This window comes from Clostridium sp. AM43-3BH (genome assembly GCF_003479985.1).
Lineage (GTDB): Bacteria > Bacillota > Clostridia > Lachnospirales > Lachnospiraceae > Otoolea > Otoolea fessa.
On sequence record NZ_QUIH01000006.1, the window covers coordinates 1 to 57,671 of the forward strand.

The 57,671-nt window shown below is 49.3% G+C and carries 51 protein-coding genes (1 of these 51 running past the window's edge); 14 read left to right on the top strand and 37 right to left on the bottom strand.

All coding sequences use genetic code 11. The features are described from left to right. The 5 genes from DW931_RS10305 to DW931_RS10325 form a co-directional block, all read left to right on the top strand. Positions 1-144, top strand: a 144-nt coding sequence (locus tag DW931_RS10305; protein ID WP_147353627.1) for a zinc ribbon domain-containing protein, incomplete at its 5' end; no start/stop codon positions are given. 201 nt (positions 145-345) lie between these two features. Then, positions 346-1,095, top strand: a complete 750-nt coding sequence (locus DW931_RS10310) for a LytTR family DNA-binding domain-containing protein (protein ID WP_118626966.1) — start codon at positions 346-348, stop codon at positions 1,093-1,095. Further along, positions 1,092-2,438: a sensor histidine kinase gene (locus tag DW931_RS10315; RefSeq protein WP_118482567.1), complete on the top strand. Its 1,347-nt coding sequence runs from the start codon at positions 1,092-1,094 to the stop codon at positions 2,436-2,438. Before DW931_RS10310 ends, DW931_RS10315 begins: the two co-directional genes overlap by 4 nt. Before the next feature lie 86 nt (positions 2,439-2,524). After that, positions 2,525-2,920 carry a transcriptional repressor gene (locus tag DW931_RS10320; protein ID WP_118482568.1) on the top strand — a complete coding sequence of 132 codons (396 nt, stop codon included), beginning with the start codon at positions 2,525-2,527 and terminating at the stop codon, positions 2,918-2,920. Between the two features lie 209 nt (positions 2,921-3,129). Next, positions 3,130-3,672, top strand: a complete 543-nt coding sequence (locus DW931_RS10325; RefSeq protein WP_118482569.1) for an NADH peroxidase — start codon at positions 3,130-3,132, stop codon at positions 3,670-3,672. A gap of 131 nt (positions 3,673-3,803) precedes the next feature. On the opposite strand, the gene DW931_RS10330 is transcribed toward DW931_RS10325, so the two are convergent. The 6 genes from DW931_RS10330 to DW931_RS10355 all read right to left on the bottom strand — a co-directional run bounded on the left by DW931_RS10330 (position 3,804) and on the right by DW931_RS10355 (position 12,959). Further along, entirely contained in the window at positions 3,804-4,388 is a 585-nt protein-coding gene (locus DW931_RS10330; protein WP_118482570.1) for a GNAT family N-acetyltransferase, read from the bottom strand. Between the two features lie 114 nt (positions 4,389-4,502). Further along, entirely contained in the window at positions 4,503-5,492 is a 990-nt protein-coding gene (locus DW931_RS10335; protein WP_118482571.1) for a guanosine polyphosphate pyrophosphohydrolase, read from the bottom strand. Between the two features lie 94 nt (positions 5,493-5,586). After that, on the bottom strand, positions 5,587-6,771 hold the full coding sequence (locus DW931_RS10340; RefSeq protein WP_107000653.1) for an LL-diaminopimelate aminotransferase: 1,185 nt from the start codon (positions 6,769-6,771) through the stop codon (positions 5,587-5,589). Between the two features lie 19 nt (positions 6,772-6,790). Beyond that, on the bottom strand, positions 6,791-8,410 hold the full coding sequence (locus tag DW931_RS10345) for a CTP synthase (RefSeq protein WP_107000654.1): 1,620 nt from the start codon (positions 8,408-8,410) through the stop codon (positions 6,791-6,793). 149 nt (positions 8,411-8,559) lie between these two features. Then, on the bottom strand, positions 8,560-11,856 hold the full coding sequence (gene carB / locus DW931_RS10350) for a carbamoyl-phosphate synthase large subunit (protein WP_118626967.1): 3,297 nt from the start codon (positions 11,854-11,856) through the stop codon (positions 8,560-8,562). Then, positions 11,847-12,959 (bottom strand): carbamoyl phosphate synthase small subunit, encoded by a 1,113-nt coding sequence (locus DW931_RS10355; RefSeq protein ID WP_118482572.1) that lies wholly within the window; start codon positions 12,957-12,959, stop codon positions 11,847-11,849. The genes carB and DW931_RS10355 overlap by 10 nt, the downstream gene beginning before the upstream one ends. A 442-nt stretch (positions 12,960-13,401) precedes the next feature. Between DW931_RS10355 and DW931_RS10360 the strand changes: the two genes are divergently transcribed. Together DW931_RS10360 and DW931_RS10365 are read left to right on the top strand one after the other, a co-directional pair. Further along, positions 13,402-13,683 (top strand): hypothetical protein, encoded by a 282-nt coding sequence (locus tag DW931_RS10360; RefSeq protein WP_107000657.1) that lies wholly within the window; start codon positions 13,402-13,404, stop codon positions 13,681-13,683. Positions 13,684-13,752: 69 nt separating this feature from the next. Next, the gene (locus DW931_RS10365; RefSeq protein WP_022359008.1) at positions 13,753-14,232 is read left to right on the top strand and encodes an S-ribosylhomocysteine lyase; all 480 of its coding nucleotides are present in this window, start codon (positions 13,753-13,755) and stop codon (positions 14,230-14,232) included. Positions 14,233-14,324: 92 nt separating this feature from the next. On the opposite strand, the gene hisD is transcribed toward DW931_RS10365, so the two are convergent. The 6 genes from hisD to DW931_RS10395 form a co-directional block, all read right to left on the bottom strand. Then, the gene (gene hisD / locus DW931_RS10370) at positions 14,325-15,587 is read right to left on the bottom strand and encodes a histidinol dehydrogenase (RefSeq protein ID WP_347559441.1); all 1,263 of its coding nucleotides are present in this window, start codon (positions 15,585-15,587) and stop codon (positions 14,325-14,327) included. Positions 15,588-15,852: 265 nt separating this feature from the next. Beyond that, on the bottom strand, positions 15,853-16,272 hold the full coding sequence (locus tag DW931_RS10375; protein ID WP_107000658.1) for a heavy metal-associated domain-containing protein: 420 nt from the start codon (positions 16,270-16,272) through the stop codon (positions 15,853-15,855). A gap of 353 nt (positions 16,273-16,625) precedes the next feature. Continuing rightward, positions 16,626-18,809, bottom strand: coding sequence for a ferrous iron transport protein B (gene feoB / locus DW931_RS10380; protein WP_118482573.1), 2,184 nt, complete (start codon positions 18,807-18,809; stop codon positions 16,626-16,628). Positions 18,810-18,841: 32 nt separating this feature from the next. Further along, complete coding sequence (locus DW931_RS10385; RefSeq protein ID WP_022359013.1) at positions 18,842-19,066, bottom strand: ferrous iron transport protein A; 225 nt, start codon at positions 19,064-19,066, stop codon at positions 18,842-18,844. A 94-nt stretch (positions 19,067-19,160) separates the two neighbouring features. Continuing rightward, complete coding sequence (locus DW931_RS16255) at positions 19,161-19,496, bottom strand: FeoA family protein (RefSeq protein ID WP_233430210.1); 336 nt, start codon at positions 19,494-19,496, stop codon at positions 19,161-19,163. 191 nt (positions 19,497-19,687) lie between these two features. Further along, a complete protein-coding gene (locus DW931_RS10395; protein WP_107000660.1) occupies positions 19,688-20,410 on the bottom strand; it encodes a TraX family protein in 723 nt (240 codons plus the stop codon). Between the two features lie 498 nt (positions 20,411-20,908). Here DW931_RS10395 and DW931_RS10400 point away from each other — a divergent pair, with 498 nt between their 5' ends. The 3 genes from DW931_RS10400 (at position 20,909) to DW931_RS15770 (ending at position 24,436) form a co-directional block, all read left to right on the top strand. Beyond that, positions 20,909-22,036, top strand: a complete 1,128-nt coding sequence (locus DW931_RS10400; protein WP_107000661.1) for a carbohydrate kinase family protein — start codon at positions 20,909-20,911, stop codon at positions 22,034-22,036. Positions 22,037-22,390: 354 nt separating this feature from the next. After that, positions 22,391-23,485 carry a glycosyltransferase family 2 protein gene (locus DW931_RS10405; protein ID WP_347559442.1) on the top strand — a complete coding sequence of 365 codons (1,095 nt, stop codon included), beginning with the start codon at positions 22,391-22,393 and terminating at the stop codon, positions 23,483-23,485. A gap of 222 nt (positions 23,486-23,707) precedes the next feature. Beyond that, positions 23,708-24,436 (top strand): hypothetical protein, encoded by a 729-nt coding sequence (locus DW931_RS15770; RefSeq protein WP_147353111.1) that lies wholly within the window; start codon positions 23,708-23,710, stop codon positions 24,434-24,436. A gap of 289 nt (positions 24,437-24,725) precedes the next feature. Here DW931_RS15770 and tuf read toward each other — a convergent pair whose 3' ends face one another. The 14 genes from tuf to DW931_RS10485 all read right to left on the bottom strand — a co-directional run bounded on the left by tuf (position 24,726) and on the right by DW931_RS10485 (position 44,649). Further along, a complete protein-coding gene (tuf, locus tag DW931_RS10420; protein WP_107000672.1) occupies positions 24,726-25,919 on the bottom strand; it encodes an elongation factor Tu in 1,194 nt (397 codons plus the stop codon). A 155-nt stretch (positions 25,920-26,074) separates the two neighbouring features. After that, on the bottom strand, positions 26,075-28,195 hold the full coding sequence (fusA, locus tag DW931_RS10425) for an elongation factor G (protein ID WP_107000673.1): 2,121 nt from the start codon (positions 28,193-28,195) through the stop codon (positions 26,075-26,077). A 15-nt stretch (positions 28,196-28,210) separates the two neighbouring features. Beyond that, the gene (rpsG, locus tag DW931_RS10430; protein ID WP_022358473.1) at positions 28,211-28,681 is read right to left on the bottom strand and encodes a 30S ribosomal protein S7; all 471 of its coding nucleotides are present in this window, start codon (positions 28,679-28,681) and stop codon (positions 28,211-28,213) included. A gap of 305 nt (positions 28,682-28,986) precedes the next feature. Continuing rightward, positions 28,987-29,406, bottom strand: a complete 420-nt coding sequence (gene rpsL, locus DW931_RS10435) for a 30S ribosomal protein S12 (RefSeq protein ID WP_022358472.1) — start codon at positions 29,404-29,406, stop codon at positions 28,987-28,989. A gap of 392 nt (positions 29,407-29,798) precedes the next feature. Beyond that, positions 29,799-30,215: a DUF5684 domain-containing protein gene (locus DW931_RS10440; RefSeq protein WP_022358471.1), complete on the bottom strand. Its 417-nt coding sequence runs from the start codon at positions 30,213-30,215 to the stop codon at positions 29,799-29,801. Between the two features lie 21 nt (positions 30,216-30,236). Further along, a complete protein-coding gene (locus DW931_RS10445; RefSeq protein ID WP_118469146.1) occupies positions 30,237-31,334 on the bottom strand; it encodes an N-acetylmuramoyl-L-alanine amidase in 1,098 nt (365 codons plus the stop codon). A gap of 360 nt (positions 31,335-31,694) precedes the next feature. Then, complete coding sequence (rpoC, locus tag DW931_RS10450; RefSeq protein WP_107000676.1) at positions 31,695-35,345, bottom strand: DNA-directed RNA polymerase subunit beta'; 3,651 nt, start codon at positions 35,343-35,345, stop codon at positions 31,695-31,697. A 22-nt stretch (positions 35,346-35,367) separates the two neighbouring features. After that, positions 35,368-39,246: a DNA-directed RNA polymerase subunit beta gene (locus DW931_RS10455; protein WP_107000677.1), complete on the bottom strand. Its 3,879-nt coding sequence runs from the start codon at positions 39,244-39,246 to the stop codon at positions 35,368-35,370. Between the two features lie 309 nt (positions 39,247-39,555). Continuing rightward, on the bottom strand, positions 39,556-40,824 hold the full coding sequence (locus DW931_RS10460; protein WP_118482416.1) for a TRAP transporter large permease: 1,269 nt from the start codon (positions 40,822-40,824) through the stop codon (positions 39,556-39,558). Between the two features lie 11 nt (positions 40,825-40,835). Further along, positions 40,836-41,294, bottom strand: coding sequence for a TRAP transporter small permease (locus DW931_RS10465; RefSeq protein ID WP_118469151.1), 459 nt, complete (start codon positions 41,292-41,294; stop codon positions 40,836-40,838). A gap of 11 nt (positions 41,295-41,305) precedes the next feature. Beyond that, entirely contained in the window at positions 41,306-42,337 is a 1,032-nt protein-coding gene (gene dctP, locus DW931_RS10470; protein WP_118482415.1) for a TRAP transporter substrate-binding protein DctP, read from the bottom strand. Next, on the bottom strand, positions 42,337-43,029 hold the full coding sequence (locus DW931_RS10475) for a DUF2848 family protein (RefSeq protein WP_118482414.1): 693 nt from the start codon (positions 43,027-43,029) through the stop codon (positions 42,337-42,339). Before DW931_RS10475 ends, dctP begins: the two co-directional genes overlap by 1 nt. A gap of 29 nt (positions 43,030-43,058) precedes the next feature. Continuing rightward, a complete protein-coding gene (locus DW931_RS10480) occupies positions 43,059-43,844 on the bottom strand; it encodes a carbon-nitrogen family hydrolase (protein ID WP_118482413.1) in 786 nt (261 codons plus the stop codon). A gap of 139 nt (positions 43,845-43,983) precedes the next feature. Next, the gene (locus DW931_RS10485) at positions 43,984-44,649 is read right to left on the bottom strand and encodes a GntR family transcriptional regulator (protein ID WP_118482412.1); all 666 of its coding nucleotides are present in this window, start codon (positions 44,647-44,649) and stop codon (positions 43,984-43,986) included. Between the two features lie 265 nt (positions 44,650-44,914). Between DW931_RS10485 and DW931_RS10490 the strand changes: the two genes are divergently transcribed. Then, on the top strand, positions 44,915-45,400 hold the full coding sequence (locus DW931_RS10490) for a hypothetical protein (RefSeq protein WP_022360091.1): 486 nt from the start codon (positions 44,915-44,917) through the stop codon (positions 45,398-45,400). Between the two features lie 93 nt (positions 45,401-45,493). Here the strand turns inward: DW931_RS10490 and DW931_RS10495 are convergent, their stop codons facing one another. The 3 genes from DW931_RS10495 to DW931_RS10505 form a co-directional block, all read right to left on the bottom strand. Further along, positions 45,494-45,943 (bottom strand): DUF1934 domain-containing protein, encoded by a 450-nt coding sequence (locus tag DW931_RS10495; RefSeq protein WP_022360090.1) that lies wholly within the window; start codon positions 45,941-45,943, stop codon positions 45,494-45,496. A gap of 3 nt (positions 45,944-45,946) precedes the next feature. Then, a complete protein-coding gene (murI, locus tag DW931_RS10500) occupies positions 45,947-46,810 on the bottom strand; it encodes a glutamate racemase (RefSeq protein WP_118469160.1) in 864 nt (287 codons plus the stop codon). A 137-nt stretch (positions 46,811-46,947) separates the two neighbouring features. Then, positions 46,948-48,009, bottom strand: a complete 1,062-nt coding sequence (locus DW931_RS10505; RefSeq protein WP_022360088.1) for a D-alanine--D-alanine ligase family protein — start codon at positions 48,007-48,009, stop codon at positions 46,948-46,950. 285 nt (positions 48,010-48,294) lie between these two features. Here DW931_RS10505 and DW931_RS10510 point away from each other — a divergent pair, with 285 nt between their 5' ends. Further along, a complete protein-coding gene (locus DW931_RS10510) occupies positions 48,295-48,990 on the top strand; it encodes a hypothetical protein (protein WP_146143913.1) in 696 nt (231 codons plus the stop codon). On the opposite strand, the gene DW931_RS10515 is transcribed toward DW931_RS10510, so the two are convergent. The 6 genes from DW931_RS10515 to DW931_RS10540 all read right to left on the bottom strand — a co-directional run bounded on the left by DW931_RS10515 (position 48,935) and on the right by DW931_RS10540 (position 53,739). Then, positions 48,935-49,561: an HD domain-containing protein gene (locus DW931_RS10515; protein ID WP_107000681.1), complete on the bottom strand. Its 627-nt coding sequence runs from the start codon at positions 49,559-49,561 to the stop codon at positions 48,935-48,937. The two genes, DW931_RS10510 and DW931_RS10515, sit on opposite strands and share 56 nt — an antisense overlap. A gap of 97 nt (positions 49,562-49,658) precedes the next feature. After that, positions 49,659-50,879: an aldo/keto reductase gene (locus DW931_RS10520; RefSeq protein WP_118293622.1), complete on the bottom strand. Its 1,221-nt coding sequence runs from the start codon at positions 50,877-50,879 to the stop codon at positions 49,659-49,661. Next, a complete protein-coding gene (locus DW931_RS10525) occupies positions 50,876-51,556 on the bottom strand; it encodes a GntR family transcriptional regulator (protein ID WP_107000683.1) in 681 nt (226 codons plus the stop codon). The genes DW931_RS10520 and DW931_RS10525 overlap by 4 nt, the downstream gene beginning before the upstream one ends. Then, positions 51,540-52,451: a 4-(cytidine 5'-diphospho)-2-C-methyl-D-erythritol kinase gene (ispE, locus tag DW931_RS10530; protein ID WP_107000684.1), complete on the bottom strand. Its 912-nt coding sequence runs from the start codon at positions 52,449-52,451 to the stop codon at positions 51,540-51,542. Before ispE ends, DW931_RS10525 begins: the two co-directional genes overlap by 17 nt. Before the next feature lie 55 nt (positions 52,452-52,506). Further along, positions 52,507-53,208 carry a GNAT family N-acetyltransferase gene (locus DW931_RS10535; RefSeq protein WP_107000685.1) on the bottom strand — a complete coding sequence of 234 codons (702 nt, stop codon included), beginning with the start codon at positions 53,206-53,208 and terminating at the stop codon, positions 52,507-52,509. Between the two features lie 3 nt (positions 53,209-53,211). Beyond that, positions 53,212-53,739 carry a peptidylprolyl isomerase gene (locus DW931_RS10540; RefSeq protein ID WP_107000686.1) on the bottom strand — a complete coding sequence of 176 codons (528 nt, stop codon included), beginning with the start codon at positions 53,737-53,739 and terminating at the stop codon, positions 53,212-53,214. Positions 53,740-54,022: 283 nt separating this feature from the next. On the opposite strand from DW931_RS10540, the gene DW931_RS10545 reads away from it, so the two are divergent. Next, positions 54,023-54,463 (top strand): hypothetical protein, encoded by a 441-nt coding sequence (locus DW931_RS10545; protein ID WP_107000687.1) that lies wholly within the window; start codon positions 54,023-54,025, stop codon positions 54,461-54,463. A 367-nt stretch (positions 54,464-54,830) separates the two neighbouring features. On the opposite strand, the gene DW931_RS10550 is transcribed toward DW931_RS10545, so the two are convergent. Further along, positions 54,831-56,189 carry an alanine:cation symporter family protein gene (locus tag DW931_RS10550; RefSeq protein WP_107000688.1) on the bottom strand — a complete coding sequence of 453 codons (1,359 nt, stop codon included), beginning with the start codon at positions 56,187-56,189 and terminating at the stop codon, positions 54,831-54,833. A gap of 241 nt (positions 56,190-56,430) precedes the next feature. Here DW931_RS10550 and DW931_RS10555 point away from each other — a divergent pair, with 241 nt between their 5' ends. Continuing rightward, complete coding sequence (locus tag DW931_RS10555) at positions 56,431-57,408, top strand: zinc dependent phospholipase C family protein (RefSeq protein WP_107000689.1); 978 nt, start codon at positions 56,431-56,433, stop codon at positions 57,406-57,408. Positions 57,409-57,544: 136 nt separating this feature from the next. Here the strand turns inward: DW931_RS10555 and DW931_RS10560 are convergent, their stop codons facing one another. Continuing rightward, positions 57,545-57,671: the end of a hypothetical protein gene (locus DW931_RS10560; protein WP_181357194.1), read on the bottom strand. The gene runs 467 nt beyond the window's last position; 127 of the gene's 594 nt are visible here — the last part of the coding sequence; its start codon lies beyond the right edge, outside the window; its stop codon occupies positions 57,545-57,547.

The window sequence follows — 57,671 nt, forward strand, 5'->3', positions numbered from 1 at the left end:
AAACTATGTCATTGTTGCGGTTCTATAAAGAAAGATTTAAAACTTTCAGATAGAATCTACAGATGTGATTGTAGCTATGTTGCAGATAGGGATCTCAATGCGGCACTTAATTTAAAAGATGCTAAAACTTACAAGATTGCATAATGAAAAGCAAATGTAAGTATGTACCGAAGGCTATTTCGGGAATTAACGACTGTGGAGTATACAAGAACTTGTGAGTAGCATATCTGTTTACAGATTGTAAAAGCATATACGATGAAGCAGTAAGTAATGTTCGTGAGAACTTACAACATCTCGATGTGAGTCTATTTACACACATTTTGAGTGGCAGGCGGTTGAGCTTTGATGCATTTTGCGATTGTTGAGGACTTGAAGATAGATCAGAATCATCTGATTCATTTGATACAGGAGAACTTGGAGAAGCACGGGGAAACGGTGTACTTTGACTGCTACGAGAGCGGCGAGGCATTTCTGGAAGCATTCCGTCCAAGGCTTTTTAATGCGGTTTTTATGGATATTATGCTGGACCGGGACGGGCGCAATGGTATTGACACGGCGCTGGAGCTTCGCAAGCGCGAAAAACGTCTCCCCATCGTTTTCACTACAACGGAACGTGATTATTCACTGCAGGGTTACCGTGCCCATCCCCTTGATTATCTCTTAAAACCGGTGGAGGAAAAGGCACTTGCCTGGTGTCTCGATGAGATCCGGACATTTCTCGCCGCGCCTGCCTACATCGAAATTCAGGTGGCGCTCGGACGGGGACAGGCATCCACGCAGCGGATTCTGCTCGACGATTTTCTGTACGCGGAGACGCAGAACCACCGGCTGATCATCCATACCAGCTCCGGCGATGCCGCCACACGGCTCTCTTTTTCGGATCTGATGGCACTGCTCCCGAAGGGCAGTCGTTTTTACATGAGCGGACGCGGGCTGCTTATCAATTTTTCACATGTTACCTCGGTGGACGAGGACGGTTCTGTCCATCTGAAAAACGGTAGCTGCTTTTTCTGCAGCCGCCGGAAGAAAAAAGAGACAAAGGAAGCATTTGCAACCTACTTATTTGACACATTGCGGAAGGGAGGTACTCTATGAACTGGTCTGTGTTTGGCAAGGCATTTCTCGTTGAAACCGTCTATTCCATTCCTTTTTTTATTTTATCGATTCTGCCATTTAAAAAGCAGCTTCGATTTCCGATTAAAATCCTGATTCTGTTCATTTTTATCGGTCAGCTGCTCCAGTCCTCCCTGTATACCTACCTGATCAGCCACGGTAAACCGACCCGGGTCACCGACACGGTGTTTGCCCTCGTTTCTCTGGCGATCTATTTTTTATGTGTGAAGGCTAATTTCTGGAAACTTCTGTTTCTGGGAAACTTCATCCTGAATTATTTTGTCACAGTCCGGGGCATCTGTTTCTTTCTGGAAAGCCGTCTGTTCTACGATCCCAGCATTACCTATTATTCACTCCGCGATCAAAGCCTGCTGCTCATCTCGATTCTTCTGTTTCTGACGCTCCCTCTCGGGCTCAAATTTATGAAAAATGCCACGGAACGCGTTTTTCAGGTAGACAGCTCCGCATTCTGGCAGAAAGTCTGGTTTATTCCATTTTCATGTACCCTGATTATCTGCGCTTATAACTTTGATTTAAACATTGATACCGTCCGCAAGTTCCGTTTTATCCTCACGCGGCTCTGGCTCTTTGCCATGACAATTCTTATCTACTATGTCCTTTTGGAAGCGCTCAATGCAGTCCGCCAGCAGGCGCAGCTGGAAGAACGCGCGGCGCAGCAGGACACGCTCCTGGCGATGCAGTACACACAGTATCAGCAGCTTTCCCGCCACATCGAAGAGGTGCGGGAGGCGCGCCACGACCTGCGCCAGCACTTAAATCTCATCGAGCATTACCTGCAAAGCGGGAAAACGGAGGATCTGAATACCTACATCGAACAATACCGTATGACGCTTCCGCCGGACACTGCGCGGACCTGGTGTGAAAATTATGCGGTCAACACGATTATCAGCTATTACGGCGAGGAGGCGCGCAAGGCGTCAGTCGATTTTTCGGTCCGCATCCAGCTTCCGCCCTCTCTCCCGCTGGGTGAGCCACAGCTCTGCTCGATCTTCGGCAATCTTCTGGAAAATGCCCTCGACGCCTGTCGGGAATGTACAGACAGCGCGCCGTTTATCCGCATCTGCGCCCAGGAGGATGCCGGTCACATCGTGATCGCCGTTGACAACACCTGCTGCCATCCGCCGATCGAGGAAAATGGGCGGTTCCGCTCGACCAAACATGACGGGTTCGGCACGGGAACCGCCTCCATCCGTTCGATCGCTGAGCGGTACCAGGGCCTGGTGGATTTCCGGTATGAGGACGGGATCTTTTATGCATCGGTGATGTTGAAATTTGACTCTAAAATTTCTCACGGAAATCTTTGAAAAAAGATTGACTTTCATCGCGTCAGGACGCATAATATAAATAATAATCATTATCAATATTATTTAGAAGGATTGGAGTGTCGCTTATGAAAACCTTAAAATACAGCCGTCAGCGCGAATCGATCAAAGCCTGCCTGATGAGCCGGAAGGATCATCCGACCGCCGACGCCCTTTACACCAGCATCCGGGAACAGTTTCCGAATATCAGCCTTGGAACCGTTTACCGCAATTTAAACCTGTTAGTTGAGCTGGGCGAGATCCGGAAACTGTCCTGCGGCGACGGCACGGATCATTTCGATTATGATACATCCCCACATTACCACTACGTCTGCCGCCAGTGCGGACGGGTCATGGATATTCCGATGGAAGCAACCAAGGAGCTGGAGACAGCCGCCAAAGAATTTGCGCCGGGAACGATCGATGACCATACCGTGTTTTTCTATGGGATGTGCGATGAGTGTTTGAAAAGGGAAAAACACTAATAAGAATTATTTCTATTTTTTCATTGACAAACACAGGGATCTATGGTATCTTAATATCAGTAATCATTACTGATTTCATTCAAGCCAAATAAACGATTTCGTTTTAAAAGCTCCTATGAAACAGAATGGTTGCAAACAACTTTACTATCTATTTATTGTTTCTATAAAACACGAAATTAAAAATTTATTTTAGAAAAGGAGAATTGACTATGAAGAAATTTGTCTGTACAGTATGTGGTTACGTATACGAGGGTGAGGCTGCTCCGGAAAAATGTCCAGTATGCGGCGCTCCGGCTTCCAAGTTCAAAGAGCAGTCCAGCGAGATGAGCTGGGCAGCTGAGCACGTAGTTGGTGTGGCACAGGGTGTCAGCGAGGATATTCTCGAAGATTTAAGAGCTAACTATGAAGGCGAGTGCAGAGAAGTTGGTATGTACCTGGCGATGGCACGTGTAGCTCACAGAGAGGGCTATCCGGAGATCGGTCTGTACTGGGAGAAGGCAGCTCACGAAGAGGCTGAGCACGCTGCTAAGTTTGCAGAGCTTCTCGGCGAGGTTGTAACTGATTCCACCAAGAAGAACCTGGAGATGCGTGTAGAGGCTGAGCACGGCGCAACCGAAGGCAAATTTGACCTTGCAAAACGTGCGAAAGCTGCTAACCTGGATGCAATCCATGACACCGTTCATGAGATGGCTCGTGACGAGGCTAGACATGGCAAGGCATTTGAGGGTCTGTTAAAGAGATACTTCAACTAATCTGAGTGAATGAATGGACAGCGCATTACGGCGCTGGTGAATAAAAGAGAACTGATAAGGGCGTGTGAAAATAGGAAATTCCATTTTCACACGCCCTGTTTATTTTATGCAGATTTGTTTTATGTCTCTGTTCAAAAAGACGCCAAAATCTTATCTACCGTCTCCTTCTCCATCTTCCCAATCGGAATCATCTCCGCCGGTACGTCCTCATATGGCAGCAGCGCTTTCTCATACCAGGTAACATCGTGCCATTTTCCGCTCTTATAACCGGTATTTTTGCACACGCCCATCGTCCGGAATCCGCATCCGTTATGCATCGCATCGCTCTTCACATTCGGACTTGTCACCAGACTGTAGACTGTATGGACGCCCTGTGCCTTTAAAAGCTCTAAAAGCACCAGAAGCATCCGTTTGCCGATGCCCTTCGACGTCACCCGACTGTCCAGATATTCAGAAAGTTCCGCATTCCAACGGTACGCCGCGCGCTCAAGCTGCTTATGCCCATATGCATAGCCAATGATTCTGCCCGTTTCATCCTCGCAGACAATCCACGGATATTCTGCCGTGATCGCCCGGATGCGCCCCTCAAATTCCTCCAGGGACGGCAGCTCCGTCTCAAACGTGATCGGCGTGTCCATATATTGTGCATAAATTTCCAATATCGCAGGTGCATCGGCGATAGCGGCCAGACGCAGGCGGCAGGATGTATGGTCCATAAACTGGTTCCTCCCTATCATTTTCGGTCATTTTTCCTTTACAGGCAACTATATATGATTCTTCCCGTTTCGTCAACTATTCGCAACTAGATTCATGCCTGCCCGTGAACCCCCTCAATCCACCAGCTCATTCTGATGCCTCGATAAATGCTCATATGGCAGAATCAGCCGCCCCCGGTACAGCCCGCAGCCGTCATTGACAAGGTCGTTGTTGATTGCCGTAAACATATTGACATCCACTTCAGCTAAATTGAGCGATACCAGGCGCTGGCAGCGTTCATATGCCTCATCAAAATAAATACATGCACCTTCCGGTATCTCATCCCGCCTGGCCCGCTCGCCCTCCTGGCGCTTTTCGTAGCTTAAATGATTGGCCACGCCGATCTCCGCGATATCGTCCATGTGCTTTGTGCGAAGCTGTACCTCCACATAGCTTCTGGAACAATTATCGTAAAACGTAATATGCAGAGACTGGTAATCATCCGAACTATTTCCGCAGACATAATCACGGTAGTACGGCCTTACCTCCTCATCCATCAACGGGGAGGTACTCTCCTTCACCCCGTAAGCCGGTTCCGCCGTAAACCCACGTTCCTCCAGAAATCCCGGAAGCTCATTCGCAATCTGGTAGAGGTACCGGATATCTGCCTCCTGCTGCGATTCCCCCGGTTTCAGGTAACACTTCGGCAGTGAAATCACGATCCGGTACGCAATCAGGTCGCGGAAACAGCTCAATCTCTGCTTCAAATCGGAGATCGACGGAAATGCCTTATGTTCTGTATAACAGTCATAAATATATTCGACGATATATCCATTAAATTTCGCCTCCGAGCGGATCAGCGACTTGATTCTTCCCTTAAAGTTAAATGCCAGAAGCGGATATTCCTTTGCCATATGAATATAAAATTCCCGGATCTTCTGTGACTGGGTCGTCAGGAAATCATTGTGTTCCAAAAGTTCCCGGATCTGAATCAGGAAATTTGCATGTATCAGGTCTATCTCATTGTTTGTCTGTTTTGCCTCCGCTTTCAAATCCCGGCTGTAATTCTTTAAAATCTTAAACATCGTATCGCCGGAATACAGATAATCGTTTAAGGTCACCATGGTCCTCACCTCCCTGCTGCAGCAAAAAGGGGACGGTGCATAGGATAACAATGCCCCAGATGCACCAGCCCCCTCATTTATAAAATAGAGCTATTTATTTTCCGTAAACCTTCTTGATCCGCTCCATTGCCTCTTTTGTATTCGCAGTCGTACCAAATGCAGTCAGACGGAAGAATCCTTCTCCATTCTTACCAAATCCGCTGCCCGGTGTGCCGACCACATTTGCCTTGGCAAGCAGATCGTCGAAAAACTCCCAGGATTTCATGCCGTTCGGGCACTGCATCCAGATGTACGGTGAATTTTCGCCGCCGATGTGCCAGATTCCAAGCTCTTTTAAGGTCTCTGTCATGATCTTCGCATTGGTGCGGTATACGTCCAGGTGCTCGCGGCACTGTGCCATGCCCTCCGGTGAAAGAGCTGCCTCTGCGGCGCGCTGTACCGGGTAGGAAACGCCGTTAAACTTGGTTGTCTGGCGGCGCAGCCACATCTTGCGGATGGAAGAACCACCGCGCTCTAATTCAGACGGAACCACAGTATAGCCACAGCGGGTTCCGGTAAAGCTTGCCAGCTTCGAAAGGGAGCAGAACTCGATCGCGCAGGTCTTTGCGCCCTCAATCTCAAAAATACTTCTCGGAAGCGCCGGATCTGCTACGAAGGACTCATACGCCGCATCAAATAAAAGAATCGCATCCTGCTCGTTCGCATAGTCAACCCACTCTTTTAACTGCTCACGGTTGTACACACCGCCAGTCGGGTTGTTCGGGGAGCAGAGATAAATAATATCCGCTTTCTGTCCCTTCGGAGGCATCGGAAGAAAGCCATTTTCCACATTGGCATCCATAAATACGATCTTTCTGCCTGCCATCACGTTCGTATCCATGTAAACCGGGTATACCGGATCCGGGATCAGGACCGTGTTGTCCGCATCAAAGAGATCGAGGATATTTCCGACATCACTCTTCGCGCCGTCGCTGATGAATATATCCTCCGCCGCCACCTCAACCTGGAAGGACGCATAATACTTCTGAACTGCTACGCGCAGAAAATCATATCCCTGCTCCGGACCATATCCATGGAACGTAGCCGCCTTGCCCTGCTCCATAGCTGCTTTTGCAAATGCGTCAGCTGCTTTCTGGCAGATCGGAAGGGTTACGTCACCGATACCCATTTTGATTACTTTTGCCTCTGGATGGGCTTTGGTGTATTCATCTACTTTTTTAGCGATGGTGGAAAACAGATAGCTTTCTTCCAGATTTTTATAGTTTTCGTTGATCTTCATACTTTATTTTCTCCATATTTTAAGAATTTTTTTCCTTTACCTCCAGAGCCGCTTTCACAAACTCCCGGAAGATCGGATGTGCGCGGTTCGGGCGGCTCTTGAACTCCGGATGGTACTGAACTCCCAGATAGAACGGATGTCCCGGAATCTCCATCGCCTCTACCAGCGTACCGTCCGGAGACTGTCCGGAAAAGATAGCGCCATGCTCCATATAAACTTCCCGGAACTTGTTGTTAAATTCATAACGATGGCGATGTCTCTCTTCGATCAGACCTTTTCCATACGCTTTCATCATCAGCGTATCCGGACTGATGCGGCACGGATATGCACCCAGACGCATCGTTCCGCCCATGTCAGCCAGATCCATCTGCTCTTCCATCAGGGCAATGACCGGATGCTTGCTGTCCGGCGCAAACTCGGTTGAGTTCGCATCCTCATAGCCTAACACGCCTCTGGCAAATGCGATCGCCGCGATCTGCATACCAAGGCAGATGCCAAAGTACGGGATATTGTTTCTTCTCGCATAATCAGCTGCCGCAATCATGCCCTCGATGCCTCGGATGCCGAAGCCGCCCGGCACGATGATACCGGTTGAACCGCCCAGGATTTCCGGTGCCGTCTCCGGGGTGATCGTCTCACTATCCACCCAGTTGATCTCCACCTGCGCGCCATTTTCCCATCCGGCATGGTGCAGGGATTCTACGATCGACAGATAGGAGTCGTGCAGTTTGACGTACTTGCCGACCAGGGAAATCTTGACCGTCTTGCGGCTGTTCTTGATTCGGTCCAGCATATGTTTCCACTCCGTCAGATCGCACTCCTGCGGCGCTTTCTCGATGCCCAGCTCGCGAAGCACGATCTTGGCAAGTCCTGCTTCCTCCAGCATGATCGGTGCCTCGTAGAGAACCGGAAGGGTCAGGTTCTCGATGACGCAGTCCTCTTTGACGTTACAGAACAGTGCGATCTTGCGGAAAATGGATGGATCGTCCACCGGACGGTCACAGCGCGCTACGATGATATCCGGCATGATACCAAAGGACTGCAGCTGTTTAACCGAATGCTGCGTCGGTTTTGATTTATGCTCGCCTGAAGATTCCAGATATGGAATCAGGGTTACATGGATGAAGAGGCAGTTGCTGCGTCCCGCCTCGCAGGACACCTGGCGGATGGCTTCCAGGAACGGCTGTGACTCAATATCGCCGGTTGTTCCGCCGATCTCTGTGATAACGATGTCCGCATCGGTCTTTTCCTGCACGGAATAGATAAATGATTTTATCTCATTTGTGATATGTGGAATTACCTGTACCGTCTCGCCCAGATATTCGCCGCGGCGCTCTTTATTTAACACATTCCAGTAGACCTTACCGGTCGTCAGGTTGGAATACCGGTTTAAATCTTCATCTATAAAACGCTCATAATGTCCCAGATCCAGATCCGTCTCCGCACCGTCGTTTGTTACGAATACTTCGCCGTGCTGATACGGGCTCATGGTTCCTGGATCGACGTTGATATACGGATCCAGCTTCTGCGCTGCTACCTTAAATCCCCGTGCCTTCAAAAGACGGCCCAGAGACGCTGCTGTAATACCTTTCCCCAATCCCGATACAACACCGCCTGTCACAAAAATAAATTTTGCCATCTGCTTTTCCTCCTCTTCCTTTCTTTAAATATTAATCCACTTTTTTCCGTCATATATGATTCTGTCAGATTTTGCCTTCGCAAAAGATTTCAGCCTGCACGGATTCCGCAACCCTCAAAACGCAGAATCCATGCAGACCATCGTTCTTTTTAGTCGTTTTCATGCTCCTGAAGCACATAACCCGGAATCTGGATTTCTTCCGGTTTTTCCATCTGGCCCAGCTCTTTTCTAGCCGCTGCACCATGTGCAATGTGCGCGATATCTACCAGTTCAACGTTGTCCTCGTTGTACTTGCTTTCCAGTGTCAGCGCCAGGACAGCCGCGGTATCAAGCGATGTCAGGCACGGAATACCAAGCTCGACTGCCTTTCTTCTCAGGCGGACACTGTCGCGTCCCGGCTGGCGTCCCGTCTTGGAAGTGGAAATCACATAGCTGATCTTTCCTTCTTCCAGCAGGGAAATGGTCGTCTCCTCGCCCTCTTTGGCTTCCTTCGGCTTCTTGACTAACGTTGAAGAAATGCCGACGCTGTTTAACCGGCTTGCAGTACCGGAGGTCGCGTAGATGTGGAATCCCATCGCCACGTACTCTTTGACCAGCTCGCGCAGGTCGCTCTTATCGGTATCGCGGACACTGATTAAGACGCCGCCCTCGCGCTTCATCGTATATCCGGCTGCTACCAGGCCTTTGAACAGCGCTTCCTCCATCGTCCGGGCGATACCCAGTACCTCGCCGGTCGATTTCATTTCCGGTCCGAGCTGTGTGTCTACGTTGGACAGCTTCTCAAAGGAGAAGACCGGAACCTTGACTGCGTAGTACGGAGAGCACGGATACAGACCTGTCTCGTAGCCCATGTCAGCCAGCTTCTCGCCCATCATGATGCGGGTTGCCAGATCGACCATCGGCACGCCGGTTACCTTGCTGATGTACGGCACGGTACGGGACGAACGCGGGTTGACCTCGATGATATAGATCGTATCCTCATGCAGGACATACTGGATATTGATCAGGCCTTTCGTATTCATGGACAGCGCCAGACGGATGGAATAGTCCACCAGACGGTCTTTCTGGCTCTCGGTCAGCATAAATGCCGGATATACCGCGATGGAGTCGCCGGAATGGACGCCCGCACGCTCGATGTGCTCCATGATACCCGGAATCAGAACCGTTTCGCCGTCGCAGATCGCGTCGACCTCCAGCTCGGTACCCATCAGGTATTTATCAATCAGGATCGCATTCTCAATCTTGTGTGAGAGAATAATCTTCATATACTCATGAATATCGGCGTCGTTGTACGCGATAATCATGTTTTGTCCGCCTAATACATAGCTCGGACGCATCAGAACCGGATAGCCCAGATGATTTGCCGCCTGGATTGCCTCATCCTCAGTGTAAACGGTCTGACCCGCTGCCTGTTTCATATTTAATTTTTTCAGCAGGGCTGCGAAACGTCCGCGATCCTCCGCCATATCGATGCTGTCTGCCGGAGTGCCGAGAACCGGAATATTGTTCTCTACAAGACATTTTGTCAGACGGATCGCTGTCTGTCCGCCAAAGGCTACAACTGCGCCGATCGGCTTCTCGATCCGGATGATATCCAGCACATCCTCCGGTGTCAGCGGCTCAAAATACAGACGGTCTGCTACGTTGAAGTCGGTGGAAACGGTCTCCGGGTTGTTATTTACGATGACAACCTCATAACCGGCTCTCTTTAACGACCATACGCAGTGAACGGATGCGAAATCAAACTCGATACCCTGACCGATACGGATCGGACCGGAGCCAAATACCATAACAACTGGTTTTCCGCTTGCATTCTCTTTAATAAATTCTTCTGCCTCATCTTCCTCGCCGAAGGTGCTGTAGAAGTAAGGGGTACTTGCCGTAAACTCAGCGCTGCAGGTATCAACCATGCGGTAGCATGCCGGAACATGCTTGATTTCCGAAAGCCCGGTCATCTCCTTGATGACTGCATCCGGGAATCCGTTCTGTTTGGCTTCCATATAAAGCGCATCGCTCAGAGTCTCAGACTGCATCCGGCGTTCCAGGGACAGGATATGCATCAGTTTATTTAAGAACCACTCGTCGATCTTGGTCAGCTCATGAATCTCGGCAACGGTCACGCCGCGCTTGAAGCTCTCATAGATTGCAAACAGACGCTCGTCATCCTGCGCCAGAATTTTTTCTCTCAGCTCTTCCACACTCATCGGCGCCAGTTTCTTCATGTTTAGGCTGTTCTGGGAGATCTCCGCGCCGCGGACTGCCTTCATGAGCGCCTGCTCAAAGTTGCGGCCGATCGCCATAACCTCGCCGGTTGCCTTCATCTGGGTACCCAGCTTCCGGCGTCCGTAAACGAATTTATCAAATGGCCATTTCGGGAATTTAACCGTTACATAGTCAAGGGCCGGCTCGAAGCATGCCATCGTCTCGCCGGTTACCTCGTTCGGGATCTCGTCCAGATGATAACCGATCGCAATCTTGGTTGCCACGCGGGCAATCGGATATCCGGTTGCTTTCGAAGCAAGGGCGGACGAACGGGATACACGCGGGTTTACCTCGATAACGGCATATTCAAAGCTCTCCGGATTCAGCGCAAACTGGCAGTTGCAGCCGCCCTCGATACCCATCGCCTGGATAATATTCAGCGCTGCGGAACGAAGCATCTGGTATTCCTTATCCGCCAGCGTCACAGCCGGTGCGATAACAATGGAGTCGCCGGTGTGGACGCCGACCGGGTCAAAGTTTTCCATCGAGCAGACCGTAATCTCGTTGCCGATGGCATCGCGCATTACCTCAAACTCGATCTCCTTCCATCCGGAAATACATTTCTCAACCAGAATCTGATTGATCGGTGACAGGCGGATACCCGCCTCCGCGATGTTGTAAAGCTCTTCTTTATTTGCCGCAATACCGCCGCCGGTACCGCCCAGGGTAAAGGCCGGACGCACGATAACTGGGTAAGAAATAACCTCGGCAAAATCAAGTGCATCCTCGATGGTGGTGACAACCTTGGACGGAATGACCGGCTCACCGATAGCTTCCATCGTGTCTTTAAAGCACTGGCGGTCCTCCGCCTTATCGATGGTCTCCGGGGACGCGCCGAGAAGCGTTACATTGTGGCTCTTTAAGAAACCTTCTTTGGCAAGCTCCATGGACAGTGTCAGTCCGGTCTGTCCGCCCAGGGTGGACAGGATGCTGTCAGGCTTCTCTTTTTCAATGATTCTCTTGACAAATTCCAGGGTCAGCGGCTCGATGTATACGTGATCCGCGATGGCGCTGTCCGTCATGATGGTTGCCGGGTTGGAGTTTACTAAAACGACCTCCAGACCTTCCTCTTTTAAAGCCCGGCACGCCTGCGTTCCTGCATAGTCAAACTCTGCCGCCTGACCGATGACGATAGGGCCGGAACCGATTACCATAACTTTTTTCAGGGATTTATTTAACGGCATGACGCGCCCTCCTTTTCCTTATAATCTCTCATCATCTGAATGAAACGCCCAAACAGTTCTTCCGTATCCTTCGGACCTGCACACGCCTCCGGATGAAACTGGACGGTAAATGCCGGCATATCGTGGTAGGTGATGCCTTCGCAGGTGCCGTCGTTGACATTGATAAATGTCTCCTCCGCGCCCTCCGGCAGCGTATCGCGCAGTACCTCATAGCCGTGGTTCTGGCTGCTGATGTACACGCGTCCGGTGGTCAGATCCTTGACCGGCTGGTTCGCACCTCTGTGACCGAATTTCATTTTTCCAGTCTTCGCGCCCTTGGCAATCGCCAGAAGCTGATGACCCAGGCAGATACCGAACATCGGTTTTCCAGCCTTCGTAATCTTTCGGATCTCCTCGATGACCTCTGGGTTGTCCTCTGGGTTTCCCGGACCGTTGGAAAGCATGATTCCGTCCGGATTCATCTTAAGAATCTCCTCCGCCGTCGTACCAGCCGGAAGGTCAGCCACGCGGCATCCGCGCCTGGTCAGCTCGCGGATGATATTTTCCTTTGCGCCGAAATCCCAGAGCACAATCTGGAACTCTTCTTTCTCATCCGCCGGTTTGATCTCACATTTCTTTGGTGTAACGGTTTCAACCGCCTTTGTAATGTGGAAGTTTTTCACTTCCTCCAGCTTTTTTGCGTCATACGGCGGCTTCACCTCGGTCAGCCAGCCGTTCATCGAACCGGATTCACGAATGGTTTTTGCCAGCTTTCTCGTATCGATTCCATAGACGCCCGGGATGTTTCTTTCTTTAAAAAAGGTGTCAAGATCCCCACTGCATCTGAAGTTGGAAGGTTCCTGACACCACTCTTTTACGATATAGGCTGATAAATATACCTCTTCATTCTCGAAGTCCTGCGGAATCACTCCGTAGTTTCCGATTAACGGAAATGTCTGAACGACAATCTGTCCAAAATAGCTGGGATCTGTGATCGTCTCAAGGTATCCTGTCATACCGGTTGTAAATACGACTTCTCCGGTCACTTCACGTAAAGGAGCGCCAAAGCTTTTTCCCTCAAAATAGTCGCCGTTTTCCAACAGAAGATATACCGGTTTCTCCATCTGGTCACCATTCCTTTCTCTCTCGTACCCCGCCTGTGAATAGCTTCATGCAGGCAGTTTACTTTTTCATTCTCAATAGCCTCACATTTGAGCAAATCTGTTTTTCCTCAGATGCGTTTTTTACATCATTAGAGACATATTTTATAAATTGTCTGATTCTGCAACAAAGGCGTCCATGAGCCTAAGCCCATGAACGCCCTTGTTCATATTCTGAAAGATTATAGCATAGGAAAGTTCTATGCGTCAAGAGATTTTTTATACATTTTTTTATGTTTTATACGTCATTTATGCATTTTTATGCATTTCTGCCTATTGTTTTTCATTTTTATTTATTATGCAAACATCAAGTATACATATGTAAGGATTTATTAAGGAATAAGTAACACGGTTGTCTATTCCATCCTGTATACTGTCTCTATTACTTAACAGGAGGTATTGATTTATGAGTCTCTTTCTTTTAGTTTTATTCCCACTAAGCTTTTTACTTGCCATTCTTGCTTTTTTTACAGGTAAAACTATGGCATCCATCCTTACGCTTGGCAGTTATGCCTGCTTTGCACTCTTTCTGCTGCTTTCCCTTCATGACATCAATCTTCGCATGATGACTCAGGATATCAGCGGTATCCAGGATATCTATCCCTCTATTGAGTCTATCTGTATTCCTGCGTTTCTTGCTTTAAATGTAGTAGCTGGCTTCCGCGTTTTTAAGACTGCAAAAAAATAAGTGCTTGTTCTTATGCCTGTTTCTTTATATAATAAGGACAGGCATTTTTGATTTAGGAGGTATTTTTTTATGGATAAAATTACCAGTTTTACTATCGACCATCTGAAACTGCTCCCTGGCGTCTATGTATCCCGCAAGGATCGCGTGGGCGATCAGGTCATCACCACCTTTGATATCCGCATGACACGCCCCAACTATGAGCCAGTCATGAATACGGCGGAGGTTCACACCATCGAGCACCTGGCTGCCACCTGGCTGCGAAATAACGAGGAGTGGAAAGACCGCGTCCTCTACTTCGGACCGATGGGCTGCCGCACCGGCTTCTACCTGCTTCTCGCAGGCGACCTGACATCCGAGGAGATCGTGCCGCTGATGAAAGGGCTCTTTACTTTCATGCGCGACTACAAAGACGAGGTTCCGGGTGCTTGTGCAAAAGATTGCGGCAACTACCTCGATATGAACCTGCCGATGGCAAACTGGCTGGCTGACCGCTTTCTGCGCGAAGTCTTAGACGGAATTGGTCCAGAGAGACTGGTTTATCCGGAATAAAAGACAAGAATAGCAGGCGGTATGCTTTGAAACACAAAACCCCCAGATGCTGCAGCATCTTAGGGGTTTTATTCTATTATTTTCTATTTTTCCTATTTTCTTGCATCCGCAGCCGCTGCATGTCCAGATAATCCTTCTCCATGCGCCATACGCGATACAAGCGGTGCGATCCGCGCGGATGCCTCCGGGGTCATGCTCTGGTGGGTACAGGTCTTTAAGAATGTACCAACCCAGACGCCACCGGTATAACGTGCCGCCCGAAGAGTCGGAAGTGTGTGGTTGGTTCCGGAAGCATAATCACCAAATACCTCCGCCGTATTCTGACCGATAAACAGGGAGCCGTAATTAACCAGCTTCGGAATCAGTGCATCCGGATCTTCCACGTTGATCTCCAGATGCTCCGGTGCATACTCATTCGCATACTGAACTGCCTCGTCCAGGCTGTCTACCACGCCGATCTCTCCAAACGTATCCCAGGACTGTCTCGCAATCTTTGCCGTATCCAGAATCTTCAGCTCTTCCTCTACCGCCTCAATCACGCTCTTTCCAAATGCCTCATCCGTTGTCAGAAGAATGCCTTTCGCATTGACATCATGCTCAGACTGTGCCAGCAGATCGGCCGCCACCACCTTCGCACTCGCTTTTCCGTCGGCGATTACCAGGACCTCGCTCGGCCCGGCTACGAAGTCGATGCCGACCTGCCCGTAGCACTGACGTTTCGCCTCTGTTACGAAGCGGTTACCCGGTCCTACAATAATATCCACCGGCTTGATACTCCCCGTTCCATAGGAAAATGCCGCGATCGCCTGTGCACCGCCCAGTGCATAGATCTCATCCACGCCAGCCAGATCCATCGCTACCAGCGTCCTGGCATTGATATGACCCGTTCCACGCACTACCGGAGCGCAGGCGGTGATACGTTTTACTCCCGCTGCCTTCGCCGGAGTCGCTAACATCAGTGCCGTCGAATACAGTGGATAATTGCCGCCCGGCACATAACAGCAGCAGGACTCCACCGGAATGATGCGGTGTCCTAAAAAGACTCCCGGCTCCGGGCTGAAATTGTCAAGGGGTTTCACTGTCTGCCTCTGCGCGTTCGCAAATGCCTCAATATTGTGATGCGCCGCTTTCAGATCCGCCAGCTCCTGCTCGCCCAGCTCCTTATAAGCCGCATCAATCTCCTCCCGGCTGACCCGCAGCGATTCACGGGTACATCCGTCAAACTTCTCATTGTACTCCCTCAGAGCCGCGTCTCCGCGCCCCCGGACCTCACCAATAATCCCCGCCACGGTCTCTCGCAGATTCCGATTATCTTCCTCGCTTCGAACCTGTGCTTCTTTTATAATCTTGATCATACGTTCTGCCTCTCTGTATAAGTTTTATCATTTTTTCCAAGTATACCACAAGTCTTTTTATTTTGCGATACAAAATAAACCTATCCAGCACATCTGAAACCAGAACGTTACTGTACACGGGTAGGCACTTTTGGAACCGAAAGTGCCGTAAGAAAACGTGGTGGCAGCAGGAATTTGCCGTATTTAAATGCGAAGCCACGGCAAATTCCGTTACTGGGCACGTTTGCGTGAACAGTAACACCAGAACAGGATCACACTTTTTCTCTTAGACAACCGTCTCAATATTCTTAACCACAAATCCCTCTTTTTCAACCGCTTCCTGCAGCTTCGCATCGTCCACGCCATTCTCATAGAACACGCGGGCAATGCCTCTGTCTACGTCCGCATCTGCACGGATGACGCCGTTCTGGGCGGTCAGGGCTTTTTCAACGGATTTCTTGCAGTTTGCACAGTGCATACCCTCGATCCGCATGATCTTGGACGGGGTACCCGCTGTAACCGCTTTCTTGGAAAGATCTTCGCCGCGCGCACCAGCATTCCCATCGCTGCCGCAGGAACCGCAGCTTCCACCGGAGCATCCGCAGCATCCGCCGCCCTTTCCCGTGTAATGACGGATCGCCGAACGTAATGCCAGCAAAAGCAAAATCGCTACTACAATTAAAATTCCAATATCAATCGGTCTCATACGTTATCGTCCTCTCTTCTCTGACTTTTCGATGAATGGCTTCGGAGTATCTTTTTTATTTTATCATACACACGACAGATAAAATATCCTACAAAATAAACTACCAGAAAACCAATCACACCATAAAACATGGATCCAGATGAATCCCCCATCTATGCTTTCTCCTTTTCTTTTTTGAAATCGAATAAAACTGCCTCCAAACAGCAGACTTTCATCCTGCTATCCGAGGCAGCCTTATAAAGGATTAATTTTATCACTTATGATTACAGGCACCTGCCGATGCCCGGTCAGCGGAAACGCAAAACCACCGGCCGGACGGCAGAACCTGTTTTATTTTTCATTTAGAAACTAACTTATGAAGCTGCCTCTACAGAGCTTCTTGTGTAGCTCTTCTGATCCTTGTATGGATCCGGACGAAACAGCATGAACAGCATGAGTACAAGAAGGACTGCTGCCACGATAGTCCATACGTTGAATGCAACTGCGCCAAGTACCAGACCACCTAACTGATATACAATCAGGGATACAGCGTAAGCGAAGAGATTCTGATACAGGATAGCGAACCAGAACCATTTTCTGGACTGGAGCTGCTGTGCCATCGTTGCGATAGCTGCCAGACACGGAGAGTCAAGCAGATTGAACAGCAGGAATGTAAAGGCTGCGATGGTTGTCGGGAACCATGTCTGGATTGCTGCTGCTACGACATCGGTCTCCTCAGACAGATCCTCGGATACATTTGCCAGAACGCCCATGGTGGAAACGATAGCCTCTTTTGCTGTGAAACCAGTGATGGAAGCTGCAACCGGCTGCCACTCGCCGAAACCAAGCGGACGGAACAGGATTGCGATAGCGCCGCCCAGCATAGCCAGGATAGAATCAGCAGATTCTTCTACCAGACCAAATCCACCGTCTACAAATCCGAAGGAGGACAGGAACCACATAACAACGCAAGCCAGGAACAGGATTGTACCAGCCTTGATGATGAATCCCTTCAGACGCTCCCAAACATGAAGGAGAACGGTCTTAGCGGACGGAATGTGGTACGCCGGAAGCTCCATAACGAACGGAGCTGGTTTGCCGGAGAACGGTTTGGTCTTCTTTAACATGATCGCGGATACAAGAACCGCAGCGATACCTACAAAGTACATGATCGGAGCCATCATAGTAGCCAGATCCATGTCGCCGCTCATATAACCAGCCATAACGCCGCCCATCAGAGCGATAACCGGCAGCTTCGCACCACACGGAACGAAGGTTGCTGTCATGATGGTAAGACGTCTGTCGTTGTCCTGCTCGATGGTCTTGGACGCCATGATACCAGGAACGCCGCAGCCAGAAGAAATCAGCAGCGGGATGAAGCTCTTACCGGACAATCCGAAGTGACGGAATACACGGTCCATAACGAATGCGATACGTACCATGTAACCACAATCTTCCAGAATGGAAAGGAAGAGGAACAGGATAGCCATCTGCGGAACGAAACCAAGAACGGCACCAACACCGCCGATGATACCATCCACTACAAGGCTTACAATCAGGTCAGAAGCGCCTGCTGCTGCCAGTGCATCGCCAGCCCAGCCCTGAATTGCGCCAACAAATGTATCATTGGTCCAGTCTGTTACGAATGTACCAACGGTAGTAACGGATACATAGTAAACCGCCCACATAACAAGAACAAAGATCGGAATACCAAGTAAACGGTTGGTTACGATGCTATCGATCTTATCCGAAAGACTCATCTTCTGAGCCGGTTTCTTTACGGTCTCCTCGATAACCTTCTGGATGTATACATATCTCTGGTCAGTGATAACGGACTCAGCGTCATCATCAAACTCTTTCTCCAGCTCCTTGGTGTAACGGGAGAAACGGTTGTCTGCACTAAGACCAAGCTGCTCTACAACCTTGCTGTCATTCTCGAGAACTTTGATTGCGTACCATCTCTTCTCTGCTTCCGGAATGCTGGACGGAAGCTCTGCCTCGATTGCGCTTACTTTATCCTCTACGCTGCCCTCGAAAATAGCGCTTACAGTGCCTGCAGCATGGCTCTTTGCAACTTTGATTGCCTCTGCAATAACTTCCTTTAGACCGGTTTTCTTCAGCGCGGAAGTCTCAATGATCGGGCAGCCAAGTTTCTTGGACAGTGCCTTTACATCAATGTTGATGCCGTTCTTCTTCAGAAGATCGCACATATTTAAAGCGATAACAACCGGAATACCTGTCTCGATCAGCTGTGTGGTCAGATACAGGTTACGCTCAATGTTGGTTGCATCGACTAAGTCTACGATGACATCCGGATTCTCTTTTAAGATAAAATCACGGGTTACAACTTCCTCCAGTGTATACGGAGAAAGGGAATAAACTCCTGGAAGGTCCGTTACATTTACCTCTTCTCCCGAAGCATCTTTTAATTTACCGGTTTTCTTCTCAACTGTAACACCCGGCCAGTTACCTACATACTGGTTTGCACCCGTCAGTGCGTTAAACATGGTTGTTTTACCGCAGTTCGGGTTACCCGCCAAAGCAATATGAATTGCCATTTTTCATCCTCCTGCTTTTTTAATCAAACTTATTAAACTGTCTGAACATCTACGCACTCAGCATCGGCTTTACGAAGTGAAAGCTCATATCCACGAATCGTAACCTCTACCGGGTCGCCCAGCGGAGCTACTTTTCGAATAAAAATCTCGCTTCCCTTCGTGATGCCCATATCCATGATGCGGCGTTTGTATGCGCCTTCGCCATGAATCTTGACAACTTTGACGGTAGATCCAACCTGTGCATCTTTAAGCGTCATTCTCTGTTCCTCCTAACCATTCCAATTTTTTACTCGGGATTCCGTCTGCTTTTCTACCATACAACCTGCTCCGGAATATCCCCATTCCCTTGTCTTAGACCAGAATGTGTCTTGCCTGATCCTTATTTATAGCCACTCTGGACTCCTTTACGTGAATAATCACGTCTCCGTCCAGCTGGGTTATCACTTTTACTTCGGTTCCCTCGTTAAACCCCATGGATTTTAAATGAGAACGAACCTCTGTGTTTCCGCTGATCTTTTTGATCGTATAGGCGGTTCCTACGGTTGCCATCGAAATCGGCATTGCTCCCTGCATACGATTCTCCTTCCTCTGTTTTTCCACCTTCTGCCCGTCATGATGTCTCACTTGGCGGAAACGGCTGTTTTCATCTGCCGGTAATCTAATTGATTCGCGTACATTAATTTTCATTAGTGCCTGCTAACAGTTGTTAGAGAAAGCTAATTTTCATTAGATGAGACTAATTTTCATTAGTTCCTCCTAACCCATACATAAGGTTAGCACATACTAACTTTATTGTCAAGTTTTTTTGCCTGACCTGGAAATAAAAAAAGGGCGTGTTTTACGCCCGAAAATTGTCAAAAATTCCCATAGGATAAAAGTCATCCCAGCCATTTTCCCACAAAATACAGCGTCAAAAGATGCGCCGGATAATAGACATAAAAGAAGGAACGAAATCTGCTCCGACCTCTGGAGCCGTCATATAACATGAAACAGACAGCCGTGAGCGCCAGTACCCAGAGGGGTTCCTGCCACGCGAACGCGCCGATGAGGACGGCGGCAATCATCTTCATAAACACCCCCGCCGTTTTCTCATGAAAAAGAATGTGCTTTGGCACGTTAGTGCCTGAATTTCCTATTACACAAAAATAAAATGCCAGCACCAGTCCCATCCCCCATGCGCCGCCGTCTGCTCCCGCCGCTTCTGTCAGCGTACAGAACACTGCCGTCAGCACCAGCTTCTCCCAGATATCGTTTCCATACCGCTCTAACAGCTCCATCGCAACCAGCGCCAGAAAAAAGGTCAGGCAGACATTCTGGTGCTGTGCATCCATCCACCGTCCGGAAAATGCCAGATCATACGGAATTTCCGACACAGCCGCCGCCAAAAGTAGCCGCCGTTCATAGCGCCTGCGATCTCGCGTGTGAAAAAATCCTTCTACTAATAAAAAAGCGAACAATGGAAACGCCAGATTCCCAAATGCCCGGAATCCCGGAACCGGTCTGCAGATTACCGCGATGTGGTCTGCTGTCATCGCCAGAAGCGCTAAATATTTAAGGGAGAACGTGCTGAGATGGAGGCGGGTTAAAACCGCTCTTTGCATTTTCTCTGATTTCTCATTCTGCTTTTCATTGATTCGGTCTTTTATCGCACTTTCCTCCCTTCATCCCCTGTCCGTTCTATCTCTATTCCATCAAATTATACTGAATATTACACTCTCTGTCCATCCGCACTTTTCCACTCTCTTTTTCTCCTTCTCCCCTATTTTCCCATTCTCATTTTCCACTCTTTCTACCCATTTTTTTCTTTAATTTTCTGTAACTGTTCAGTACCTTCACAGTCACGCGCAGTAAATGCGCAGACCTACTGAACAGTTACTATTTTCTCTAATAAAAAAATGCCATTTTTTCTTATAAATAAAGGGTTTTCGGCACTTTTCCGCGTCCTTTTTACATTAATTTTACATTTTATTTGACAAACGAAAAACCGTGTTATATTCTGTAAATGGTGCTGGTGCGAGATCCTGCTGAAAAAGCAAAAATCCCGCACCGCTCTTCATTTTAAATACTAAAAAATACACGGACAAAAGAGGTAGAATCTCATGGCAGGTTTAGATATTATTTGCATTGGCGCTATCAATTATGACTATATGTTTCACTGCACCGGGCTTGATCTGGTGGAGACATCCGCCGGTGGAGGCGACGAGAACTTAAGCAACCCGATTTCCGATGTGGAAAACGATATTCAGGAGCTGGCGATAAAAGGCAAGGAATACACAACCCAGATCGGCGGTTCTGCTTTCATCACCCTGAAAGTGGCAAAGCATATTCTCCCTAACCTGCAGGTCGCTTACGTCGGCGTGTGCGGCACGCCCAGTCCATTCGATCTGCGCTTCGGCAAGACAAATGACATTGACGCCGAGCTGGCGCACCTGGATAACCGTGACTGGCTGTTTACCACGCGCGAGCGCTTCGACGATCCATATTCCAAAGCGATTGCCAAATCGATTGTCCGCCTTTATAATCACACGCGCAATTGCATCAAGATCGCGCCGTGTGCCAACAACACTCTCTTAGACCGCATCCATGAACAGGAAGCCCGGACGGGAACCACACTGGCGGAGTACCTCGCGCAGGCCCGCTGGATCCACCTGTCATCCCTGTCTGATTTCGACCAATTCGAGGCAATCATGCAATCGGTCATCCAGGCAAAACATTTAAATCCTGCCATGAAAGTCAGCATGGATCCTGGTTTTGAGTATACATCGCTGCGCCGTGAGCGCTTACAGCCACTGATCGCATATGCCGATTATGTTTTCTTAAATAAATCCGAAAAGAAAAACCTCGGCTTCAATGCCCGCAGCGCCCGTCCGCTCTACGCGAACCTCTGTGAGTATTTTTCTGCGATCAACCCGGATCCCACCCGCACCCTCATTGTCAAGCACGATGACCGCCATGAGCTGATCCATTTTAAGGACGGCGTATGTCAGATCCGCACAGTCCGCCACAAAAAGCTCTACCAGTACCAGTTAAACAACGATACCGGCGCCGGTGATTCCTTTGCCGGCGGTTTCATCAGCGGTATGCTCGATGATCGGCTCAATTCGGATATCGCTGAGCCGATCCAGCTCGGTGTTCTGGCTGCCAAGGGACGGATGCGTAGTTTTGATTATGAGAACCCGTATCTGAATATACAGAAATTGACCGATGCTTTTTTCGAAGCTCTATAATATTTTTTTCAAGTGCTGTTAAATAGCGCAGCGTGAATTGCAGCCATCATTTCAGGAGAAAAGTACGTTACTGTTCACACACGTGTGCCCAGCAACGGGATTTTGCCGATGCTACGCATTCCAAATCGGCAAAATCTGCTGCCGAAACTGTATCGTACGGAATTTTCAGTTCAGAAAATTCCTACCTGTGAACAGTTACAAAAGTACCCGCAAAATAATAGAACGTTACTTTTCTCCTGTTTATCCTTATATAATTATATATATAATGTCTGTACACATCAAAAAACTTCTTTCATATTTTAATATCAATTTGATATTGATTTTGGAGATCCCATGATCCGCCTCAGCCTATGTATGATCGTCAAAAATGAAGAAGCCGTTTTGACGCGTGTTTTAGCATCTGCCATACAATTTGCGGATGAAATCCTCGTCGCCGACACCGGTTCCACCGATCGAACTGTAGAAATCGCCCGGCAATACACCAAACATATTTATCACTACCCGTGGAACGATGATTTCGCCGCCGCGCGCAATTTCATCTGTGAAAAGGTCACAACCGAATACTGGATGTGGCTCGACGCCGACGATGTCGTTCCCGCAGAATCGATTACAGCGATTTTAAAGTTGAAAGAAACTTTAAGCAAATCCCCGCAGCCCGACGTTGTCATGATGAAATACATCGCTGGATTCCAGCCGGACAGCACACCTGCATTTACCTACGATCGCGAACGGATTCTGCGAACGGACCGGCATTTTCGCTGGAAAGGACGCGTCCACGAAGCCATCGCGCCACGCGGCAGAATTCTCTATTCTCCTATTCAGATCGAACACCGGAAGCCTGCTTCCGCTTTCACCCATTCTGACCGGAACCTGAAAATCTATGAAACAATGCTTGCAGACGGCGAACTGCTCGATCCGCGCCATCAATACTACTACGCCCGCGAACTCATCGACCACAAACAATACGAAAAAGCCCGCCCGGTTCTGGAACATTTCCTAAACGAACCGGACGGGTGGTATGAAAATAAGGCGGACGCCTGTCTGCTTCTGGCGCGCTGCCATGAAATACTCAGAAATATAGCTGCCAGTCAGCTTTCCCTGTTCCAGAGTTTTCTCTACGACCGCCCACGTGCTAAAACTTGCTGTGAGATCGGACGGTTGAAACTTTCCCTCGGAGAAATTTCCCAGGCTGTTTTCTGGTACCAGCTTGCCCTCAAAGACCGACCAGAATATCATCCAAATGCCTTTATCGAAGCCGATTACTATGATTTCATTCCTTTAATCCAGCTCTGCGTCTGCTATGATCGAATGGGAAACTATGATAAGGCACTATATTATCATAAGGAAACAAAAAAAATCCGCCCGGATTCTCCGGCGGTTTTGACAAATGAAGAATACTTTCAAACCATATCCTCAAACCATAAAACAAACGGATTACCTATCTTGTGACATTCTCTCCGACCTCTGCAGTGGTCTGAGCAGCGGACTGGGAGTCGTTCCATCCAGCGGCATCCACACTTCCTACATTCATTCTTACCGTCTTCCACACTTATAATATTCCACAGTTCCCAGCCCTCAATTTCCCAGCCCTTTTCTGCTAATGCACATCTCTTTCATCGCACACATATACTACATCAGGATGGATGTCCTAAATCTGGAAAGGAGTTTTTTATGTTTCGTCATTCATGTAATTTTCCCTACTATTTTGATGATAGTGACTATGAAAATAACGGCTATGGGCGCTGCGGACGCGATCGCGGCTGTCCCGGTTCTTTTGAACCCTACAACTGCTGTCGTCCCGGTCCCATAGGACCACGCGGCTGCCCCGGACCGATCGGACCTGTCGGTCCCACTGGTGCTGCCGGACTCGATGGACTGGACGGCGCTACGGGTCCGGCTGGGCCGACTGGTCCGACCGGGCCGACCGGCGCTACCGGTCCTGCGGGTCCAGCTGGGCCGACCGGCACTACCGGGGCTGTTGGTCCGACTGGGCCGACCGGCGCTACCGGCGCTGCGGGTCCGGCTGGGCCGGCTGGCGCTGACGGGGCTGCGGGCGCTACGGGTCCGACTGGGCCGGCTGGCGCTGACGGGGCTGCGGGTCCGACTGGGCCGACCGGGGCTGACGGCGCTACCGGCCCAACTGGCGCTACAGGAGCTACCGGCGCTGCGGGTCCGACTGGCGCTACAGGTCCTACCGGCGCTGCAGGAGCTGTCGGCGCTACAGGAGCTACCGGCGCAACGGGTCCTACCGGCGCTACAGGTCCTACCGGTCCCGCCGCCACCGTTACCGCCGCTGCTCCCGTCGCAGATGCAACAAGTGCTGAAGATGTCGTTGAACGCTTCAATGAACTTCTTGCCAACCTGCGTGCCGCCGGACTTCTGGCAACCGACAATGCGTAAAAGGCTGAAATTCTGTGAAAAAGAATGTACCTTGACACATTCGGGCATCTCGCGCGGTCGCTTGCGACATGTTTCTGCTTCGCGCGAGTACGCATCCTCGCGGAGCGTTTGTTGTTTCATAGAACGCAATTTCCTATGAAACAACAGAAAAACCCCGGAAACCTTACGGTTCCGGGGTATCTCTTACGTCTGGACACAATGCGCTTCCTGGAAGCGACTTTATAATATATATACGGTACATCTTCTTGCCTGCTGCGCATACAAGAAGCACCTTTGTTTAATTCATTGATTACTCGATGATAGTAGCAACTCTACCAGATCCTACTGTACGGCCGCCCTCACGGATAGCGAAACGAAGACCCTGCTCCATAGCTACCGGATGAATCAGCTCTACAGTCATCTCTACGTTGTCGCCCGGCATACACATCTCGGTACCAGCCGGTAACTCACAAACGCCTGTTACGTCAGTGGTTCTGAAGTAGAACTGCGGACGATAGTTGTTGAAGAACGGAGTATGACGACCACCCTCGTCTTTTGTCAGAACGTAAACCTGAGCAGTAAATTTCTTATGGCATTTTACAGAGCCCGGTTTAACCAGACACTGACCACGCTGGATGTCAGTTCTCTGAACACCACGAAGCAGAGCACCGATGTTATCACCAGCCTCAGCCTGATCAAGCAGCTTACGGAACATCTCGATACCAGTTACAACAGTCTTACGAGTCTCCTCGTGAATACCAACGATCTCAACCTCATCGTTCAGTTTCAGAGTACCACGCTCAACACGGCCGGTAGCAACAGTACCACGACCTGTGATGGTGAATACGTCCTCGATTGGCATCAGGAACGGCTTATCAGTAGCACGTACCGGATCCGGAATGTAGGAATCTACAGCGTCCATGAGCTCCATGATCTTGTCGCCCCACTCGCCGTTCGGATCTTCAAGAGCCTTCAGAGCAGAACCCTGGATGATCGGTGTGTCATCGCCCGGGAACTCGTACTCGTTCAGCAGGTCTCTGATCTCCATCTCAACCAGCTCAAGCAGCTCCGGATCGTCTACCATATCGCACTTGTTCATGAATACTACGATGTACGGTACGCCTACCTGACGGGAAAGCAGGATGTGCTCTCTTGTCTGAGCCATAACACCATCGGTAGCAGCTACAACCAGAATAGCGCCATCCATCTGAGCAGCACCAGTGATCATGTTCTTAACGTAGTCAGCATGTCCTGGGCAGTCAACGTGTGCGTAATGTCTCTTCTCTGTCTGATACTCAACGTGTGCAGTAGAGATAGTAATACCACGCTCTCTCTCTTCCGGAGCTTTATCGATATCCTCGAAGTTCTCAGCTGTGTTACCAGCTACTCTTGCAGCCAGAACTTTTGTGATAGCTGCTGTCAGGGTTGTTTTACCATGGTCTACGTGTCCGATAGTACCAATGTTACAATGCGGTTTAGTTCTTTCAAACTTTGCTTTTGCCATTTTAAGACGTCCTCCTTAATTTACACCCAATACGGGTATCTCAATTTATGTTAGGCTGACTCTAATTATATTCGATTAGAGCCGTTTTTTCAAGCCTAATATTGCTTTTCCGGGCAGTTATCTGCCCGGAAAAGGCAATATAGTTACATTTTTAATTATTTCTCAGCTTTTCCAGCAAGAACTTTCTCCTGAACGCTCTTCGGAACCTGCTCATATTTCTCAAAGAACATGGAGTAGTTACCACGTCCCTGAGTTCTGGAACGAAGGTCGGTAGAATAACCGAACATCTCTGCCAGCGGAACATAAGCCTTAACCAGCTTGCCGCCGCCGATGTCTTCCATACCCTCGATACGACCACGACGAGAATTGATATCACCGATGATATCACCCATATACTCTTCCGGCATGGTTACCTCAACCTTCATGATCGGCTCAAGCAGTACCGGGTTACCTTTACGCATAGCATCCTTGAATGCCATGGAACCTGCGATATGGAAAGCCATCTCAGAAGAGTCGACCTCATGGTAGGAACCATCGTATACGTCAGCGTGAACGCCGAGTACCGGGAATCCGCCGAGGATACCTGCCTTAGCAGCCTCTTCGATACCTTCGCCTACAGCCGGGATGTACTCTTTCGGGATAGCACCGCCGACAACGCTGGACTCAAACTTGAAGGTCTCTTCGCCGTTCGGATCCATCGGAGTGAAGTGTACCTTACAGTGACCGTACTGACCACGACCACCAGACTGTTTTGCATACTTGCTGTCTACATCTACAGCCTTTGTGAAGGTCTCTTTGTAAGCTACCTGCGGAGCACCTACGTTAGCTTCAACGTGGAACTCACGAAGCAGACGGTCTACGATAATCTCCAGATGGAGCTCGCCCATACCAGCGATGATTGTCTGACCAGTCTCTTTGTTTGTATAAGCACGGAAGGTCGGATCCTCCTCTGCCAGTTTTGCAAGAGCCTCGCCCATCTTGTCCTGACCAGCTTTGGTCTTCGGCTCGATAGCGATGTCGATAACCGGCTCCGGGAACTCCATGGACTCCAGGATTACCGGATGCTGCTCATCACAGATAGTATCACCTGTGGTGGAGAACTTGAATCCGATCGCTGCTGCGATATCACCGGAGTAAACCTTTTCCAGCTCGTGACGCTTGTTGGCATGCATCTGAAGGATACGTCCAACACGCTCTTTTTTGTCCTTTGTTGCATTCAGTACATATGAACCGGAGTTCATAACACCTGAGTACACACGGAAGTAAGCCAGCTTACCTACGAACGGGTCGGTCATGATCTTGAATACAAGAGCGGAGAACGGCTCTTCGTCGGAAGAATGTCTTACAGTCTCGTTGCCATCCAGGTCAACACCCTTGATCGGCGGGATGTCAAGCGGAGACGGCATGAACTCGATGATTGCATCCAGGAGCTTCTGAACACCCTTATTTCTGTATGCAGTACCACAGCATACCGGGATTGCCTGACACTCGCAGGTTGCTTTTCTTAATACTTTCTTTAACTCATCTACAGACGGCTCTTCACCCTCAAGGTAAGCCATCATCAGATCGTCGTCCAGCTCGCAGATCTTCTCTACCAGCTCGGTGTGGTAAAGCTCAGCGTCATCCTTCATATCCTCCGGGATATCAAGGATGCTAATGTCCTCACCCTTATCATCATTGTAGATGTATGCTTTCATCTCGAACAGGTCGATAATTCCCTTGAAATCATCTTCCTTGCCGATCGGAAGCTGTAAACAGATAGCATTCTTACCAAGTCTGGTCTTGATCTGCTCTACACAGCCATAGAAGTTTGCACCCAGGATATCCATCTTGTTGATGAATGCCATACGCGGTACATTGTAGGTATCAGCCTGACGCCATACGTTCTCAGACTGCGGCTCTACACCACCCTTAGCACAGAATACACCTACAGCACCGTCCAGTACACGCAGGGAACGCTCAACCTCAACCGTGAAGTCAACGTGTCCTGGAGTATCGATGATGTTGATACGATGCTCCAGAGCGCCTGGTTTCGGTTTGCAGTTTTCCTGCAGAGTCCAGTGACAGGTTGTCGCTGCAGAAGTGATGGTAATACCTCTCTCCTGCTCCTGAGCCATCCAGTCCATGGTAGCAGTACCTTCATGAGTATCACCGATCTTATAGTTAACACCAGTATAATACAGAATACGCTCAGTAGTGGTAGTCTTACCAGCATCGATATGAGCCATAATACCAATATTTCTGGTTCTCTCTAACGGATATTCTCTTCCAGCCAAAGCTTTTTCCTCCTATTAGAATCTGTAATGAGCAAATGCCTTGTTAGCCTCTGCCATCTTATGCATATCTTCTTTCTTCTTCACAGATGCACCAGTGTTGTTAGCTGCATCCAGAATCTCTTTTGCCAGTCTCTCTTCCTGAGTCTTCTCGCCTCTCTTACGGGAGTACAGAGTGATCCAGCGAAGTGCAAGAGCCTGTCTTCTTTCCGGCTTAACCTCGATCGGTACCTGATAGGTAGCACCACCGATACGTTTTGCCTTAACTTCCAGAACCGGCATGATGTTGTTCATTGCCTCTTCGAAAACCTCTACAGCTTCCTTACCGGATTCTGCAGCGACACGATCAAACGCGCCGTATACGATCTTCTGAGCAACGCCCTTTTTGCCGTCCAGCATGATGTTGTTGATTAATTTAGTAACAACCTTGTTGTTGTACAGCGGATCCGCTAATACGTCTCTTTTCTGAGTATGTCCTTTACGTGGCACGTTACTTCCCTCCTTAATATCTGCTCCGGCGGGGAGCCGCGGGAGCCATTCATTAGATCTTAGGTACTCGCATTGAACACTTAGCGAGGTTCCTCACGAGCTTAGTGTGAAAGCGCACCTGCGAAACGAGCGCGTCTTTCAGCGCGACATTGAGCATGGTGCTTCCTCTCTTCCTACTCGGCAGGTTCTCTCTAAGTTCAACCTGCGTCTCGTGCGCGGTTCTATGATTCCCTGCAACCTACAGGATCAATATCAAAGTCCGGCACATTCATTCTAAATCTAATAGAACTTCTACCTAATTAAAATTATTTCTTGTCTTTCGGTCTCTTAGCGCCGTATTTGGAACGCGCCTGTTTTCTGTTGGCTACGCCTGCAGTATCAAGAGTACCTCTGATGATGTGGTATCTGGTACCTGGTAAGTCTTTTACACGACCACCACGAATCAGAACAACGCTGTGCTCCTGTAAGTTGTGTCCCTCACCCGGGATGTAGCTTGTTACTTCGATACCGTTGGAAAGACGAACTCTGGCGATTTTTCTAAGAGCAGAGTTAGGCTTTTTAGGTGTTGCAGTCTTAACGGCTGTACACACGCCTCTCTTCTGCGGTGCAGAAACGTTGATAGCTTTCTTCTGTAAAGAGTTGTATCCCTTCTGCAGAGCCGGAGCTGTTGATTTCTTTTCAGATGTCTGTCTTCCCTTTCTTACTAACTGGTTAAATGTAGGCATCCTTTTCACCTCCTGTGATATTGTCTGTGGTTGCTTTTTTAAGCTTGTATTTCCGCGCAGAAATTCCTTGAATTTTGCACGCTTACTTATTATAGCTAGTTTGAGTTGCACTGTCAAGGTATAAAATGCAAATTTTTCCCGTAAAATAAAGGGTTTGTTACTGTTCACGCATACGTGCCCAGTAACGGAATTTGCCGTGGCTTCGCATTTAAATACGGCAAATTCCTGCTGCCACCACGTTTTCTTACGGCATTTTCGGTTCCAAAAGTGCCTACCTGTGAGCAGTAACAAGGGTTTTGTGCTGTAGCCAGGTACAGTGCAAAACCCTCTATTGTCTCATCTGACTCTTTTTTTCTGGAAAATATCTTAAATATCCCGGAACTTCATTTCCGCTACTCCTGCGGTCCCATGTACTCCGAATCACCAAAACCAAGAATCAGCATAAAAAGCGGATTCAGGAAAAATAAACCAATCGTAAATCCTATCCCGTGACCATAGGCACACGCCAGCTTATAGAGTGCCACCACATTCATGAGTGCTGTTCCCAGAAGCGCAAGCGAACCGATAACTCCCACGATTCCGCCGAAGGAATTTAAAATACCTCCGCCGACCGCCAGTCCCAGTGCCACCCAGAAATACTGCACATCCCATGTCAGCCGGTACTGTACATAGCCATTGTAAATTGGAATGATGGATTTCCATCCTTCTTCCCCGGCTTTTGTAAAAATCTTCCAGTATGCAATTACCTGCAGAATATAAAAGATAAACGCAAATAATGCATATGCCATAATAAACGCCACCAATCCCATATGCTTTCCTCCTTTCAGTTTTTACTGTCCGAAGAACGTATTCACGCCAGCCAGCAGTCCGTTCGCCAGCGTCTCAAGCGTCGCACCCGAATGATCGGACGCCTTATCTCCCAGCTCAATATCCACACTCGGAATCGTTGAATAGGAAGTCTGGGTCAAATCCATCTCCATGCTGCCTTTGGAATAAATCTTCACACCCGCGCTCTTTAAGCCGCTGATCAGCGACTCGCCCAGTTGGTTGTGCTGCTTCCAATGAGAGGCAACCGGCTCCATCGCACGGTAGGTTGCATTGCTTGGAACGCTCATGAAAAAGGCACCCTTGTTGCTGCTGGTTGAATCCCAGTGCAAGGCTATATGACAGTCCGCGTTGTTATTCGCAATGACCGTACGGGCTATATTATCCAGCTGTACATCATCTGATTCACGGATCATCAGTACATCATAGCCTGCATTCAGAAGTTTTGTCTTAAGCACCTTTGCCATAGCAAGTGTTACCTTGCTCTCTGCTGTTCCATCTGCAAAGGTCATACCGCTGGAAACTGCCACTGCTGAGGTAGCACCGGCTCCGGTTGTGCCGCCGGTTACTTTCGCACTTCCATCCGGATGACACTGGGTCTTGACGCTTCCGCCACCGTTTGTTCCATGTCCGGCATTGACGCAGACCACTTTATTTTTCTTGTTGGAAGCAGTCGAGCGGTACAGGGTCGCAGTTCCGCTGTTGATCTTTGAATAATTTGCGTATTTATAATTAGAAGAAAGTGCGATCTCCGTGCCGCCGGATGTCTGCGCTCCCGCTGCTGTCTGGCTGGTTGTCTGGACAGCACCTGCGGATGCCGGTTTTTTGCTTGTCACATAGGCGGATGAAACGTAATACTTCTTTCCATTCAAAAGAATCATCGTCCACTGCCCGCTGGTTCCCACGCGCTCCAGCTTCTGACCGTAGGACAGATTGCCCGCGATATTATTGTCCTTGATCTGCGCCGATGTCCGGTAGCGCAGGGAAGACGTATTGACATACACCGAGTCACCTGCCAGCGCGATCTGCGACATACCGGCTGTCACCAGCAGAGCCGCCGCCAGTCCCAGTGTATGTTTTTTGAGCCGATTGTGTCTCTTCATCTATATAATCTCCTTCCAATGTCTCTATTTTTTAAATAATTGTTTCTGTTTTGAAAGTCTAAAATCGTTAAATTTGTTTTTTAAATTCATACAATTCAATCACATTACTTTGGATTTTAAACATTTCCTTTATAAGTATAACGGATTTTCCCCTTCGATTCAACCAATCCCGCGCTTCTATTTCTTACGGTTTTCTGTCTATGATATGGCAGGAACGAATGTGCCTTGGCACATTCGGGCGTCTCGCGCGGTCGCTTGCGACAACCTACAGCTTCGCGCGAGTGCGCATCATTGGCACAAAAAAAGACCGCCGCATCTCTGCGGCGATCTCCAAAAAACGATTCCGTTTTTCATTTTTAATTATTCTTCACTCAGCTCATCCTCGTTGAGTACAATCTTGTCTGCCTCGTCCAGTTCAGCCGGCTCGTTGAAGTCGTCCTCTGCCAGATCGATATCATCCTCTTCCTCAACATCAGTGTTCAGCTTGATAGAGCGGTAACGCTTCATACCGGTACCAGCCGGAATCAGCTTACCAATCAGAACGTTCTCCTTCAGACCAATCAGCTTATCTACCTTTCCGTTGATGGCAGCCTCGGTCAGAACCTTGGTTGTCTCCTGGAAGGATGCAGCGGATAAGAAGGAGTCGGTTGCCAGAGATGCCTTGGTGATACCCAGCATAACCTGACGTCCGATCGCCGGCTCTTTGCCCTCGGCTTCCAGCGCCTCGTTCATCTCGTTGAAATCGAGTACATCCATGGATACGCCCGGCAGTACGTCGGAATCTCCACTTTCCTCAATCTTAATCTTCTTTAACATCTGGTGTACGATCATCTCGATATGCTTATCGTTGATTTCTACACCCTGTAAGCGGTATACACGCTGTACTTCCTGGATCATGTAATCCTGTACGGCGCGAACGCCCTTGATCTTCAGAATATCGTGCGGGTTCACGCTACCTTCGGTCAGCTCGTCACCAGCCTCCAGAACCGCGCCGTCCTGAATCTTGATACGGGAGCCGTAAGGAATCAGGTATGTCTTGGAATTGCCCGTCTCATTATCCGTGATAATGATCTCACGTTTCTTCTTGGTATCTTTGATGGTTGCCACACCGCCGAACTCAGCGATGATAGCAAGTCCCTTCGGCTTACGTGCCTCGAAAAGCTCCTCGACACGCGGAAGACCCTGTGTGATATCGCCACCGGCAACGCCGCCCGAGTGGAACGTACGCATGGTCAGCTGTGTACCAGGCTCACCGATAGACTGTGCCGCGATGATGCCGACTGCCTCACCGACCTGGACCGGCTGACCGGTTGCCATGTTGGCACCGTAGCACTTCGCACACACACCGATATGGGATTTACAGGTCAGGACGGTACGGATCTTGATGGAATCTCTGCCCTGTTTCTTCAATGCTGCCATAACAGCCGCTGCACGCTTCGGCGTACACATATGATTCTTCTCAATCACCACTTCACCTGTATCCGGGTCTGTGATTGTCTCAGCGATGAAACGTCCTGTGATACGCTCCTGCAATGTCTCGATGGTCTCCTGACCATCCATGAATGCCTTGATCTCCATATACGGAATCTCCGGCTTATCCCAGCAGCAGTCCTCCTCGCGGACGATCAGATCCTGGGATACGTCTACCAGACGTCTGGTCAGGTAACCAGAGTCGGCAGTACGCAGAGCCGTATCGGACATACCTTTTCGAGCTCCGTGTGCGGAGATGAAGTACTCCAGTACGTCCAGACCCTCACGGAAGTTGGACTTGATAGGAAGTTCAATCGTATGACCGGTCGTATCTGCCATCAGTCCTCGCATACCAGCAAGCTGTTTAATCTGCTTATCCGATCCTCGCGCACCGGAGTCAGCCATCATGAAGATGTTGTTATATTTGTCAAGTCCTGTCAGCAGGTCGTGAGTCAGCTGATCATCGGTTGCCTTCCAGGTCTCGATAACTTCTTTGTAACGCTCTTCCTCTGTGATAAGACCACGGCGGAAGTTCTTTGCGATATGGTCAACCGTTGCCTGCGCGTCAGCAATCAGCTTCGGCTTGCTTGCCGGTACGGTCATATCGGAAATCGATACGGTCATGGCTGCACGTGTAGAGAACTTGTAGCCAATCGCCTTGATATCATCCAGGGTGATCGCTGTCTGGGTTGCACCATGGACATTGATAACCTTCTCCAGAATCTGCTTTAACTGCTTCTTGCCTACGTGGAAGTCAACTTCCAGTTTCAGCTCGTTCTCTTTCTGGGAACGGTCTACGAAGCCCAGATCCTGCGGGATGATCTCGTTGAAGATGAAACGTCCAACGGTAGACTCGATGATACCAGTCTTCGTTGTGCCATCCGGCATCGTGCGGGTTACTCTTACTTTGACACGGGAATGCAGGGTAACAACCTTGTTCTCGTATGCAAGAATCGCCTCGTTGATGCTCTTGAATGCCATGCCCTCGCCCTTGGCGCCCGGACGTTCCTGGGTCAGATAGTAAATACCAAGTACCATATCCTGAGAAGGAACGGCTACCGGACCACCATCGGACGGTTTTAACAGGTTATTCGGAGAAAGCAGCAGGAAACGGCACTCTGCCTGTGCCTCCACGGAAAGCGGAAGATGTACCGCCATCTGGTCGCCATCGAAATCGGCGTTGAATGCGGTACAAACAAGCGGATGCAGCTTGATTGCCTTACCTTCTACCAGAATCGGCTCGAATGCCTGGATACCCAGACGATGCAGTGTAGGAGCACGGTTTAACATAACCGGATGCTCTTTGATTACATCCTCGAGAACGTCCCAAACCTCCGGCTGAAGGCGCTCTACCATCTTCTTTGCATTTTTAATGTTATGAGCGGTTCCGTTGGAAACCAACTCTTTCATAACGAACGGTTTAAACAGCTCGATCGCCATCTCTTTCGGCAGACCGCACTGGTAAATCTTTAACTCCGGTCCTACGACGATAACAGAACGTCCGGAATAGTCAACTCGTTTACCCAGCAGGTTCTGACGGAAACGTCCCTGTTTACCCTTTAACATATCGGAAAGGGACTTGAGGGCACGGTTGCCAGGACCGGTAACCGGACGACCGCGGCGGCCATTGTCGATCAGGGCGTCAACTGCCTCCTGAAGCATACGTTTCTCGTTGCGCACGATGATATCCGGTGCGCCGAGCTCCAGAAGTCTTGCCAGACGGTTGTTACGGTTGATAATACGGCGGTACAGGTCGTTTAAGTCGGAAGTTGCGAAACGTCCGCCATCCAGCTGTACCATCGGACGGATATCCGGCGGGATAACCGGGACAACGGTCATGATCATCCACTCCGGTTTGTTGCCGGAATTTCTGAATGCCTCTACGACTTCCAGACGCTTGATGATGCGGGCACGCTTCTGTCCGGTTGCATCCTGTAACTGGTTTCTCAGATCCTCAGAATCCTTCTCCAGGTCGATCGCCTTTAAAAGCTCCTGAATCGCCTCGGCACCCATGCCGACACGGAAAGAACCGTAACCGTATTTCTCGATCTCGTCACGGTACTCCTTCTCAGACAGAACCTGCTTCATCTGCAGTCCGGTCTGTCCCGGATCCAGCACGATATAGGAAGCGAAGTACAGAACCTTCTCCAGAGTTCTCGGAGAAATGTCCAGAATCAGACCCATGCGGCTCGGAATTCCCTTGAAATACCAGATGTGGGAAACCGGAGCTGCAAGCTCGATATGACCCATGCGCTCACGGCGGACGCTGGCTTTTGTAACCTCAACGCCGCAGCGGTCACAGATAACACCTTTATATCTGATTTTTTTATATTTACCACAGTGGCACTCCCAGTCCTTGCTCGGTCCAAAGATTCTCTCACAGAACAGGCCGTCTTTCTCCGGCTTTAATGTTCTGTAGTTGATGGTCTCCGGCTTTTTAACCTCGCCGTGAGACCACTCCAGAATCTTTTCAGGGGATGCCAAACCGATCTTGATTGCGTCAAATGTCAATGGTTGATATGTTTCATTTGTCTCTGGCATGAGCGGTACTCCCTCCTATCGATTATTCTTCGTCGTCAGATCCATTATCATCGGAAACGTCTGCATAGTCATCGTCTGTATAGCCGTCTGCCTCTGCTGTATACTCATCATGCTCTACATCGGTCAGCTCACCATCTTTAAATTCCTGCTCCTGGTAACCGTAGTTGCCGAAGGACTCATTCTGAGAGTAACGCTTGCTGTCACCCTCGATGACGGAACGAAGATCGGTATCGCCTTCGTCGATGTTCTCCTTGAGCTCGATCTCGGAACCGTCTTCTGCCAGAACTCTGACATCCAGACCCAGGGACTGAAGCTCTTTTAAGAGTACCTTGAAGGACTCCGGAATACCCGGCTCCGGAATATTCTCGCCCTTGATGATTGCCTCGTATGTCTTCACACGACCTACCACATCATCGGACTTCACGGTCAGGATCTCCTGCAGCGTATAGGATGCGCCATACGCCTCCAGTGCCCAAACCTCCATCTCTCCGAAACGCTGGCCACCGAACTGAGCTTTACCACCCAGCGGCTGCTGTGTAACGAGGGAGTAAGGACCTGTGGAGCGTGCATGAATCTTATCATCAACCAGATGATGCAGTTTCAGGTAATGCATGTGTCCGATTGTAACCGGGCTGTCGAAGTATTCGCCGGTACGTCCATCTCTCAGGCGGACTTTACCATCGCGTCCGATCGGAACGCCCTTCCAGAGTTTTCTGTGCTCCAGATGGGTACCCAGATACTCCATAACTTCCGGATCTACAATATCTTTATATTTTGCTTCGAACTCTTCCCAGGAGGTGTTGACATAGTCATTTGCCATCTCCAGAGTGTTCTGAATATCTTTCTCGTCTGCACCGTCGAAAATCGGGGTGGATACATCAAAACCAAGTGCTTTGGCAGCAAGGCTTAAATGAATCTCCAGGACCTGTCCGATATTCATACGGGACGGTACGCCCAGTGGGTTCAGTACGATGTCGAGCGGACGGCCATTCGGAAGGAACGGCATATCCTCAACCGGAAGCACACGGGAAACGACACCCTTGTTACCATGACGACCAGCCATCTTATCGCCGACGGAAATCTTTCTCTTCTGTGCAATGTAGATACGAACGGTCTTATTTACACCCGGAGCCAGCTCGTCGCCGTTCTCTCTTGTAAATACCTTCGCATCAATGATGATACCGTATGCACCATGCGGTACTTTCAGGGAGGTATCACGAACCTCTCTTGCCTTCTCACCGAAGATCGCACGTAACAGGCGCTCTTCTGCGGTCAGCTCGGTCTCTCCCTTCGGAGTAACCTTACCTACCAGGATATCACCGGCACGAACCTCTGCACCGATGCGGATGATACCGCGCTCGTCCAGATCTTTCAGTGCATCCTCGCCGACACCCGGAACATCTCTTGTGATCTCTTCCGGTCCCAGCTTGGTATCACGTGCTTCTGCCTCGTATTCCTCGATATGGACGGAGGTATATACATCCTCCTGAACCAGACGCTCAGACAGAAGAACGGCATCCTCGTAGTTGTAGCCTTCCCAGGTCATGAAGCCGATCAGCGGGTTTTTGCCCAGACCGATCTCACCGTTGCAGGTGGACGGACCATCTGCGATAACCTCGCCAGCTTCGACATGGTCATTCTTGTATACAATCGGTTTCTGATTGTAGCAGTTGGACTGGTTACTTCTCTTGAATTTTGTCAGATGGTATACATCGCGGTTTCCATCGGAATCTCTCTTGATGATGATCTCGTTGGAAGCGGAGCGCTCAACCACACCGGCATTCTTTGCAACGACACACACACCGGAGTCAACAGCTGCCTTCGCGGAAATACCGGTATCGACAACGGCTCTCTCGGTGGTCAGAAGCGGTACCGCCTGACGCTGCATGTTCGATCCCATCAGAGCACGGTTCGCATCGTCGTTCTGCAGGAACGGAATCATGGAAGTAGCTACGGAGAATACCATCTTCGGGGATACGTCCATCAGGTCGATTTTCTTCTTCTGGAACTCGGAGGTCTCCTCACGGAAACGACCAGATACGTTATTGTGGACGAAGTGTCCTTCTTCGTCTAACTGCTCGTTTGCCTGTGCAACAACGAAGTTATCTTCCTCGTCTGCTGTCAGGTATACAACCTCATCCGTAACAACCGGGTTGGACGGATCGGTTTTATCTACTACACGGTACGGAGCTTCGATGAAACCGTACTCATTGACACGTGCGTAAGATGCCAGGGAGTTGATCAGACCGATGTTCGGTCCCTCAGGTGTCTCGATCGGGCACATACGGCCATAGTGTGTGTAGTGTACATCTCGTACCTCGAATCCGGCACGGTCCCTTGACAGACCGCCAGGACCCAGGGCGGAAAGACGTCTCTTATGGGTCAGCTCGGACAGCGGGTTGTTCTGATCCATGAACTGGGACAGCTGGGAACTTCCGAAGAACTCCTTGACTGCTGCTGTAACCGGCTTAATATTGATCAGGGACTGGGCAGAAACACCTTCCATGTCCTGTGTTGTCATACGCTCACGTACCACACGCTCCATACGGGACAGACCGATACGGTACTGGTTCTGAAGCAGCTCGCCGACCGCACGGATACGACGGTTGCCCAGATGGTCGATATCATCTGGATTGCCGATGCCGCCTTCCAGATGCATGTTGTAGTTGATGGAAGCGATGATATCTTCCTTCGTAATGTGCTTCGGAATCAGGTCATGGATATCTCTGCGGATAATCTCTTTTAACTCCTCATCAGAAGCGCCGGCATTTTCTTCCAGAATACCCTGGAGAACCGGATAGAATACTAACTCTGTGACGCCTACTTCTTCCGGATCGAAATTCACATAAGCGCCCAGATCTACCATCATGTTAGAAAGAACCTTGTGATTCTTCTTCTCACCCTGAATCCATACAAACGGAACGCCTGCGTTCTGGATGTCAGTAGCAAGTTCCTTGGTGACCTTTGTTCCCTGCTCCGCCAGAATCTCTCCGGTAGTTGTATCAACCACATCCTCAGCCAGAACGTGACCTACGATACGGTTCTTAAAGTGAAGCTTTTTATTGAATTTATAACGACCCACCTTTGCCAGATCGTAGCGGCGCGGATCGAAGAACATGCTGTTTAACAGGCTCTCTGCGCTGTCTACGGAAAGCGGCTCACCCGGACGAATCTTCTTATATAATTCCAGAAGACCATCCTGGTAGTTGTTGGACGGATCCTTCTCGAAGCTCTTCTCCAGTTTCAGCTCATCGCCGAACAGGTCAATGATCTCGGCGTTAGTACCGTAACCAAGAGCACGGATCAGAACAGTAACAGGAACTTTTCTGGTCCGGTCTACACGCACGTAGAAAATGTCGTTGGAATCTGTCTCATACTCCAGCCAGGCACCCCGGTTCGGGATAACGGTGCAGCTGTATAACTCTGTACCGATCTTATCGTGCGCGATTCCATAATAAATACCAGGGGAACGAACAAGCTGGCTGACGATAACTCGCTCCGCTCCGTTGATAACGAAGGAGCCGGTGTCGGTCATAAGTGGAAGATCACCCATGAAAATCTCATGTTCATTGATCTCATCTTTATCTTTATTGCAAAGTCTTACCTTTACCTTCAGAGGAGCTGCATAGGTCGCATCGCGCTCTTTGCACTCTTCGATCGTATATTTGATATCGTTTTTACACAGTGTAAAATCCACAAATTCCAGACTCAAGTGACCTGCGAAATCCGTGATCGGGGAGATATCAGCAAACACTTCTTTCAGTCCCTCATCCAGGAACCACTGATACGAGTTTTTCTGAATCTCAATCAAATTCGGCATTTCCAGAACTTCTTTTTGTCTTGAGAAGGTCATCCTTACACCTTTACCGGTTTTTACCGGACGCATCCTGCTTTTCTCCATTCGATGTTTCACCCCTGTTTTCTTTCTATCTCTATGGTTTGCATTTTTCCATCTCCGAACCAGCCTTGTTTCATGCTGACGGAGCTGCACTGTCATTTGGGCATACGAATACCCGGAAAACACAGTTTTCCACAATAGTGCATTCTCCATCTTAGCATGGGATTTGATGGGTGTCAAGTGGTTTTTTTGATAGATTTGGAATAAATTTGGAATGATTATGAAAAAGTTTTCTCAAGAAACGCCAGAATCCGGACAGACAACAGACGCCGCTCCCCAGATGATAGCGGCGTCCGATTTTTTATAGAAATTTTATGCAAATAAATTCGGTAAAAATGTAACGGTCTGTGGAATATAGGTAATTACTAAAAGGACAACCAGGAGAACTGCTAACATAGGCAGCAAATCTCGCATCTGGTCTTTCAAGCTTACCTTGGCAATTGAACCCGATACAAACAGGCACACACCCAACGGAGGCGTACACATACCGATTGTCAGGTTGACTGCCATGACCAGGCCAAAATGGATCAGGTCAATTCCCATTGCCTTAACAAGCGGCAGGAAGAGTGGGGTAAAGATAACCAGCGCGCTTGTCGTATCGATGAAGGTGCCTGCAATTAACAGAATCACATTGATGATCATCAACAATACATATTTGTTGCTGACCGTGCTGGACAGCAGGGCGCTGACGGTCTGCGGAACCTGTGCAACCGTGATAACCCAGGTAAACAGACTCGCACAGGACACAACGATTAAAACCTGTCCCGTTGATTTTGCACAGTCCACAAAGAGGTCAAACATCTTGGACGGCTTTAACTCCCGGTAAACAAAACCGCCGATGATGATCGCATATGCACACGCGATAGCGCCGGACTCAGTTGCCGTAAAAATACCAGATAAGATACCTCCAATGATGATAATCGGCATAATCAGGGCAAGAAGGGCATCTTTTCCGGTACGGATTCTCTCCTCACGGCTCGCCTTTTTCTCACGTCCTACATAATGTCTCTTTTTTCCTACATAATAACTGTAAATCATCAGTCCGAGTCCCATGATAATGCCCGGGATAAATCCACCGATAAACAATTTACCAACGCTCACACCTGCCATCGTTCCGTATAGCAGAAGTGGAATACTCGGAGGAATGATCGGTCCAATCGAACCGCCGCAGGCGATTAACGGAGCCGAAAACGTATCTTCATAGTTTTTCTCACGCATGATCGGAATCATAATGCCGCCGATCGCTGCGGTTGCCGCGATCGCAGAACCTGTGATCGCCGCAAAGAACATACACGCCAGAATACTTACCAGTGCCAGACCACTTGGAAAATGTCCGATCAGCGCATCGGCAAAATCGACGATTCTTCTGGAAATACCGCCCTGAACCATCAGACCTCCGGCAAGGATAAACAGCGGAATCGCAATCAGCGCCGTGCTGTCAGCACCGGTGAACATTCTCTGGATAACAACAATTAACGGGGTTCCTCCCTGGATAATTCCAGCCACCGATACCATTCCGAGTGAAAAGCAGATCGGAATTCCTATTAAAAACAAGACAAATAATAAGACAATATAAATCATACCTTTCCCTCCTAATCATTCTTTTTCAGCTGCTCTGCCATATTTTTAATCATATAGAACAGCATAATCGCTCCGGCACTTGGAATACTTGCATAGTAAACACTCATTGGAATCGGCAGATAGGAAGTTGTCTGCGTCCATCCAAACGCACAGAATTTAATTCCAAATACAATCATAAAAATGAAAAAGAGAGACAATACCAGGTCAATTCCCAGTTCCACCACCTTGCGGATTTTAACTGGAAACGACATCAGCAGAACATCCACGTTCAGGTGTTCCTTTTCCCGCACACACCACGCAGCGCCCCAGAATACCAGATAGGTAAATGCCAGACGCAGGATATCCGTACTCCACGGAAGCGGAGATTTTAAAACAAAGCGGCATAAAACCTGCAAAAAGGTAATGACAAATACCACAATCGCGCTGATTCCCATGACAGCTTTTGTAATCTTATCGACCAGACCAGACATTTCCCATCCCCCTATTCTTTCCCATGCGTATTTCTATACTCTTCAACCGCCTGTTTTACCTTTTCCGTCAATTCCGGCGGAACCAGTGCCGTTACAGCCGGTTCCTGATACAGGCTGGCCGTTGCATCCTGGAAGGACTGTAAATCCGGATCCTTGCATACCTTTACGCCGTTCGCTTCAATCGACGCAAGCATCTCTTCTTCCATGTCCGTTACTTCCTGACGCTGTGTATCTTTTGCGTATTCAGCCGCCTCATCGATCCAAGCGCGATCTTCATCGGTCAGTTTATTATAAAAGTCAAGGTTCATGATCATGCTTTCCGGCGCATATGTGTGACCATCCAGAACCATATATTTCTGCACTTCATCAAACGCAGAACTGGAAATAGACGCGATCGGATTTTCCTGACCATCTACAGTTCCCTGCTGAAGAGCAGTATAAAGCTCGTTAAATGCGATCGGCGTCGCAATAAATCCAAGGTGATCTGCCAATGAGAACCAGATCGGCGACTCCTGTACACGGATCGATAATCCCTTCATGTCGGATGCCTTGGTCACTTCTTTTTTATTATTCGTAAAATGACGGAAGCCTAACTCACAGAAACCCAGGTGTTTAAAGCCCTGTGCCTCAAACTTCGGTTCCAGTTCTTTCTGCAGCGTATTATCCAGGACATAGTATGCTTCCTGCTTATCCGCAAAGAGATACGGGATTGCCAGAACCTGCGTCTCTGGCACGAAGCTTGGAAGCGCGCCATCCGTTGTTACAATCGCAAGCTCTATCGAACCAATCTTGACGCCTTCCGCCATTTCGCGCTCACCGCCCAGCTGCGCGCTCGGGTAAATCGTCACTTCGAACCGATCACCTGCCAGTTCCTCCAGCTTTTCCTGAAATGCCGCTGCCGCCATCGTTGACTGGTGCTTCTCATTTCCAACTGTCGCTATTTTCAACTTGATATGTCCGCTGTCTGATGTACCGCCGCAGCCGGTCAACACCGTTGCTCCCAAGACAAGTGCCGCGAACGTCCCTGCCCAACCTTTTTTCATTACCGTTCCTCCTCGCTGATGACATCCACTTCATACTCCGACGATAACTTCCGGTTCAGCTTTTTATCTTCCATCTCATAGCGGAATTTACTGCCGAAACGGAATCCATCCTTGACCGGCACCGTTCCGGAAAAGATCACACAATTATCAATTCCGCCAACCCGCTCGTCCAGTTCTTTTAAAATGGTCTCCACTGGGAGAATATCTGCCAACGTTCCCTCCTGATATAAAACTTCCGTTCCGTCCAACGTCTGCCAGGAATGAAGCTCTATCTCATCCCAGTGATCCTTGACATCCTCGTACTCCCAAACGGTATCGCAAATCGGCTTCGCACAAATCTGTTTCGCTTTTGGAACACTGGCTGCCTCAAGCTCCCGGTCTGTGTGGTCGCTTCCCAATCCGATGTAAATCGTCTTATCTTTAATGACAATCACATACTCGACTTCTCCACAGGTCTTTTCGCCCACAAACGCCAGTTTCTTTTCCTGTGTTAAAACGTAATTGCCACACTGGAAAATGGTCGGTATTTTCTTCGGTGCCGGAACGCCTAATTCCCGTTCCAGTTCTTTGATATGCTCCATCGTCTTTTCAATGTTTCTGCCTGCATATCCAATGGCAAACACCCTCTCATAATTCAGCTCCAGCGGCTTTTCTCCGTTCTTTCCCTGAACCGTAAAACACATTGTATCCATCCTGTTTCCTCCTTATTCCATTCCCTCTTTTATATCTTATATACTTCCGGCAGCCGATCCCGATAAACATTGATCGAATCTCTGACCCCATCGACTGCTCCAATCTCCATATCTGCCATCAGTATCTGTTCCGCTTCTCCGCCCAGCACCAAGCACTCTCCCATCGGTCCATAGACGGCAGAATGTCCGCCGCACTTTGTATTTCCAGCCGTTCCGACCGAATTAGTACAGCATAAAAAGCTCTGACTTTCAATTGCCCTCGCCCTGTTCAAGGTATCCCAGTGAAGAAGTCTCGTATCCGGCCACTGTGCTACCACAAACTGGACTTTTGAACCCGCAAGCATCTCGGAACGAATCAGTTCCGGGAACCGGATATCATAACAAATTACCAGACTGCACGGGATTCCATCCAATTCAAAATTGCAGATGTTTTTTCCATGTTCAAAATACTCATGTTCGCCGGACGGGCTGAACAGATGCACCTTGTCATATTCCATCACCACTTCGCCGTCCCGGTTAAAGACAGCGGCTGTATTATAAATCTTCTCATCCCGGCAATTTGCCACGGAACCGGCAATTATATTGACACGGTATTCTTTCGCCAATCTGGAAAACAGCTTTTTGGTCTGTTCCAGATCTACATCCGATGCCTCTTTCAGATTTTCTCTCGGAAAAAATCCGGTGTTCCATGTCTCCGGAAGTGTAATCACATCCGGTTTCAGCTCTGCAGCCACCCGGACCAGCTTTTCTGCTTTCTCAAAATTCGCCTCCGGCTTTCCCAACTGCATATCCATCTGAATCATCGCAACTCTCATACCTAACCTCCAATTTTTTGCGATATTTGGTATTCGGTATTTGGTATACCATTTATTAGAATAATAACACCCTCCTCTTTTATCGTCAATTTACTCTTTTCACAAAAACCGCTGTCCTTTTTTGGATGATCTTCCAATTTTATCTGGCATTCCGCTCCATTGCATGATTCTGGTTGATATTTTTCTCTGTCTCCTCCATATGGATTTTCATCGCCTGAACTGCCGCTTCCACATTTTTCTGTTTCAATGCATCTAAAATTCCCTGGTGTTCATCGATCGTTGTCTGGCGCCGTTTATCCGTCCCCATCACCGCCTGCATTCCCATAAAACGGAACATGTCATAGTAATTGCTCAGCAATTTTAAAAGCTCCCTGTTCTGGCTCATCTGATAGATATAGGTATGAAACTCTCGATCCAGCTGAATAAATCTCGTTATATCATAATGTTCCAGGACTTCCTTCTGTTTCTCCTGAATCTCTTCCAGACATTTCAGATCATTCTCTGTGATATTTTTCGCAGCGTCCTCGATCGCAGATAACTCCAGCGCGCTTCTGACACGGGTCAGCTCCCACATATAATGCGGGTCAAACTCCCGTACCACCGTTCCCTTATAGGTTTCCATCTGAAGCCAGCCATCTCTGGCGAGCATCTGCATCCCCTCACGAATCGGTGTACGGCTGATTCCAAGTTCTTCTGACAGTTTTCTCTCATTCATCACAGATCCCGGCGGATAAATCCCCGTCATGATCCCCTTTTTTATCTCATTATATACCTGGTATTTATACCCCAGCTGTTTTTCTACCATGATTGCCCTCACATCTATTTATTTGAATCTAATTAGAATTCATCATCCCACATGTATCAACTATCATATGCATATCACACGGTCACTCTGATTGTCAAGCTATTTACCAGTTTTCCGATGGTGCCAGCACTTACAGATTCAGCTTTTTCTTGCCATTTCCCCACTCCAATGCTATAATACATAGTAATTGCGCGGTTATTTTCGTGTTCCATGCGAAATGGGATTGGATTTTCGTCCCGCCGCTATCTACAACGGAGGTATATATATGTCATTTTGGAATGTACTGCTAGTTATTATCGTCATTCTGGCTATCCTTCTTGTCGTACTGTATATTCTGGGTTCCCGGATGCAGAAACGTCAGGCAGAGCAGCAGACTATGATCGACGCTTCGAAACAGACTGTTTCGATTCTGGCGATTGACAAAAAGAAACTGAAAATCGGAGATTCCGGTCTCCCGAAGATGGTTATCGACCAGACTCCATGGTATATGAAGTGGGCGAAGCTCCCGATCGTAAAGGCTAAGATCGGACCGAAGGTTGTGACCATGATCGCGGATGAGAAGGTATTCCTTCAGTTACCGCTCCGCACCGAGGCAAAGGTTGTCATCAGCGGTCTTTATATCACAGAGATCAAGAGCGTGCGCGGAGGCATCCCGCCGCTGCCGAAGAAGAAAAAATTCTTTGACCGTTTCAAGAAAAATACAGAAGAGGCAGCAAAGAAAGAAGCTTCCAAGTCCAAGAAAAATAAATAATGGATCTTAAAATCCCGGAAATGTAACTGATTGCACGTTTCCGGGATTTTTGATTCATCGATTTTATTTCTTTGTTTCTATATTCTTTTATATTTACTGCTCTTTCAGGTTCAATTTCGCCGTCGCCTTCGATTTCACATCAATTTCAATATGGCTTTGGCTGGTCTGCTCATAGTTGAGTTCCAGCGTATAATCAATCTGGATTTTCAGATGATCCGGACCTTCATTGATCTTGATGCGGTCGGTCGTGACGCCCACGATCATCTGACCGTATGGAGTCACATAACAGCTGACATTCGGACGGTTCTCCTGAAAAATCATATGCGCCCGCGCATCGCCTCCCTTGATCATATCGACGCTGTCCGCATTGGCTTTGATGGTATTGCGGATACTTCCTTCCTCACCCTCCAGGATCTCATCATAGATGATATAATGCTTGCCATTTTTGAAATAATAGCTGCCTGCCGTGATAACCTCCAGGTTATTCGTCTCCCCGTCCGCAATATGGGCACCGCGCACGGATACAAGCACATCTTTCGTCATATTTTAATACTCCTCAATGTTAATCTGTTTCGTGTCTTTTACCTCTTTTGGCAGAATCGCCTTGGCAAAACGCGTAAAATTCTCCGCCCGGTCGCTGACAAAGAACTGATACTGGTCAAGAATCGGCTCCCCGGCAGCAGCGCGGCGGCTGTTTTCCTCCGAAAAACGTTCCAGATCCTCCGAACTGCGTGTCAGATCCATGTCCCGCAGCAGAGTTTTAAGTTCAACCGCCGTCTCATATGCCGGATTTACCAAAGTCACCTCGTCACCCATCAGCCGATGCAGCGTCGAACGCAGCAGCGGATAATGCGTACATCCCATAACCAGCGTATCAATGTATTTTTCTTTCAGCGAAGAAAGATACCGGGAGGCAATCTCATCTGTTACCGAATCATGGAAGAGTCCTTCCTCCACCAGCGGCACAAAGAGCGGACATGGTTTTCCAATGACCTCAATATCCGGGCGCAGTTTCTGCATTTCTCTGGTATAAATACCGCTCCGGATGGTCGCCTCGGTTCCAATCACGCCAATCTTTCCATTATGGGTTGCCTCGGCAGCCGTGCGCGCGCCCGCGTAGATAACCCCGATGATCGGGATATCCAATTCCTGTCTGACCGTCTCCAGTGCACACGCCGAGGCCGTGTTGCAGGCAATCACGATCGCCTTGACTCCCTGTGTTTTCAGAAAACGGATGATCTGGCGGGAATAGCGCAGCACCGTCTCCTGCGATTTGCTTCCATATGGAACGCGCGCCGTATCTCCAAAGTATACGATGCGCTCCTGCGGCATCTGACGCATGATCTCACGGGCTACCGTCAGACCGCCGATGCCTGAATCAAAAACTCCGATCGGGGCATTTCTATCCATGTTTACCTTCCTTTCGGCAAAATTCTTATGGTCATGTTTCCATTCTTTCCCGAACTTCTGTGTATATCGAATCATATAACGTCCAAAAGTAGATTCTCTCGCACTGTTTCAGGATTCTGAAACATTTTTATTTATTTCTAGGCTTCGTAGCGTTTCAGTCCGTGTTCAATCAGCTTTGTCACCATCTCCGGCTTCGGGATTCCGGCCGCCTCAAAGAGCATCGGGTACATACTGATCGCGGTAAAGCCCGGCATGGTATTGATCTCATTGAAGATAACCTCGCCGTCCTTCGTCACAAAGAAATCGACACGCGACAGACCATAGCCATCTACCGCCTTGAAAATACGTCTCGCCGCCTGACGCACACGCTCGGTCGCATCGCCCGGAAGCTCTGGATTTACCACGGTTCTGGACTCTGCGTTGTAATATTTCGCATCAAAATCATAGAAATCGGCTGCTGCCAGAATCTCGCCAACACCGGAAGCGATGACCGGTTCTGTGCCATTTCCAAAGACCGCACATTCGATCTCACGGCCGACGATCGTCTCCTCAACCAGAATCTTGCGGTCATGGTGCGCCGCCTCCTTTAAGCCTGCAATCAGCTCTTCGCGATCCGACGCCTTGCTGACACCTCTGGAAGAACCTGCATTGGACGGCTTGATAAATACCGGATATGCGAACCGGTTCTCGATGCGTGCCACAACCTCATCCATCTTTTCAAGTTCTTTGCGGATGACCAGCTCATATGCCGCCTGGCGCACGCCTGTGTGGTCAACGATCTGTTTTGTATACACTTTATCCATCGAAACGCTGGACGCCAGCACACCGCATCCGACATACGGGATTTTTGCCAGCTCAAAGATGCCCTGAATGGTGCCGTCCTCTCCCCAGAGTCCATGCAGAACCGGGAATACCACATCAATGCGGATCATTTCCGCCTTACCATCTTTCAGGACGATCACGGATTTCTCCGTTGCATCCGGGGAAAGGATCGCGGTCGTCGTGTTCTTTCTCCAACTCTCATCCTCGATCTGCTCGACCGAGTCAACCAGCAGCCATTTTCCCTCTTCGGTAATGCCGATCAGGGTTACATCATAGCGCTCTGTATCTATATTTTTAATGACATTGATTGCCGACATACATGAAACAATATGTTCCGAAGACTGTCCGCCAAATACCACAAGTACACTCTTTTTCATAATATCCGCCTTTCTGCCGGGTGTGGGAAGCTTCTGCTTCACCACGCGCCGGAATGCTATTCCAAAATATAGTTTAAATTATACCATAACTGTCAATACTTGCGACAAGAAGATTCGATTTCGTTGTTACTGTTCACGCATACGTGCCCAGTAACGGAATTTGCCGTGGCTTCGCATTTAAATACGGCAAATTCCTGCTGCCACCACGTTTTCTTACGGCACTTTCGGTTCCAAAAGTGCCTACCTGTGAACAGTAACATTTCGTTCAGTAAAAGGAGAGCCATTATGATAAATCAAATGATTTCGTTCCATCCTGAAAATTGTCCGTCACCCACATCCAGGATTCATCCACCTGTCACCAATAAATGCCGCCATTTTTCCACCGGTTCCTGTAAACCTTCCCATCTATACGGTGGAACACTCCCGCATCTCGCCTTATGTTCCATGCTCTTATTTCTGCTTTTCTGCCTGCCTCTTCTTAGTTTTACCAGAAACCAGATTCAGCCGGAAGTCCTGGCGTACGCGATCGCCCCGCCGATCCTGCAGACTCATGTGATCGACAACTGGTGGGGTGTTCTCTATCCGCCGCCCGCCCTGTCCGGAGGTGTCATGCCGGAAGAAAACTCAAAAAATCAGAGCGCCGATTCCGTCTCTGACGCTCTGATTTTTGATAACGATATGAACTGGCTGTCGCAAAAGAAGCATATCATTTTTGATGTAAACAAGAAAGATACTGCTCTGATTTCCTCTAAAGCTGACCCGATGACTTGCTCCAATCACTCGGAATGTTCTGGAACAGCTTCAGCTTCCAAAATAACCACCGAACCGACAGAATCTTCTTCGAACTCAAAAATAACAGCCACGCACGCCGTTTCCGCTGACAGCAGTCTGCCGGATAAAGCTCATGCTTCCTCCGACAATTCGATTACTCTTCGGGTAACGTGTCGTTTTTTATCTTTCCTTCCCGGAGGCTCGGAGTGATGAAATTCTCATAGGAATAGTTCCACAGCGTCTCCGAGCCCTTGGCGGTATTCTTATTTCTTCCAAGAATCTGGCTCAGGTGCACGCCGCGCGTCGCCCACGCCTTTCCCTTGGAAGCATCATTGAGCATCGTCGGCTGGATGTTGTCCATCGTATGCGCAAACCGTGCTTCCGGCGTCTCCCCGGCTTCAAATTCATCCCAGAGAGCGCGCAGTTTTTCGCCCTGATCCGGCGGCAGCATTCCGAAAATGCGCTCTGCACCCTTTAATTCTCTCTCCCGCTGGGTTTTCTTCGCCTCCTCATCATAGGCATATGTGTCGCCGGCGTCGATCTCGACCAGATCGTGAATCAGAAGCATGGTAACCGTTTTCAGCACATCGATCGGCTCATTGGAATACTCCGCCAGAAGCACCGTCATGATCGCCATATGCCATGCGTGCTCCGCGTCATTTTCCTTCCGCTCGCCGTCTGTCAGATACGTCTGGCGACCGATAAATTTCTCCTTATCTATCTCCCGGATAAATGCAAACTGCTGCTCCAGACGTTCTTTCTGTTTCTGATTTATATCCATTGTTTCCGCCTCCCTGGTCTATTTCACCACATTTCTAGTTACTGTTCACGCATACGTGCCCAGTAACGGAAAAATGCCTCTTGCATTTATCCTCTCTTTACAGTCTCTTCCCTGCAAGAACCTCTTTATAATCCTTATAATTCTCCTCCAAAAGCTTCGGCGTATCCAGACCATACGGGCACATCGACTTGCAGTGTCCGCAATGCAGGCAGTCCTCTATCTTCTTCATCTTCGCCTGTCCCTCCGGGGAGAGGTATCTCGCTGACGGAGAACGGCGCAGAAGCAGGGACATACGCGCACAGTTGTTGATCTCGATTCCTGCCGGACACGGCATACAGTAGCCGCAGCCCCGGCAGAATTCACCTGCCAGCTCTTTCTGGTCTTTTTCAATAACAGCTTTCAGCTCGTCCGTCAGTTCCGGTGGATTGCCGATGTAGCTTAAAAATTCGTCCAGCTCGCTTTCCTTCTGTACACCCCAGATCGGCAGTACATTCTCAAACTGTGCCATATAGGCATAGATCGCAGCCGAATTGGTCAGCAGACCGCCCGACAGACCCTTCATTGCGATAAATCCCATTTTGTGCTCCGCACAGGCCTTCGCCAACGCGATCTCCCGCTCGGTGGAAAGATAATTAAATGGGAACTGCAAGGTATCGTAAAGCCCCGACTCGATCGCCTCCTCCGCAATGCTCATGCGGTGGTTCGTGATGCCGATGAAACGGATTTTCCCCTGCTCTTTTGCTTCGAGCATCGCCTCATAAAGACCGCTTCCGTCTCCCGGCTTCGGACAGACTGCCGGATTGTGGAACTGGTAAATGTCCACGTAGTCTGTTTTTAAGTTATGTAAACTCGTCTCCAGATCCTTCCAGAAGCCTTCCGCCGTCGTTGCCGCTGTCTTGGTCGCAATATAGATATGCTCGCGCACATCGCTCAATGCATAACCGATCTTCTCCTCGCTATCCGTATAGAAGCGTGCCGTATCAAAGAAACGGACGCCCGCGTCATACGCCTTGCGAAGCAGTACCTTTGCATCATCAAAAGAAATACGCTGGATTGGCAGCGCGCCAAATCCATTTTTATTGATGATAATATCCGTCTTTCCAAGGGTAACCGGCGTACCGGCTACCCTTTCTCTTTTATCCAGCATCTCTTTCAGCGCCTCGTCGCTGTCATCGATCCAGACATCCTCCTCATCGGCGTTGAGACCGAGATATTTTGCCAGTGTCCGCTCATCATCCGACCGATTCCAGCGGGAAATGTAGCGATCGATTTCCTCAAATGGAATCTGACCGGACAGGTACAATTCTTTAAATGTCATACTTCCTTCCGCTCCTTTAAATTCTTAAGTACCGTAATTTCCTGGTTATCTATGTGCCCCCTGGCTACCGCCTTTGCCTCCGCCATATGGCGCAGACGCAGTGCCGCCAATATTTTTTCATGCTCTAACTGCAGAATCTGCCGTTTATCCTCGTCCTTGATGTATTCCAGACGGAACCGGTACATCTGCTCACGCAGGTTGTTCAAAATCTGCACCAGACGCTTGTTGCGGGTCGAATGGTAGATCACGTCATGATATGCCTCGTCCGTCTCCGCGATCTTCATCGCATCGCCCTGATCAATCGCCGCTTTAAATGCTTTCTGTGCTTCTTCCAATGCCTGCATATCTTCTTCCGTCATGCGCTGGCACGCCAGCTCAATCGCCAGTTCCTCCAGCGAACGGCGCACTTCCAGCACATCTTTCAGGCTTTTTTCCGAAATCCGCGCCACCTCCGCGCCGCGCCGCGGAATCATCAGAACGAGTCCTTCCAGCTCCAGCTTGCGGATCGCCTCACGGATCGGGGTGCGGCTGACGCCCAGCTTCTGTGCCAGCTGAATCTCCATCAGGCGCTCGCCCGGTGCCAGCTCTCCCTTTAAGATTGCCTGGCGGAGTGTGTTGAATACCACATCCCTGAGTGGGAGATATTCATTCATTTTAACCTCAAAATTGTTCCCCATCTGCGTGCCCCTTCCTGTTGTAAAAACTAGTCAGGTATACCTGTTTCGCCAGATCCTGGCTGCTGCCATAGCGGAGTTCCTCATACGCCGCCTGCGCCGCCGTCTGGTTCGTAAACAAGCCAAATACGGTTGGACCGCTTCCGCTCATCAGAGAGCCGTCCGCGCCCATCTCCATCATCTTATCTTTGAGTGTCTGAATCACCGGATTTTCCGGGATCGTCACCGTTTCCAGCACGTTTCCAAGCTGTGAAACGACGCCGGAGAGGTCTTTTTTCTCGATCGCCGCCCGCATCGCATCAATATCCGGATGCGCCTCTGCACCCAGAGACGGCAGGTTTAAGCTCTCGTACACATGCTTCGTTGAAACGCTGACCGCCGGTTTGGCAATCAGCACGCGGCACTGCGGCATCGGCGGAAGCGGTGTCAGGATCTCCCCGATTCCCTCCGAAAGAGCCGTTCCCCGCATGATACAGTACGGCACATCCGCCCCCAGACGGACGCCGCGCTCCATCAGCTCCTGTTTCGAAAGCCCCAGTCCGAACATCTTGTTGACACCAAACAGGATTGCGGCCGCATCGCTGCTGCCGCCTGCCATCCCGGCTGCCACCGGGATAAATTTCTTCATCTTGATCTCCACACCGTCTCGGATTCCAAACTCATCCATCAGAAGTTTCGCCGCGCGGTAACCTAAGTTATTTTCATTGTCCGGCAGATAATAAAGGTTCGTTGAAAGACGGATTCCCTCTTCCTCCGTCCGGTTCAGTTCGATCGCGTCGTACACGCGCACCGTCTGCATGATCATCCGCACTTCGTGGTAGCCGTCTTCTCTCCGGCGGACTACATCCAGACCGAGATTGATCTTTCCATATGCTTTCAGCTCCAGATGCCTGATCATCGGTCATTCCTCCCATCGTTCCCTTAGTGTAATCACACTAGATTGTATTTTTTCATTATTTTGTATACAAGCTATTATATCCTTTTTGCATACAAAATACAATAGAATCCTTGCAAGATGAAGGTACCTGAATGAATCCCATTTTTTCCGCCAATATCCGTGAAGCCGTGTTGGAACGCTTCGTGCGAAGCCGGATCTTATCCAGCTCCAACGTTTCAAACCCGTATTTCACAATCGCCCGGCAGGCTTCCAGCGCATAGCCCTGACGGCGGAACGGTTCATAAATATGATATCCCAGCTCTCCGTCCGTCAGCCCCGCCTTTCCAACCAGCACACCATCCGCGCGGCGTTCCAGCGCCCACAAACCGCACTCGGCAAAGCGGTACTGGTGTTTCCGGTATTCCTCGCGTTTGTTCCAATCAGAAAAAGTTCCGTCGGCATCCTCAGCGGATGCCGGTTCCAACGGATCGTCCTGGGAAAATTCACGAATGATGAGGCGGTCGGTTTCCGCGATGAACCACGGGAGAGCCAGATGGCGGCGGACGACGCGTTCCAGGAATGTTTCATCGGCGTCTTCAGGGTCTGTAATAAGGTAAAGGCAAAATGAATAGTCGGTCGGCTGTTTTTCCTCATTTTCCCTCCATAAGCCAACAATAGCTCTCCCGGCTGCTTTCGCAGCCTGAAGAGCTTCGTTTTCATCGGAGAGAATCACCGGGTATGTCTGTCCCGCAATGGTTACTTCTCGTTCGATTGTCATAGATTATCTTTCTTTTCCTTTTTCCGGCTCCGGGTACTCCTCGCCAAAGGTGTCAACGGTCATCTTTTTGATCTTCTGCTCCTTCAGCGGACGATCGCCCCAGTCGGTGCGGACACCGGCAATCTTGTCCACGATATCCAGACCTTCAACTACCTTCCCGAAGGATGCATACTGACCATCCAGATGCGGGGAAGTCTCATGCATGATGAAGAACTGGGAACCTGCGGAGTTCGGGTCCATCGCACGCGCCATAGAGAGAACGCCCTTGGTGTGCTTGAAATTGTTCGTAAACCCATTCTGGCTGAACTCACCCTTGATGGTATACCCTGGACCGCCCATACCGTTTCCATTCGGGCATCCGCCCTGAATCATAAAGCCCTTGATGACACGGTGGAAGATCAGACCATCATAAAAGCCCTTCTTGATCAGGCTGATAAAGTTGTTGACTGTGTTCGGCGCAATCTCTGGGTAGAGCTCTGCCTTCATGATATCACCATTTTCCATCTCAATGGTAACAACTGGATTTTTCATGTATGTTTCCTCCTGAATTTTAAAAAATACCTCATTAAGTGGTCACATTATACCATAAGAACGTTCGAAAATCGACTGTTTTTCGTTCCATATTTGTCCATTTTCTTTACATTTCGTAAGTTTCTCCTCACAATTCGTTCACATTTATGGCTTAAGATGTATAGCACAATGTCGAAATGGACATTCTATGCGAAAAGATGAATGTTGCGCTCAGGAATCATCATCTGTCCTGCATCATACATCTGTGAGCAAACTAAGTCAAAAGAAAGGTTGGTAATGTACTATGAAAAAAACATATTTTGCTATCCTGGGCGCGGCTGCGATCCTCTCGCTCGCAACCGCCTGCTCTTCCAAAAACGTGAATGAACCGACTGCTAATGAATCGTCCCAGTCCGCCTCCTCCGAGTCCAGCTCGAATGGCATGGACGAAAGCAGCCCGATGGATGATTTAAAAGAAGACGCCAAAGACGCCGTTCTTCCATCCGAAGGAACTGCCGATGCAAAACAGTCCACAATGACTGGTACGATCAGCGACATCAAAGACTTTATGTTTACGATCACCGCCGACGGAACCGATTATGAATTCAGCTTCGAGCAGGATCAGAAACCGGACGGGCTTTCTGATGTAAAAGATGGGGATAAAGTTACCGTAACGTATACGGGAACCGTCAGTGAAGTGGATGCATTCAGCGGAACCGTTTTATCAGTTAAAAAAGCGGAATAAGGATTGTTGACACACTTTATACCCGTATTTTTTATGGCAGTCTTGACAGACGAAGCACGCAAAATATCTGCGCTTCCTGCCCAGGCTGCCATTTTCGATCCTCCGAACATAAGATATATTTATCGTAATCATGGAATCCATGTTCCGCGTTCATATTTCGTTCACACTTCATTAAAAAACCTTTTACACAATTAACATGGTTTCTTCACGATTTTTCCCTATACTATAACCATAGCAACAAGCAATGCTTACAAATTTTTTTCATAATACCGAGCTGAGTTTATATCAGCTCTCCTCCCTTTTTCAATACCAAAAGACCTCTCACTGCTGGAGAGGTCTTTTGTTGTATCTGAATTTCTCAACTCTCTCACCGTTCCGGTCTTCGTACCTTCCTGCCAAGCAGCACCAGCGCTGCAAGATTTGGCACCGCCATCAGCCCATTGAAAATATCAGATACCGCCCAGACGGCTTCCATCCGGTTGACGCAGCCGAGAAAGACTGAGGCAAGATAACCTCCGTGATACAAAATACATATTTTGTCGGCACGCTTCTGTGGGACACCCCGCATCAGCCATCCAAGTGCCTGATCGCCGATGTAAAACCAGGCAAGGATCGTGGCAAAGGCAAACAGCACCATACACGCCGCCGTCACTATGCCGCCTGCATTTCCAAAACGGGCTGCCAGAGCCGCCGCCACCGCGCCGCTGCCGCCCAGGGAATCGATCTTCTCGGTCAGATTGTGTGGAAATACACAGAGCAGTAAAAAAGCGGTCAGACTGCACCCTATGATTGTATCGAAAAACACCTCGAAAATCGCCCACATTCCCTGTTTCTGCGCTTCCTGCCTCTGTCTTAGCCTCCCCTTTCCCTCACTCATCCCATGTAGCACCGCCAGACTCCCCAGGCCCGCCTCATTGGAAAACACACCGCGCGATACCCCGCTCCGGATCGCCGCTGCCATTCCGTACCCGGTCATCCCGCCCGAAATTCCTGAAAAATTCAAAATACTGCTTCCAGCCGTCTGTCCTGCATTATCTGCCAGTCCAAATGCCCCGCCCACAATGTTCCCCAATACTTCCGGTATCTGATCATAAAAGCTGAACACGGCGATTCCACCTGCCAGCAGATACAGCCCCGCCGATACCGGTACCAGCACCGAAGCCGTCCATCCGATGCGTTTTGCCCCGCCAAAGAGCACCACGGCAGTCAAAACTGCCAGTATGATACCGGTTCCAAGCGGCGGCAGGGACGCTGCATAGCGCAGACTATCCGCCAGCGCCCCCGCCTGTACCATACATCCCATACCAAGCGACGCCAGCACGCAAAACAGGGCATAGCATTTTCCAGCGAAACAGCTTCCAACCCCATTTTCCAGATAGGCATAAGGTCCGCCCCCATACAAAATTCCCAGATAAACCTCCGTATATGCCAGCGCCATCCCCAGAAATGCCGCCGCCCACATCCAGAACACAGCACCCGGACCACCGATCGCCAACGCGGCTGCCACGCCCGTGATATTTCCCGTTCCGACCGTCGCCGCCAGCGCGGTGCAGGTCGTCAAAAGCTGTCCTTTCCCGCCGCTCCCAACCGTCTCTCCCCACCAGACTCTGATATGACGGATCGGAAATCCCCGCAGACGCACCATGCAGAGGACTCCAACCGCCAGAAACAGTCCCAGAAGCCACGGTCCCCACACCATTTTCTGTACGATTCTGAGCGCTTCCATCCGAGCACCTTTCTATATCTATTTTCACTCTATCAAACCAATCTTATGATTTACTATGATATTTTATTCTCCAAGCCGTGATATTGCCTTACGAGAACTCTCTTTCCATCCACCTTTTCTTACACTTTCTGTAAACATCCGCAAACCCCATGACAAACCAGACCGGCAGTGCTACAATAAGCATATCGGACAGGCGGACAAATTTCCAAATCTCTGTCCTTCTGGAAAGGATGAAAACAATATGCCAGGTTTTACCACGCACTATATATTCGGCATGAAAGCATACAACGATATGCCGTTCACACCCTTAAAACACACGATCGCCAAATACCGCTGGCTCTACCAGCTCGGTCTGCAGGGACCGGATATGTTTTTCTATAATATCCCGATCCTGCGCCACCGCGATTACCGCAACGTCGGTTCCTATATGCACGAACACAAGGTAAACGCCTTTTTTGAGTGCTGTCTGCGCCGTATTGGAACTATCCGCTCGCGCCAGCAGCAGGAGGAAGCCATCTCCTATCTGGCCGGATTTATGAACCATTACATTGCCGATTCGATCTGTCATCCTTACGTGTACGGGCGCATCGGCTATCCGGTGGATGCCCCGACCTCCATGCATCACGGGATGCACGCACATCTGGAAAATGAGCTCGACGCGATCCTGCTCTGGAAATATAAAAAAAAGAAGCCGTCTGAATTTAACCAGACCGCCACGATCTGTCTAAATGGACAGGAAATCCAGTTTATTTCCCATTTCCTGGCTTCCTGCATCAACGAAACCTATTATCCGATCACCTACCGCAACAACTTCCAGGTTACTCCGGCGATGGTGCACCGCTCCATCTGGGCGCTGCGCTTCGGCTGCCGGACACTCTCGGACAAGAACGGCAAGAAAAAATTCGGCATTGCACAGGTCGAATCCATCTTCGTCAACCACCCAGTTGCTTCCGCGAAAATGGTAACGGACTCCGTAACCGACTACCGGAGCAGCTGTAACCTAAACCACGAAGCATGGGGCAACCCGTGGGATCCGACCCGCGTCTCAACCGCATCGTTTGTTGATCTCTTCCATGAAACATTGGACAAATGCAGCCGTGTCTATGCGCTTTTAAACAGCGCCGTCACAGACAACATGCCGTTAGATAAACAGGATTTATCGCCGCTTCTGGCTGAACTGGGGAATGAGTCTTATCACAGCGGACTACCTGTTGAGTGAAAACACGTACTTCGGTTCCTGGTAAATAAAAGCTGTCATATGAAGAACACTCATCTGTTTCTCATATGACAGCTTTTTTGATCACTTTTCTCTTAATTATACACAGAAAATATCCCGTGTCTGTGCAGACAACCTCTTATTCTGCGTTCTCTGTCTCTTCCTCCGCCTCAGTCGTATCGTACTCGCCTGCTGCTTCTTTCTCTTTCACCTTGGAAATCAGCTCTTTGGTATCCGGAAGTTTGAAATCTGCGCCAGCCTCATAG

Coding starts and splice junctions, on each gene's coding strand:
- DW931_RS10480 (WP_118482413.1), bottom strand. CDS start 43,844: ATGAGAGTTGCGATGATTCAGATGGATATGCAGTTGGGAAAGCCGGAG.
- DW931_RS10360 (WP_107000657.1), top strand. CDS start 13,402: ATGAGTCTCTTTCTTTTAGTTTTATTCCCACTAAGCTTTTTACTTGCC.
- DW931_RS10315 (WP_118482567.1), top strand. CDS start 1,092: ATGAACTGGTCTGTGTTTGGCAAGGCATTTCTCGTTGAAACCGTCTAT.
- DW931_RS10495 (WP_022360090.1), bottom strand. CDS start 45,943: ATGACGAAAGATGTGCTTGTATCCGTGCGCGGTGCCCATATTGCGGAC.
- DW931_RS10555 (WP_107000689.1), top strand. CDS start 56,431: ATGCCAGGTTTTACCACGCACTATATATTCGGCATGAAAGCATACAAC.
- DW931_RS10455 (WP_107000677.1), bottom strand. CDS start 39,246: ATGGAGAAAAGCAGGATGCGTCCGGTAAAAACCGGTAAAGGTGTAAGG.
- DW931_RS10445 (WP_118469146.1), bottom strand. CDS start 31,334: ATGAAGAGACACAATCGGCTCAAAAAACATACACTGGGACTGGCGGCG.
- DW931_RS10365 (WP_022359008.1), top strand. CDS start 13,753: ATGGATAAAATTACCAGTTTTACTATCGACCATCTGAAACTGCTCCCT.
- DW931_RS10540 (WP_107000686.1), bottom strand. CDS start 53,739: ATGAAAAATCCAGTTGTTACCATTGAGATGGAAAATGGTGATATCATG.
- DW931_RS10320 (WP_118482568.1), top strand. CDS start 2,525: ATGAAAACCTTAAAATACAGCCGTCAGCGCGAATCGATCAAAGCCTGC.
- DW931_RS10385 (WP_022359013.1), bottom strand. CDS start 19,066: ATGACGCTTAAAGATGCACAGGTTGGATCTACCGTCAAAGTTGTCAAG.
- DW931_RS10545 (WP_107000687.1), top strand. CDS start 54,023: ATGAAAAAAACATATTTTGCTATCCTGGGCGCGGCTGCGATCCTCTCG.
- hisD (WP_347559441.1), bottom strand. CDS start 15,587: ATGATCAAGATTATAAAAGAAGCACAGGTTCGAAGCGAGGAAGATAAT.
- ispE (WP_107000684.1), bottom strand. CDS start 52,451: ATGATCAGGCATCTGGAGCTGAAAGCATATGGAAAGATCAATCTCGGT.
- DW931_RS10460 (WP_118482416.1), bottom strand. CDS start 40,824: ATGATTTATATTGTCTTATTATTTGTCTTGTTTTTAATAGGAATTCCG.
- DW931_RS10535 (WP_107000685.1), bottom strand. CDS start 53,208: ATGACAATCGAACGAGAAGTAACCATTGCGGGACAGACATACCCGGTG.
- tuf (WP_107000672.1), bottom strand. CDS start 25,919: ATGGCAAAAGCAAAGTTTGAAAGAACTAAACCGCATTGTAACATTGGT.
- rpsL (WP_022358472.1), bottom strand. CDS start 29,406: ATGCCTACATTTAACCAGTTAGTAAGAAAGGGAAGACAGACATCTGAA.
- DW931_RS10465 (WP_118469151.1), bottom strand. CDS start 41,294: ATGTCTGGTCTGGTCGATAAGATTACAAAAGCTGTCATGGGAATCAGC.
- DW931_RS15770 (WP_147353111.1), top strand. CDS start 23,708: ATGTTTCGTCATTCATGTAATTTTCCCTACTATTTTGATGATAGTGAC.
- DW931_RS10355 (WP_118482572.1), bottom strand. CDS start 12,959: ATGGAGAAACCGGTATATCTTCTGTTGGAAAACGGCGACTATTTTGAG.
- DW931_RS10485 (WP_118482412.1), bottom strand. CDS start 44,649: ATGGTAGAAAAACAGCTGGGGTATAAATACCAGGTATATAATGAGATA.
- DW931_RS10395 (WP_107000660.1), bottom strand. CDS start 20,410: ATGCAAAGAGCGGTTTTAACCCGCCTCCATCTCAGCACGTTCTCCCTT.
- DW931_RS10475 (WP_118482414.1), bottom strand. CDS start 43,029: ATGGATACAATGTGTTTTACGGTTCAGGGAAAGAACGGAGAAAAGCCG.
- DW931_RS10405 (WP_347559442.1), top strand. CDS start 22,391: ATGATCGTCAAAAATGAAGAAGCCGTTTTGACGCGTGTTTTAGCATCT.
- DW931_RS10340 (WP_107000653.1), bottom strand. CDS start 6,771: ATGAAGATCAACGAAAACTATAAAAATCTGGAAGAAAGCTATCTGTTT.
- feoB (WP_118482573.1), bottom strand. CDS start 18,809: ATGGCAATTCATATTGCTTTGGCGGGTAACCCGAACTGCGGTAAAACA.
- DW931_RS10440 (WP_022358471.1), bottom strand. CDS start 30,215: ATGGGATTGGTGGCGTTTATTATGGCATATGCATTATTTGCGTTTATC.
- DW931_RS16255 (WP_233430210.1), bottom strand. CDS start 19,496: ATGAAAATTAATGTACGCGAATCAATTAGATTACCGGCAGATGAAAAC.
- DW931_RS10335 (WP_118482571.1), bottom strand. CDS start 5,492: ATGGTGACCTTAAACGATTATCTGTATTCCGGCGATACGATGTTTAAG.
- DW931_RS10325 (WP_118482569.1), top strand. CDS start 3,130: ATGAAGAAATTTGTCTGTACAGTATGTGGTTACGTATACGAGGGTGAG.
- DW931_RS10505 (WP_022360088.1), bottom strand. CDS start 48,009: ATGAAAAAGAGTGTACTTGTGGTATTTGGCGGACAGTCTTCGGAACAT.
- rpoC (WP_107000676.1), bottom strand. CDS start 35,345: ATGCCAGAGACAAATGAAACATATCAACCATTGACATTTGACGCAATC.
- DW931_RS10550 (WP_107000688.1), bottom strand. CDS start 56,189: ATGGAAGCGCTCAGAATCGTACAGAAAATGGTGTGGGGACCGTGGCTT.
- DW931_RS10515 (WP_107000681.1), bottom strand. CDS start 49,561: ATGGATATAAATCAGAAACAGAAAGAACGTCTGGAGCAGCAGTTTGCA.
- carB (WP_118626967.1), bottom strand. CDS start 11,856: ATGCCGTTAAATAAATCCCTGAAAAAAGTTATGGTAATCGGTTCCGGC.
- murI (WP_118469160.1), bottom strand. CDS start 46,810: ATGGATAGAAATGCCCCGATCGGAGTTTTTGATTCAGGCATCGGCGGT.
- DW931_RS10330 (WP_118482570.1), bottom strand. CDS start 4,388: ATGGACCATACATCCTGCCGCCTGCGTCTGGCCGCTATCGCCGATGCA.
- DW931_RS10525 (WP_107000683.1), bottom strand. CDS start 51,556: ATGGGGAACAATTTTGAGGTTAAAATGAATGAATATCTCCCACTCAGG.
- DW931_RS10345 (WP_107000654.1), bottom strand. CDS start 8,410: ATGGCAAAATTTATTTTTGTGACAGGCGGTGTTGTATCGGGATTGGGG.
- DW931_RS10490 (WP_022360091.1), top strand. CDS start 44,915: ATGTCATTTTGGAATGTACTGCTAGTTATTATCGTCATTCTGGCTATC.
- DW931_RS10510 (WP_146143913.1), top strand. CDS start 48,295: ATGATAAATCAAATGATTTCGTTCCATCCTGAAAATTGTCCGTCACCC.
- DW931_RS10520 (WP_118293622.1), bottom strand. CDS start 50,879: ATGACATTTAAAGAATTGTACCTGTCCGGTCAGATTCCATTTGAGGAA.
- DW931_RS10375 (WP_107000658.1), bottom strand. CDS start 16,272: ATGAGACCGATTGATATTGGAATTTTAATTGTAGTAGCGATTTTGCTT.
- dctP (WP_118482415.1), bottom strand. CDS start 42,337: ATGAAAAAAGGTTGGGCAGGGACGTTCGCGGCACTTGTCTTGGGAGCA.
- DW931_RS10400 (WP_107000661.1), top strand. CDS start 20,909: ATGGCAGGTTTAGATATTATTTGCATTGGCGCTATCAATTATGACTAT.
- DW931_RS10310 (WP_118626966.1), top strand. CDS start 346: ATGCATTTTGCGATTGTTGAGGACTTGAAGATAGATCAGAATCATCTG.